This is a genomic window from Streptomyces sp. NPDC058751, assembly GCF_042746485.1.
Lineage (GTDB): Bacteria > Actinomycetota > Actinomycetes > Streptomycetales > Streptomycetaceae > Streptomyces.
This window is the reverse complement of sequence record NZ_JBHYPZ010000036.1, coordinates 1-57,671: the sequence shown is the minus strand read 5'-3', so window position 1 is coordinate 57,671 and position 57,671 is coordinate 1. Positions and strand designations below refer to the sequence as shown.

43 protein-coding genes and 2 pseudogenes (1 of these 45 running past the window's edge) are annotated in these 57,671 nt (G+C 72.9%); 25 read left to right on the top strand and 20 right to left on the bottom strand.

Going from position 1 to position 57,671, the window contains the following annotated elements:
- Together ACFW6B_RS29165 and ACFW6B_RS29160 are read left to right on the top strand one after the other, a co-directional pair.
- Window positions 1-380, top strand: the 3' portion of a protein-coding gene (locus tag ACFW6B_RS29165) for a TetR/AcrR family transcriptional regulator (RefSeq protein WP_386600500.1). It extends 280 nt beyond the left edge of the window; the window shows 380 of its 660 coding nt (coding positions 281-660); the start codon falls outside the window, past its left edge; it ends in the stop codon at window positions 378-380.
- Window positions 381-666: 286 nt separating this feature from the next.
- Window positions 667-1,838: pseudogene (locus tag ACFW6B_RS29160) on the top strand (acyl-CoA dehydrogenase family protein).
- A 581-nt stretch (window positions 1,839-2,419) separates the two neighbouring features.
- Here the strand turns inward: ACFW6B_RS29160 and ACFW6B_RS29155 are convergent.
- On the bottom strand, window positions 2,420-2,854 hold the full coding sequence (locus ACFW6B_RS29155; RefSeq protein WP_386600498.1) for a hypothetical protein: 435 nt from the start codon (window positions 2,852-2,854) through the stop codon (window positions 2,420-2,422).
- Between the two features lie 268 nt (window positions 2,855-3,122).
- On the opposite strand from ACFW6B_RS29155, the gene ACFW6B_RS29150 reads away from it, so the two are divergent.
- The 4 genes from ACFW6B_RS29150 (at window position 3,123) to fxsA (ending at window position 7,390) form a co-directional block, all read left to right on the top strand.
- Entirely contained in the window at window positions 3,123-3,563 is a 441-nt protein-coding gene (locus ACFW6B_RS29150) for an Lrp/AsnC family transcriptional regulator (RefSeq protein ID WP_037621061.1), read from the top strand.
- A gap of 126 nt (window positions 3,564-3,689) precedes the next feature.
- Complete coding sequence (locus ACFW6B_RS29145; RefSeq protein WP_386600496.1) at window positions 3,690-5,306, top strand: amidohydrolase; 1,617 nt, start codon at window positions 3,690-3,692, stop codon at window positions 5,304-5,306.
- A 538-nt stretch (window positions 5,307-5,844) separates the two neighbouring features.
- Window positions 5,845-6,639: a polyprenol monophosphomannose synthase gene (locus ACFW6B_RS29140; protein ID WP_386600493.1), complete on the top strand. Its 795-nt coding sequence runs from the start codon at window positions 5,845-5,847 to the stop codon at window positions 6,637-6,639.
- A 184-nt stretch (window positions 6,640-6,823) separates the two neighbouring features.
- On the top strand, window positions 6,824-7,390 hold the full coding sequence (gene fxsA / locus ACFW6B_RS29135; protein WP_386600492.1) for an FxsA family membrane protein: 567 nt from the start codon (window positions 6,824-6,826) through the stop codon (window positions 7,388-7,390).
- Window positions 7,391-7,628: 238 nt separating this feature from the next.
- On the opposite strand, the gene ACFW6B_RS29130 is transcribed toward fxsA, so the two are convergent.
- The 4 genes from ACFW6B_RS29130 to ACFW6B_RS29115 form a co-directional block, all read right to left on the bottom strand.
- Window positions 7,629-8,003 carry an RNA polymerase-binding protein RbpA gene (locus tag ACFW6B_RS29130; RefSeq protein ID WP_003977404.1) on the bottom strand — a complete coding sequence of 125 codons (375 nt, stop codon included), beginning with the start codon at window positions 8,001-8,003 and terminating at the stop codon, window positions 7,629-7,631.
- 255 nt (window positions 8,004-8,258) lie between these two features.
- The gene (locus tag ACFW6B_RS29125) at window positions 8,259-9,608 is read right to left on the bottom strand and encodes an MFS transporter (protein ID WP_386600490.1); all 1,350 of its coding nucleotides are present in this window, start codon (window positions 9,606-9,608) and stop codon (window positions 8,259-8,261) included.
- 43 nt (window positions 9,609-9,651) lie between these two features.
- Window positions 9,652-10,419 carry a glycerophosphodiester phosphodiesterase gene (locus tag ACFW6B_RS29120; RefSeq protein WP_386600487.1) on the bottom strand — a complete coding sequence of 256 codons (768 nt, stop codon included), beginning with the start codon at window positions 10,417-10,419 and terminating at the stop codon, window positions 9,652-9,654.
- A complete protein-coding gene (locus ACFW6B_RS29115; RefSeq protein WP_386600486.1) occupies window positions 10,416-11,171 on the bottom strand; it encodes a YitT family protein in 756 nt (251 codons plus the stop codon). The genes ACFW6B_RS29120 and ACFW6B_RS29115 overlap by 4 nt, the downstream gene beginning before the upstream one ends.
- 29 nt (window positions 11,172-11,200) lie before the next feature.
- Between ACFW6B_RS29115 and ACFW6B_RS29110 the strand changes: the two are divergent.
- A pseudogene (locus ACFW6B_RS29110) lies at window positions 11,201-12,682 on the top strand (PLP-dependent aminotransferase family protein); the annotation flags it as partial.
- 30 nt (window positions 12,683-12,712) lie between these two features.
- On the opposite strand, the gene ACFW6B_RS29105 reads toward ACFW6B_RS29110, so the two are convergent.
- Window positions 12,713-14,281 carry a hypothetical protein gene (locus ACFW6B_RS29105; protein ID WP_386600484.1) on the bottom strand — a complete coding sequence of 523 codons (1,569 nt, stop codon included), beginning with the start codon at window positions 14,279-14,281 and terminating at the stop codon, window positions 12,713-12,715.
- A gap of 39 nt (window positions 14,282-14,320) precedes the next feature.
- Window positions 14,321-14,515 carry a hypothetical protein gene (locus tag ACFW6B_RS29100; protein WP_037621052.1) on the bottom strand — a complete coding sequence of 65 codons (195 nt, stop codon included), beginning with the start codon at window positions 14,513-14,515 and terminating at the stop codon, window positions 14,321-14,323.
- 260 nt (window positions 14,516-14,775) lie between these two features.
- On the opposite strand from ACFW6B_RS29100, the gene ACFW6B_RS29095 reads away from it, so the two are divergent.
- The 5 genes from ACFW6B_RS29095 to ACFW6B_RS29075 all read left to right on the top strand — a co-directional run bounded on the left by ACFW6B_RS29095 (window position 14,776) and on the right by ACFW6B_RS29075 (window position 20,192).
- Window positions 14,776-15,168 carry an ankyrin repeat domain-containing protein gene (locus ACFW6B_RS29095; RefSeq protein ID WP_386600481.1) on the top strand — a complete coding sequence of 131 codons (393 nt, stop codon included), beginning with the start codon at window positions 14,776-14,778 and terminating at the stop codon, window positions 15,166-15,168.
- 300 nt (window positions 15,169-15,468) lie between these two features.
- Window positions 15,469-16,887 carry a HEAT repeat domain-containing protein gene (locus ACFW6B_RS29090; RefSeq protein WP_386600479.1) on the top strand — a complete coding sequence of 473 codons (1,419 nt, stop codon included), beginning with the start codon at window positions 15,469-15,471 and terminating at the stop codon, window positions 16,885-16,887.
- 139 nt (window positions 16,888-17,026) lie between these two features.
- Complete coding sequence (locus ACFW6B_RS29085; protein WP_386600477.1) at window positions 17,027-18,190, top strand: glycosyltransferase family 4 protein; 1,164 nt, start codon at window positions 17,027-17,029, stop codon at window positions 18,188-18,190.
- The gene (locus tag ACFW6B_RS29080; protein WP_386600474.1) at window positions 18,187-19,341 is read left to right on the top strand and encodes a glycosyltransferase; all 1,155 of its coding nucleotides are present in this window, start codon (window positions 18,187-18,189) and stop codon (window positions 19,339-19,341) included. The genes ACFW6B_RS29085 and ACFW6B_RS29080 overlap by 4 nt, the downstream gene beginning before the upstream one ends.
- Entirely contained in the window at window positions 19,338-20,192 is an 855-nt protein-coding gene (locus ACFW6B_RS29075) for an SGNH/GDSL hydrolase family protein (RefSeq protein WP_386600473.1), read from the top strand. Before ACFW6B_RS29080 ends, ACFW6B_RS29075 begins: the two co-directional genes overlap by 4 nt.
- Before the next feature lie 43 nt (window positions 20,193-20,235).
- On the opposite strand, the gene ACFW6B_RS29070 is transcribed toward ACFW6B_RS29075, so the two are convergent.
- From ACFW6B_RS29070 to ACFW6B_RS29050, 5 genes are all read right to left on the bottom strand, one after another.
- Window positions 20,236-21,105 (bottom strand): biotin-dependent carboxyltransferase family protein, encoded by an 870-nt coding sequence (locus tag ACFW6B_RS29070; RefSeq protein WP_386600471.1) that lies wholly within the window; start codon window positions 21,103-21,105, stop codon window positions 20,236-20,238.
- On the bottom strand, window positions 21,102-21,719 hold the full coding sequence (locus tag ACFW6B_RS29065) for an allophanate hydrolase subunit 1 (protein ID WP_386600574.1): 618 nt from the start codon (window positions 21,717-21,719) through the stop codon (window positions 21,102-21,104). Before ACFW6B_RS29065 ends, ACFW6B_RS29070 begins: the two co-directional genes overlap by 4 nt.
- 65 nt (window positions 21,720-21,784) lie before the next feature.
- Complete coding sequence (locus ACFW6B_RS29060; RefSeq protein ID WP_386600469.1) at window positions 21,785-22,543, bottom strand: LamB/YcsF family protein; 759 nt, start codon at window positions 22,541-22,543, stop codon at window positions 21,785-21,787.
- 29 nt (window positions 22,544-22,572) lie between these two features.
- Window positions 22,573-23,394: a putative hydro-lyase gene (locus ACFW6B_RS29055; protein WP_386600571.1), complete on the bottom strand. Its 822-nt coding sequence runs from the start codon at window positions 23,392-23,394 to the stop codon at window positions 22,573-22,575.
- A 29-nt stretch (window positions 23,395-23,423) separates the two neighbouring features.
- A complete protein-coding gene (locus tag ACFW6B_RS29050) occupies window positions 23,424-24,743 on the bottom strand; it encodes an MFS transporter (protein ID WP_386600467.1) in 1,320 nt (439 codons plus the stop codon).
- 190 nt (window positions 24,744-24,933) lie between these two features.
- On the opposite strand from ACFW6B_RS29050, the gene ACFW6B_RS29045 reads away from it, so the two are divergent.
- From ACFW6B_RS29045 to ACFW6B_RS29030, 4 genes are all read left to right on the top strand, one after another.
- On the top strand, window positions 24,934-25,638 hold the full coding sequence (locus ACFW6B_RS29045; RefSeq protein WP_386600465.1) for a GntR family transcriptional regulator: 705 nt from the start codon (window positions 24,934-24,936) through the stop codon (window positions 25,636-25,638).
- 248 nt (window positions 25,639-25,886) lie between these two features.
- A complete protein-coding gene (locus ACFW6B_RS29040; protein WP_386600463.1) occupies window positions 25,887-27,404 on the top strand; it encodes a hypothetical protein in 1,518 nt (505 codons plus the stop codon).
- Between the two features lie 85 nt (window positions 27,405-27,489).
- Window positions 27,490-28,368 carry a hypothetical protein gene (locus ACFW6B_RS29035; RefSeq protein WP_386600460.1) on the top strand — a complete coding sequence of 293 codons (879 nt, stop codon included), beginning with the start codon at window positions 27,490-27,492 and terminating at the stop codon, window positions 28,366-28,368.
- A gap of 76 nt (window positions 28,369-28,444) precedes the next feature.
- A complete protein-coding gene (locus tag ACFW6B_RS29030) occupies window positions 28,445-33,076 on the top strand; it encodes a hypothetical protein (protein ID WP_386600459.1) in 4,632 nt (1,543 codons plus the stop codon).
- A 218-nt stretch (window positions 33,077-33,294) separates the two neighbouring features.
- Here the strand turns inward: ACFW6B_RS29030 and ACFW6B_RS29025 are convergent, their stop codons facing one another.
- The gene (locus ACFW6B_RS29025) at window positions 33,295-33,915 is read right to left on the bottom strand and encodes a hypothetical protein (RefSeq protein ID WP_386600457.1); all 621 of its coding nucleotides are present in this window, start codon (window positions 33,913-33,915) and stop codon (window positions 33,295-33,297) included.
- Between the two features lie 423 nt (window positions 33,916-34,338).
- Between ACFW6B_RS29025 and ACFW6B_RS29020 the strand changes: the two genes are divergently transcribed.
- From ACFW6B_RS29020 to ACFW6B_RS29000, 5 genes are read left to right on the top strand one after another with little or no spacing between them, the layout of a single operon-like run.
- Entirely contained in the window at window positions 34,339-37,305 is a 2,967-nt protein-coding gene (locus ACFW6B_RS29020) for a nitrate- and nitrite sensing domain-containing protein (RefSeq protein WP_386600455.1), read from the top strand.
- On the top strand, window positions 37,302-37,742 hold the full coding sequence (locus ACFW6B_RS29015; protein ID WP_386600452.1) for a roadblock/LC7 domain-containing protein: 441 nt from the start codon (window positions 37,302-37,304) through the stop codon (window positions 37,740-37,742). The genes ACFW6B_RS29020 and ACFW6B_RS29015 overlap by 4 nt, the downstream gene beginning before the upstream one ends.
- 9 nt (window positions 37,743-37,751) lie before the next feature.
- Window positions 37,752-38,147 carry a DUF742 domain-containing protein gene (locus tag ACFW6B_RS29010; RefSeq protein WP_386600450.1) on the top strand — a complete coding sequence of 132 codons (396 nt, stop codon included), beginning with the start codon at window positions 37,752-37,754 and terminating at the stop codon, window positions 38,145-38,147.
- Window positions 38,148-38,171: 24 nt separating this feature from the next.
- A complete protein-coding gene (locus ACFW6B_RS29005; protein WP_386600447.1) occupies window positions 38,172-41,813 on the top strand; it encodes a hydantoinase B/oxoprolinase family protein in 3,642 nt (1,213 codons plus the stop codon).
- On the top strand, window positions 41,794-42,399 hold the full coding sequence (locus ACFW6B_RS29000) for an ATP/GTP-binding protein (RefSeq protein ID WP_386600445.1): 606 nt from the start codon (window positions 41,794-41,796) through the stop codon (window positions 42,397-42,399). The genes ACFW6B_RS29005 and ACFW6B_RS29000 overlap by 20 nt, the downstream gene beginning before the upstream one ends.
- Before the next feature lie 209 nt (window positions 42,400-42,608).
- Here ACFW6B_RS29000 and ACFW6B_RS28995 read toward each other — a convergent pair whose 3' ends face one another.
- The 3 genes from ACFW6B_RS28995 to ACFW6B_RS28985 all read right to left on the bottom strand — a co-directional run bounded on the left by ACFW6B_RS28995 (window position 42,609) and on the right by ACFW6B_RS28985 (window position 46,051).
- Complete coding sequence (locus ACFW6B_RS28995) at window positions 42,609-44,252, bottom strand: EAL domain-containing protein (RefSeq protein WP_386600443.1); 1,644 nt, start codon at window positions 44,250-44,252, stop codon at window positions 42,609-42,611.
- Window positions 44,253-44,385: 133 nt separating this feature from the next.
- Entirely contained in the window at window positions 44,386-45,576 is a 1,191-nt protein-coding gene (locus tag ACFW6B_RS28990; protein WP_386600441.1) for a lipid-transfer protein, read from the bottom strand.
- A gap of 28 nt (window positions 45,577-45,604) precedes the next feature.
- Window positions 45,605-46,051 (bottom strand): Zn-ribbon domain-containing OB-fold protein, encoded by a 447-nt coding sequence (locus ACFW6B_RS28985; RefSeq protein WP_386600438.1) that lies wholly within the window; start codon window positions 46,049-46,051, stop codon window positions 45,605-45,607.
- Window positions 46,052-46,290: 239 nt separating this feature from the next.
- On the opposite strand from ACFW6B_RS28985, the gene ACFW6B_RS28980 reads away from it, so the two are divergent.
- Window positions 46,291-46,827, top strand: coding sequence for an NUDIX domain-containing protein (locus tag ACFW6B_RS28980; protein ID WP_386600436.1), 537 nt, complete (start codon window positions 46,291-46,293; stop codon window positions 46,825-46,827).
- Window positions 46,828-46,830: 3 nt separating this feature from the next.
- Here ACFW6B_RS28980 and ACFW6B_RS28975 read toward each other — a convergent pair whose 3' ends face one another.
- Window positions 46,831-49,206 carry a TIM-barrel domain-containing protein gene (locus tag ACFW6B_RS28975; RefSeq protein ID WP_386600434.1) on the bottom strand — a complete coding sequence of 792 codons (2,376 nt, stop codon included), beginning with the start codon at window positions 49,204-49,206 and terminating at the stop codon, window positions 46,831-46,833.
- A gap of 213 nt (window positions 49,207-49,419) precedes the next feature.
- Here ACFW6B_RS28975 and ACFW6B_RS28970 point away from each other — a divergent pair, with 213 nt between their 5' ends.
- Entirely contained in the window at window positions 49,420-51,387 is a 1,968-nt protein-coding gene (locus ACFW6B_RS28970) for an acetoacetate--CoA ligase (RefSeq protein WP_386600432.1), read from the top strand.
- Window positions 51,388-51,403: 16 nt separating this feature from the next.
- Here ACFW6B_RS28970 and ACFW6B_RS28965 read toward each other — a convergent pair whose 3' ends face one another.
- Window positions 51,404-52,723: an aminotransferase class I/II-fold pyridoxal phosphate-dependent enzyme gene (locus ACFW6B_RS28965; RefSeq protein WP_386600430.1), complete on the bottom strand. Its 1,320-nt coding sequence runs from the start codon at window positions 52,721-52,723 to the stop codon at window positions 51,404-51,406.
- Window positions 52,724-52,833: 110 nt separating this feature from the next.
- On the opposite strand from ACFW6B_RS28965, the gene ACFW6B_RS28960 reads away from it, so the two are divergent.
- On the top strand, window positions 52,834-54,042 hold the full coding sequence (locus ACFW6B_RS28960) for an MFS transporter (RefSeq protein WP_386600428.1): 1,209 nt from the start codon (window positions 52,834-52,836) through the stop codon (window positions 54,040-54,042).
- 22 nt (window positions 54,043-54,064) lie between these two features.
- Window positions 54,065-54,958, top strand: coding sequence for a hypothetical protein (locus tag ACFW6B_RS28955; protein ID WP_386600426.1), 894 nt, complete (start codon window positions 54,065-54,067; stop codon window positions 54,956-54,958).
- An 81-nt stretch (window positions 54,959-55,039) separates the two neighbouring features.
- On the opposite strand, the gene ptsP is transcribed toward ACFW6B_RS28955, so the two are convergent.
- On the bottom strand, window positions 55,040-56,710 hold the full coding sequence (gene ptsP / locus ACFW6B_RS28950; protein WP_386600424.1) for a phosphoenolpyruvate--protein phosphotransferase: 1,671 nt from the start codon (window positions 56,708-56,710) through the stop codon (window positions 55,040-55,042).
- A 78-nt stretch (window positions 56,711-56,788) separates the two neighbouring features.
- Complete coding sequence (locus ACFW6B_RS28945) at window positions 56,789-57,238, bottom strand: PTS glucose transporter subunit IIA (protein ID WP_386600421.1); 450 nt, start codon at window positions 57,236-57,238, stop codon at window positions 56,789-56,791.
- Window positions 57,239-57,671: the final 433 nt, after the last annotated feature.

Here is a 57,671-nt window from a genome sequence, read left to right as displayed (position 1 = left end):
TGGAGCGGGTCCAGCGCACGATCGACGGCTATCTCCGCTATGCCGAGCACAACCAGGCCGCCTATCGCACGATCATCACGGGCGGCGTGGGCTTCGACACCGAGGTGCAGGCGATACGCGAGGGCGTGCGCGAGGCGATCGTCGCGACGATCGCGGAGGGGGCGTACGGCAGGCGCAGGATCGGACCGCTGCCGCGCATCGCCCTGCTCGGCTGGCTGCACGGCGTGGAGGGGGTCACCCTCGACTGGATCGGCGACCCGGTGCTGCCGCGCGAGACCATGCGCGAACTGCTGGTGAAGATGCTGGGGGGCACGATGCGTGCCGTCGAGGAGATCGACCCCTCGTACGCGGCCCCGCCCGACGCCCGGCGGGATGGCTGACACCCGGCGGGACGGCTGACGGCTGACGGCTGACGGCTGACGGCTGACGGGAACACTATGAGGACTAGACCACTCTGTCAATGGTTCGGACCAATCTCGTGCACCCCGGCGGCCCGTCGCGGTCCGGAGCGGACGTTCCTCCGTCCGGGCGTACTCCCGGCGCCACGGCCGCCGTTCGCCGGGTTCCGTGACCCGGACCGGGAGCATCGGCGGGGCCAGGCGAATCCCGGCGGCGCCGCTCCCGGGCGGGCGTCGCCGCCGTGCCCGACCAGGGAGGGGCGCCGCCGTGCCCGATCGTGTCCCACGGCCGGTGGACCGTCAGCTCCCCACCGAGGAGGCCCGGGACCTGATCGCGCTCGTCCGTGACACGGCGCGCCGCGAGACCGCCCCGCACGCGGCCGGGGAGGAGGCGCCGGGCGCTTTCCGCGCGGGCTCTTCGGGCTGCTCTCGGAGTCCGGACCGCCCGGACTGCCGTACGACGTCGCCCACGGGGGCGGCGGCCGGCCGTACGAGGTCTGCCTCCAGGTCCTCGAGGAACGCGCCGCGGCCCGCCTCGCCGTGGGCCTCGGCGTCAGCGTCCACGCCCTCGCCTGCCACGCCCCGGCGAACCACGGGACCGAGGGGCAGCGGGTCCGGTACCTGCCCGCGATGCTTCGGCGGCGGCCTGCTCGGCGCGTACTGCCTCTCCGGGCCGTCCTCGGGCTCCGACGCCGCCGCGCTGCGCACGAAGGCGGTACGGCAGGGGGACGACCGGTTCCTCGTCGGCACCAAGGCGTGGACCACGTACGGCGGGTGGCCGACTTCTGCACGGTGTTCGCGCGAACCGGGGGCGAGGGCCCGCACGGCATCACGGCCCTCCTCGTGCCCGGCGACGCGGAGGGGCTGAGCGCTTCGCCGCCCGAGCGGAAGATGGCCCTGAGGGGTTCGTCGACCGCCCGGATCCACCTCGACGGGGTGCGGGTCGCCGACGACCGCCGCCCCGGCGACGAGGGCCGGGTTTTCGCGCTCGCCCTGTCGGCGCCCGACTCCGGCCGGTTCGGCATCGCGGCCTGTGCGACGGGCCTGGCCCGGGCCGCGCTGGACGAGGCCGTCGCGTACGCCACCGGCCGGCGCCGGTCCGGGAAGCGGGTCGCGGACTTCCAGGGGCTCCGCTTCCTGCTCGCCGACACGGCCACCCGGGTCGAGGCCGGCCGCGCGCTCTGCCTGTCCGCCGCCCGGCTGCGCGACGCCGGCAGGCCCTTCTCCCGGCAGGCGGGCATGGCCGAACTGCTGTGCACCGGCGGGGTGATGAGGGTCGCCACCGACGCCGTCCAGGTCCTGGGCGGGTACGGGTGCACCGCCGACTTCCCGGTCGAGCGGTACCCGCGCGAGGCGAAGGCGCTGCAGATCGTCGAGGGCGCCGATCAGATCCGGCGGACGGTCATCGCGCGGCACCTCGTGGGTCCCGAGGGGCGCTGAGGTCACCGCGCGGGTCCGCGCCCGTGCCGAACTCGTTCCGCGGATCCCGGGGCGCGCCGAACTGCCCGTGCCCGTACATCACCGACGGGGCCACGAGGCGCACCCACTCGGGGTCGTGACGTCCCGGCAGGGTGCGGCCGAGATCGGCCCAGGCGCGCATCAGGGCGCGGTAGATGGGCGGGTCCTGAGCCGGTGGCGGCGGTGGCGGCGGTACCCGGCGAACCGATTCCACCGGAGCCGGGACGAGGATCCGGCGCCGGCGCCCGGTCGCGGAAGGAGTGGGGCTCATGCCGGGGCAACGTGCGGGCGGGCGGACAGGTCACCCGCCCCGGAATCGGGCGTGTGTCCACGACGGGACCCCTGCGGGGCCCGCGCCGGAGGCCGTCCGGCGTGCTCGGCGACGACCGGACGAACCCGGCCGCGGAGCCCCCGCCGACCGCCCGCGGAACCCCCGTAGGCCGTTCGCGGCGAGCGCCCCGCCGGTCCCGGACACACCGATCCGCACCACGGCGGGGTGCGGGCCGTGGTGCGGATCGGCTACGGGGACGGGGCGGGCGACGCCGGCCGGACGGGCCGAGCGGTCAGGCCGCGCGCCGCATCTCGTGGACGCGCATCGGGATCGAACCCGGACCGCCCACGTGGGAGAACGGCTGCGTGCGCCAGTCGAGCCCCTGAGGGAGCGTCAGCAGCAGCGCGGTGTCCTGCTTCTGGAGGTCCGCGGTGTCGTCCGCGGAGGGCGCCTCGGCGGCCGCGCGGCCCGTGCCCGAGCAGACGGTGAGTCCGAACGGGTTCCACGGGGAGGCGCACAGGGCGTGCTCCGGCAGGACCTCCTCGTCCGCCAGCAGCGCGATCGGCTGCGCGCAGTCCGGGCAGATGACCCGGTACATCTCGAAGGTGTCGTACGCGTCGAACTCGTCACCGTCCAGGGCGTCGGATTCGACGCCCTCCGGCTCGGGTTCGAGCACGGCCTGCTGCCGCTTGGGTGCGGTACGACCAGGGCGCTTAAGACTCTGCATGGGATTCTCCCCCTCGGGTGGGCCGACAAGGCGCTGCGACCTCGACCACAGCAAGCACTTCCCGTCCCGTCTCCGCGGTAATCGCGCGAACATCGCGGACCCGGCCGCATTCATGTGGCCTTCGTCACATGCCGTTCGCAGGTGCCCGGTCCGTGGAACGCGCCGGCCCGGCCGCGCGCGACCGGACGCCGGGACACATCACGAAGAGGGCATGACCTGGGCCACCGAGGTATCCCGGGAGATCGGCGGCCCTGTAGGTTCTTGCGCCATGGAGGAGCTGGACCGACAGATCGTGCAGCTGCTCGTCGCAGACGGGCGGATGAGTTACACCGACCTGGGCAAGGCCACGGGCCTGTCCACGTCCGCCGTGCATCAGCGGGTGCGCCGTCTCGAGCAGCGCGGCGTCATCCGGGGCTATGCCGCGGTCGTCGACCCGGAGGCCGTCGGGCTGCCCCTGACCGCCTTCATCTCGGTGAAGCCGTTCGATCCCAGCGCCCCCGACGACATCGCCGAACGGCTCGCGGGCGTCCCGGAGATCGAGGCATGCCACAGCGTCGCGGGCGACGAGAACTACATTCTCAAGGTGCGCGTCTCGACCCCGCACGAACTCGAGGAACTCCTCGGGCGGCTGCGGGCGCTCGCGGGCGTGTCGACGCGCACCACGGTCGTCCTGTCGACACCGTACGAATCCCGCCCGCCCCGCATCTGAGGCGGCCGCCGGGCACGGGCGCGCGACCACGCGGATCCGCCGGGACGGGCGGGCGGACCGGGCCGCCCCGCCGTGTCGGCCCCACCCGGGCGACGCCCGGCCGCCGGCAGGCGCGAGACTGTCCCCATGAGTGAGAGCCCCGCCCCGTCGGACACCGTGCTGCTGCGCGGTGGAGAAGTCCACAGCCCCGCCGACCCCTTCGCCACCGCCATGGTCGTGGAACGGGGACACGTCGCCTGGGTCGGCTCGGAGGGCGCCGCCGACGCCTTCGCCGGCGGGGTCGACGAGGTCGTCGACCTCGAAGGCGCCCTGGTCACCCCGGCGTTCACCGACGCGCACGTGCACACCACCGCCACCGGACTCGCCCTCACCGGCCTCGACCTGTCCGACGCGCCGTCCCTGGACGCGGCGCTCGCCCTCGTGCGCGACTTCGCCGCCGCCCGCCCGGCGGACCGGGTGCTGCTCGGCCACGGCTGGGACGCGGCCCGCTGGCCCGGCGGACGCCCGCCGACGCGCACCGAGCTCGACGCCGCGACCGGCGGACGCCCGCTCTACCTCTCCCGTATCGACGTGCACTCCGCCGTGGCCACCACCGCCCTCCTGGACCTGGTCCCCGGCGTCACGTCGCTCGCCGGGTACGCGCCCGACGGCCCCCTGACCCGCGACGCCCACCATGCCGTGCGCGCCGCGGCCCTCGGCGCGATCGGCGGCGCCCAGCGCGCCGAGGCCCAGCGCGCCGCGCTGGCCCACGCCGCCTCGCTCGGCATCGGCTCCGTGCACGAGTGCGCGGGCCCCGAGATCTCCTCCGAGGACGACTTCACCGGACTGCTGCGGCTCGCCGCCGAGGAGCCCGGGCCGAGGGTCGTCGGCTACTGGGCCGACCTCGACGTCGAGAAGGCGCGGGCGCTGGGCGCCGTCGGCGCGGCCGGCGACCTGTTCGTCGACGGCTCCCTCGGCTCGCACACCGCCTGCCTGCACGACCCGTACCTCGACGCGGACCACACGGGCCTCGCCCACCTCGACGCGGACGCCGTCGCGGCGCACGTGACCGCCTGCACCGAGGCGGGCCTCCAGGCGGGCTTCCACGCCATCGGGGACGCCGCGGTGGCCTCCGTGGTCGAGGGCGTCCGCGCCGCCGCCGAGAAGGTCGGCCTGGCCCGCGTGCGCGCCGCCAGGCACCGCGTCGAGCACGCCGAGATGCTCACGCCGGAGACCGTCGCGGGCTTCGCCGAGCTGGGCCTCACCGCCTCCGTGCAGCCCGCCTTCGACGCGCTGTGGGGCGGCGAGGACGGCATGTACGCCCAGCGGCTCGGGGTCGAGCGGGCCCGGACGCTCAACCCGTTCGCGGCCCTGCTGCGCGCCGGCGTGCCGCTCGCCTTCGGGTCCGACAGCCCCGTGACCCCGCTGGACCCGTGGGGCACTGTGCGCGCGGCGGCCTTCCACCGCACGCCCGGGCACCGGGTGTCCGTGCGGGCCGCCTTCACGGCGCACACACGAGGCGGCTGGCGGGCCGTCGGACGGGACGACGCGGGCGTCCTGGTGCCGGGAGCGCCCGCCGACTACGCGGTGTGGCGCACCGGCCGTCTCGTGGTCCAGGCCCCCGACGACCGGGTCGCGCGCTGGTCCACCGACCCCCGCTCCGGGACCCCCGGACTCCCGGATCTGACCCCCGGCGGCGACCTGCCCGTCTGCCTGCGCACCGTCGTCGGCGGACGGACGGTGTTCGTACACCCCAACGAGTGATGTCCCCTGGGAACCGGTGCGCTCCAAGGGCCCGGCGTCCCGTCGTTCGACCTGCGCATCCTCGGCCCTGACCAGGGATTTGTCGGGAAAGGCGCAGATCGGGCCAGTGTTGACAGGCGGCCGCGGGGGGCGGGTAGGTTCGGCCGGGTCCACCACCGGACGGCCGGCCGGGGAACTCCGCACGGCCTCGCGGCGCCGCTGGGTCAGGGGTGGCGCCCCGCACGGGCGCACCACCGCTGGGAGCCAGGCCCAGCGCCGGTGCCGCGGGGCGATGGAACGTTCCGACACGTCGGCAGGTGTGACCCGGGTGGGGCCCGGACGTTCAGTAGACAACGGCTTTCGGTCGATCCGCAGCCAGCGGGTCCCTGGCCGGCCCGAAGGGCGCCGGGCCCCGATCCGCAGGACGCGATCTCCCGCCGGCGAGGCCGCTCCGCCCGGCTTCCCGGCGAATCGACACCCCCGTAGTGCCGCCGCGACGCGGCGGCGCAGGCCGGGCGCATTATGGTGGACCCCTGCGTACGGATACGAAGGGGCAGCAGTGAACGACGGCGACGGGACCCTCGCGGCGGAAGCCCAGGGGAGGCGGTTCGGCCCGCTCGGCACGGCCTTGGTGATCATTCCGACCTACAACGAGGCGGACAACATCAAGAAGATCGTCGGCCGGGTGCGCTCCGCCGTGCCCGAGGCGCACGTTCTGGTGGCGGACGACAACAGCCCCGACGGCACGGGCAAGCTGGCCGACGAGCTGGCCGCCGGTGACGAGAACGTCCAGGTCCTCCACCGCAAGGGCAAGGAAGGGCTCGGTGCCGCCTACCTCGCGGGGTTCCGCTGGGGCCTGGAGCGCGGCTACGGCGTCCTCATCGAGATGGACGCCGACGGCTCGCACCAGCCGGAGGAGCTTCCCCGCCTGCTGACGGCGCTCAAGGGCGCCGACCTCGTCCTCGGCTCGCGCTGGGTGCCGGGCGGCCGCGTGGTGAACTGGCCCAAGTCCCGCGAGTTCATCTCGCGCGGCGGCAGCCTGTACTCGCGCGTCCTGCTCGACGTACCGATCCGGGACGTGACGGGCGGCTACCGCGCCTTCCGCCGCGAGACCCTCGAAGGCCTCGGTCTCACCGAGGTCGCCTCCCAGGGCTACTGCTTCCAGGTCGACCTGGCCCGCCGCGCGGTGAAGGCCGGCTACCACGTCGTGGAGGTCCCGATCACCTTCGTGGAACGGGAGCTGGGCGACTCCAAGATGAGCCGCGACATCCTCGTGGAGGCGCTGTGGCGCGTCACCAGCTGGGGTGTGGGCGAACGGGTCGGCCGGATCACGGCCCGCCGCAAGCGGTCCTGACACCGTCCCGGCTCCACGCGGGCCCCGGCCCGTCCAGGCGGCGAGAACGGGCCGGTGAGACGCGCCGGGGCCAGGGGCCGGCCGGTGGCCGCGGACGCCGCGAACGGGCGGGGACCGGTCGGTCGTCGGCGCGGTTGAGCGTTCGCTTATCCCGAACTGAGGCGCGCCCAGGCACACTGGGAGCATGACGACAGGCGTTCCGACCCCCGCCCCCTCCCGCCCGCGGCGCTCGCGGCTGCGCACCTTCCTGCCGCTCGGTGTCGCGGTGTGGCTGGTGCTGGAGATCTGGCTGCTGACGCTGGTCGCGCGTGCCACGAGCGGCTTCGTGGTGTTCCTGCTGCTGGTCGCCGGGTTCGTCCTCGGTTCCGTGGTCATCAAGCGGGCCGGCCGCCGCGCCTTCCGAAACCTCAGTCAGACACTGCAGCAGGCACAGGGCGGTGTCGCGCCCACGGGCGACAGCGGCCGGGGCAACGGTCTGACGATGCTCGGCGGTCTGCTCCTGATGATCCCGGGCCTGATCTCCGACGCGGCCGGTCTGCTCCTGCTGGTCCCCCTGGTCCAGAAGGGCGTCAGCCGCTTCGGGCAGCGTGCCTTCGAACGCAGGATGCGGCTGGCCGCCCCCGGTTCCGTCGGCGACGTCTTCCAGCAGGCCCGTATCCACCGCCCCGACGGCAAGGTGGTCCAGGGCGAGGTCATCAGGGACGAGGCGCCGCGCGAGCCCGGAGGCACGTACCCGCCCCTGAACCGCTAGCCGCACACCTCCGCCGGACCGGCGGCCGCACGCCGGCCGCCGGTCCGCCTGGGCTTCGGCGAGGCGGCGGAACCGGATTCACCCGGACCGTGTCCACCGGAACCGGGCCGGGCCGGAACCGGCCCGGTTCCGGCCCGGGCCGGATTCATCGGCACGCACGAGACCGCGGGCACCGTACGTCACGTACGGTGCCCGCGGTCTCGTGCGTGCGGTGTATGCCACCCGGCCCTCGAAGGGGTCAGGCGGACTTCCGGCTGTCCCGCGGATGCACCGCGATGTTCATCGCGCCGGAGCGCAGGACGGCCAGGCGCTCCTCGAGGACCTCTTCGAGTTCCTCTCGGGTGCGCCGCTCCATCAGCATGTCCCAATGCGTACGCGCGGGCTTGGCCTTCTTCTCCTCAGGGCCGTCGCCGTCCACCAGGAGTGCCTGCGCCCCGCAGACCTTGCACTCCCACTCCGGCGGGATCTCCGCCTCGACCGAGAAGGGCATCTCAAAGCGGTGCCCCTTCTCGCATGCGTACTCCACGGCCTGGCGCGGGGCCAGGTCGATGCCGCGGTCCGTCTCGTAGCTGGTCACCACGAGGCGCGTGCCGCGAAGAGCTCGCTCACTCATGAATCGTGCCTCCCGGGCTTGTCGCCCACAGGACAGGTGTCGCTGTCGTCGTCATCCGGTCAACGTCCGGTCGGCGGTAAAGATTCCCGTTGTGGGTCATGCGTCGCCGTCGTAGCCGCCCCTTGTTGTACCCACCGTCGCCCGGTTTGTCACATCTGGCATCAGATGTCACCCAACGCTTCAGTATCATTGACGCGCAGTAACGGTACGCCAGGCAGGCCAAACGCGTACACTACCGCTCTTTGGTGCCGGACGCTAAATCATCTCGGGTACGGGATTGCCCGCCTCCCGCACCGCCCGGCGCACCGGGACCCGTGCCAGCAGGGCGAAGCCGATGACGAAGAAGACCACGAGCGAGACGATCGCGTCCCGGTAGCTTCCCGTGAGCTGGTAGGTCAGGCCGAACAGCAGCGGGCCGAGCCAGCTCATCCCGCGGTCGCTCATCTCGTACGCCGAGAAGTACTCGGCCTCCTTGCCGCTGGGCACGAGGTGCGAGAAAAGGGAGCGCGACAGCGCCTGGCTGCCGCCCAGGACCAGTCCGATGCCCGCGGCGAGGACGAAGAACCACACGGGCGCGCCCGCGGGCAGGAAGTACCCGGCGGCGAGGATGATCGTCCAGGCGACGAGCGATCCCAGGATGGTGCGTTTGGCGCCGTACGTACGGGCCAGCCGGCCCATGCCCAGTGCGCCTCCGACCGCGAGCACCTGCACCAGGAGGACGGCCGTGATCAGGGTCGACTGGCTGAGGCCCAGTTCCTCGGAGCCGTAGACGGACGCCTGCGAGATGACCGTCTGGATGCCGTCGTTGTAGATGAGGTAGGCGAGCAGGAAGCCGAGTGTGAGGGGCTGCCGACGCATGTCGCGCACCGTGGCGGCGAGCTGCCGCCATCCGTGCGCGGACGTCTGTCCGGCGGAGGCGGTGCGGCGGTCGCGCAGCCGCTTCAGCGGGACGAGGGTGAAGGCGCCCCACCAGACACCCGCCGAGGCCAGACAGATGCGCACGGCCGTCGACTCGGACACGCCGAAACTGTCATGGGCCGTGAAGAGGACCAGGTTCGCCACCAGGACCACGGAACCCGCCGTGTACCCGAAGGCCCAGCCCCGGGACGAGACGGCGTCGCGCTCCTCGGGCGGGGCGATCTGCGGGAGGTAGGAGTTGTACAGCGCCATCGAAACGGCCAGCGAGGCGTTCGCGACGACCAGCAGCAGCCCGCCCAGCAGATAGCGGTCGCCGTCCAGGAAGAACATGCCCGTGGTGGCTCCGGCGCCCAGATAGGCCGCCGCCGCGAGCAGCGGCTTCTTGCGGCCCGTGCGGTCGGCGGCGGCGCCCGCCATCGGCATCACGACGATCGCCACGACGAGCGAGGCGGAGACCGCGTACGCGAAGAAGGAACCGGCGCGCACCGGTACCCCCAGCGGGTGGACGAACCCGTCCGCGTCCGCCGCGTGCTTGGCCACCGCCGTCAGGTAGGGGCCGAGGAACACGGTGAGCACGCTCGTCGAGTAGACGGAGCAGGCCCAGTCGTAGAAGTACCAGCCGCGTTGTTCCCGCCGGCGCTCCGCGGCCTCCCCGGCCGCCCCCGCCCGCACGGTGTCGGTGCTCATCCGTGCCCCTCGCTTCCCCGTGAACGGACCGCGCGAGGAGGGTTCAGAACCAGGTGCCCCGGTCTTCCAGGACCTTGCGCAGTGTGTCGATGTGGTCGGTCATGATGCCATCGACCCCCAGGTCCAGGAGCCGGTGCATGCGTTCCGGTTCGTTCACGGTCCACACGTGCACCTGGAGCCCGCGCGCGTGGGCGGCCCGTACGAAGCGGAGGTCGACCACCGGCACGCCGGACTGCGTCTCGGGAACCTGGGCCGCGACCGCGGAGCGGCGCACCGCGGCGGGCACGCCCCACGAGCGCAGCCGCAGGTTGAGCACCCCCCGGGTGCCGAACGAGGTCGCGAGGCGCGGCCCGGCGAGATGCTGGGCACGGGTCACGCGGGCCTCGGAGAACGAACCGACGCAGACGCGGTCCCAGGCGTCGGTGCGGCCGATCAGGTCGAGCAGCGGCAGGAGCGCGGGTTCGGCCTTGACGTCGACGTTCCAGCGCGTCTCGGGGAACTCCTCGAGCAGCTCCTCGAAGAGGGGGACCGGCTCCTTGCCCGCCACGCGCGCCTGGCGCACGTCGTCCCAGGGGAGGTCCGCGATCCGGCCCGCTCCGTCGGTCACCCGGTCGAGGGTCGTGTCGTGGAAGGCGACCAGCCTGCCGTCCGCCGTGGCGTGCACGTCGGTCTCGATGTAGCGGTATCCGGCGTTCACCGCCCGCCGGAACTGCGTCAGGGTGTTCTCCAGGCCGTCCGCAGACCCGCCGCGGTGTGCGAAGGGGATCGGGCCCGGGTGGTCGAGGTAGGGGTGAAGGGTGCGCGTGCTCACCCGGGCAGTATGGCGCGCTCGGGTTGACCAGGGGCGACAACGGCACTGCGGAGCGGTGCCGGACGGGCGGCGAACACCTTCAGGAAGAGCTGGGCCAGGGGTCCGATGGCGACGGCGTAGAGCACCGTGCCGACCCCGACCGTGCCGCCGAGCGCGAAGCCGGTCGCGACGACGGTCACCTCGAGGACCGTGCGCACCAGACGGACCGAGCGGCCCGTACGCCGGTGCAGTCCCGTCATCAGACCGTCCCGGGGACCCGGGCCGAAGCTGGCCGAGATGTACAGACCCGTGGCCACGCCGTTCAGTACGACGCCCGCCACCAGCAGCGGGACCCGCACCGCCAGGGAACGGACGTCCGGGACCAGCGCGAGGGTGCCGTCCATGGCCAGGCCGACCACGAAGACGTTGGAGACGGTGCCGAGGCCCGGCCGCTGGCGCAGCGGGATCCACAGGAGCAGCACCGCGGCGCCCACGACGATCGACACCACGCCGATCGTCAGGCCGGTCAGCTCGGCCAGGCCCTCGTGCAGCACGTTCCACGGCTCGAGACCGAGACCCGCCTCCACGAGGAGCGCGGAACTCGCGCCGTACAGGGCGAGGCCCGAGTAGAGCTGGACGAGGCGGCGGGGGAGCCGCCCGGGGCCGTGCGCCTCGGCGGGCGCGGAGTCGGAGCGTGTGGACACGTGATGCCCCCAGTGGTGGTAGTGGCCTGGCGCATGACACTCTGTGGCGTGGGAAATGGATTCAACCATGGCCAATTCGGGGAAGGTGGACTGGAATCATGGCGCAGTGGACTTCTGCGGTGGGGGCCGCGCAGCTCGCCCGGCTCCTCAACTCCCAGCAGGAGCGGCCCGCAGGCCCGGGGACCCGGCGTCCGCCCGCCTATCGTGCCCTCGCCGACGGCGTGCGGCTGCTCGTGCTCGAAGGGCGGGTGCCGGTCGCCGCGCGGCTGCCCGCCGAACGGGAACTGGCGCTGGCCCTGTCGGTCAGCCGGACGACCGTCGCCGCGGCCTACGAGGCGCTGCGCGCGGAGGGCTTCCTGGAGTCGCGCCGCGGAGCCGGCAGCTGGACCGCGGTCCCCGCCGGGAACCCGCTGCCCGCGCGCGGTCTGGAACCGCTGCCCCCCGAGGCCCTCGGATCGATGATCGACCTCGGCTGCGCGGCGCTGCCCGCGCCGGAGCCGTGGCTGACCCGCGCCGTCCAGGGCGCCCTGGAGGAACTGCCCCCGTACGCGCACACGCACGGCGACTACCCCGCCGGGCTCCCCGCCCTGCGCACCATGCTCGCCGAGCGGTACACGGCGCGCGGCATCCCGACCATGCCCGAGCAGATCATGGTGACCACCGGGGCGATGGGCGCGATCGACGCCATCTGTCATCTCTTCGCGGGCCGCGGCGAACGGATCGCCGTCGAGTCCCCCTCCTACGCCAACATCCTCCAGCTGATGCGGGAGGCCGGCGCCCGGCTGGTGCCCGTCGCGATGGCCGAGGGGCTGGCCGGCTGGGACATGGACCGCTGGCGCCAGGTGCTGCGCGACGCCGCGCCCCGGCTCGCCTATGTCGTCGCCGACTTCCACAACCCCACCGGCGCGCTCGCCGACGAGGACCAGCGGCGCGGACTCGTGGACGCGGCGCGCTCGGCCGGCACCGTCCTCGTCGTCGACGAGACGATGAGCGAGCTGCACCTGGACGAGGGCCTGGAGATGCCGCGCCCCGTGTGCGGCTTCGACCCGGCGGGCTCGACCGTGATCACCGTGGGTTCGGCGAGCAAGGCGTTCTGGGCGGGCATGCGGATCGGCTGGGTGCGGGCCGCGCCCGACGTCATCCGCAGCCTCGTCGCCGCGCGCGCCTACGCCGACCTCGGCACACCCGTGCTGGAACAGCTCGCAGTGAACTGGCTGCTCAGCACGGGGGGCTGGGAGGAGGCCGTCGGCGTCCGGCGCGCCCAGGCCCGCGAGAACCGGGACGCCCTCGTCACGGCGGTTCGCAGGGAGCTGCCCGAGTGGGAGTTCTCCGTGCCGCGCGGCGGCCTCACCCTGTGGGTGCGTACGGGCGGTCTGTCCGGGTCGCGGCTCGCCGAGGTCGGTGAACGCGTCGGCGTGCGGGTGCCCTCGGGGCCCAGGTTCGGGGTGGACGGCGCCTTCGAGGGGTACGTGCGGCTGCCGTTCACCGTGGGCGGCGCGGTCGCCGACGAGGCGGCGGTGCGCCTGGCCGCGGCCGCCCGGCTGGTGCGGACCGGCGTGAGCGGCGGGGAGGACGGCCCCGGGAGCGGAATCCGGGGGAGCGGGCGGCCCCTACCCCTCCGCCACCGCGACCCCGGCGACCTCGGAGGGCATCTGTTCCGCGTCCGCCGGTGTCGTCCGCTCCGGCAGCAGGTCGAGCACCGCCCGCCGTTGCGCCTCGCTCGTGGCGTCGTCGTACGGGTCCGGTGTGGCGGGGACCTGGAGGCGCAGCACGGGACCGGTGCCCAGGCGCGCGTAGCCGCGGCCGGGCGGAACGTCCCGGGTCGGGGTGGTGTGCGGGGGCGCGCCCAGGACCGCTTCCAGCTCGGCGGCCGAGGCGGTGCCGAGCACCACGCGCGCGCGGGTGTGCTGCCGTACCGCGTCGCCGATGACGTCGAGGTTCTCGAGGTGCTCGGCGATCACGACCGTGACGCCCACCGCACGGCCGTGCCGCAGCGGGGTCTGGAGCAGTGCCGGGAGGTCCTTGCCCCCGTCGGCCGCGGCCAGGTGACCGAGCGCGCCCGGCCGGTCGAGCAGGATCCACAGCGGGTTCCTGATGTCGTCGGGGGCGGGACGCCCCGCCTGGTGGGCGCGGTTCGCGGCGATCAGCCGCCGCTCGGTCTCGTGCGCCGCCCATTCGAGGCTGGCGAGCGCCCCGCCCGTCGAGCACTCGACGGCCAGGACGCCCTTGCGCCCCGTCAGGCACGCGTACTCGCCGGTGCCCCCGCCGTCGACGACGACGACGTCGCCGTACCGGAGGGACTGCAGGGCGATGGAGCGCAGGAGACTGGTCGTGCCGGTGCCCGGCTGCCCCGTGATCAGCAGGTGCGGCTCGGTGGAGCGGGCGCCCGTACGCCAGACGACCGGCGGGACGTCGCGCCGCTCCTCGCCGTGGGTGAGGGGGAGCGTGCGCTGGACGTCGGCCGGATCGGTGAAGCCGAGGACCGTCTCGCCGGGAGCGGTGACGAAGGGCTGGGCGGCGATGTCGGTGGGCAGGGGCGCGAGCACCGTGACGGTGAGCTCGTTGCCCTCCTCGTCCCAGTCGAAGTGGTACTCGCGGCCGCGCCCCGACTTGGCCTGCAGGAGCTGCTCGATGCGGGCGCGGGATTCCGGTTCGCCGTCCGTGAAGTACGCCGGGTAGTGGATGAGCAGACGGGAGACCCGTCCGTCGCCGTCGAAGTCGTACGAGGCGAAGGTCTTCTCCCAGTCGCCGCCGTGGGCGTACAGGGGGGCGGGGTCGTCGGCCGTGGAGAAGTACGGGACGAGCGCGTCGTAGAGGGACTGGAGGCGTGCGGTCTGGGCCTCGTCCGGGCCGGTCGCGGGCGGTGGGGTGCGCTCGCGACCGGCCCAGGCCGCCGCCGCCATCAGGGTGATGACGGCGAGCAGCGGCCCGTACGGCACCAGGGCCACGATCAGGACCACCGAGGCCACCAGGAACAGCAGCGGCCCGCGCCGGTCCTTGGGGGTGGCGGCCCACTTGCGCCGTCCGGCGGCTGCCAGCCGGCGCAGTCCACGGGTGACCGTGATCAGCGGGTGGAGGACGTCGGTGGCGCTGTCGGCTGCCGTCCGGGCCAGCTCCCGGCTCTTGGCGATCTGCGCGGTGCCGTTGCTGAGGATGCGGGGGAGAGGGCGCCGGGCCACTGCTGTCTCCTGGAGGTGCGTACGAGGTGGGGGACGTCGTCAGAACTTGATCCCGCCGAGGAGACCCGCCAGGCTCTCCCCGCCGGCCTTGATGCTCGGCGCGATGGCCGTGCTGGCGAGGTAGAAGCCGAAGAGTGCGGCCACCAGGGCGTGGGACGCCTTCAGCCCGTCCTTCTTGAAGAAGAGGAAGACGATGATGCCGAGAAGGACGACGCCTGACATGGACAGAATCATTTGAGCTCTCCTGGTTCGTGGGGACGGTCACCATGAGTTGTTCCAGGATCACAGCATGTATCCATACGATAAAAGGTGCAACTGAGTGAAAACCGTCTGATTTCACTCAGGCGATGGAGCTGTCATGGGCCGTCTGAGCTGCTCCATTGCGCTCGATGCGCGCTTTGCGGTCTTTGCCGCGGAGGGTGCCTGTCATGTGCCGCCGGAGCCAGTACCCTGTCGATTCACCCGAACGGTTGCAGTGAGAGGCGGTCCGGCAGATGAGCGAAGCCCCCGAGCCCGAGGTCGTGGAGCTCGCGACCAAGATCTTCGATCTTGCGCGACGCGGCGAGACGGAGAGGCTCGTGGCGTACGTCGACGCGGGTGTCCCGGCCGACCTCACCAACGACCGCGGCGACTCGCTCGTGATGCTCGCCGCCTACCGCGGCCACGCCGACGCGGTCCGCGCCCTGCTGGAGCGCGGCGCCGAGGCCGACCGTGTCAACGACCGGGGCCAGACCCCTCTCGCCGGGGCCGTCTTCAAGGGTGAGGAGGCCGTCATCCGGGTCCTCCTGGCCGCCGGCGCCGACCCCGCCGCGGGTACTCCCTCGGCCGTCGACACGGCACGCATGTTCGCCAAGACGGACCTGCTCGAATTGTTCGGCACGCCATGAATCGAACGCTCTGACCAGGCGATACGCGGGAAAAAAGGGAGGCGGAACGGGGCCGCCGGAAATACGGTCGCGGCAGGAAGAACGGCCGGGTCATCATGACGACGTGATTCACGGACGCGATGGCTGGGCAGGAGTTGCCGCACCGCGCGGGCCGTGACTCGGCCCGCATGGGCCACCGACGAGAGGCAGAGGAAGATGGTCTACAGCAAGCAAGAGACGGCGGGCGCCCCGACGTGTTGTCACGCGGCCAGGTAATGCAGGATCCCGGTTGCGTCGACGCTTGATGTGAGGCTGTTTCCCATGTTCGATCCGGTCATAGCGCCCAGCGGAACCCTGCTCGGCCTGCTCCAGAGGGGCCGCGGCGACGGTACGCTGCACGCGCTCACCGCACCGCGGGCCGAGGCGCTCGCGGCATTGGACCACTGCGTTCTCAGGGACCCCCGCCACGACTGGCAGGTGGAGAACCGCTCCCTGTACTACGCCCGTCTCTACCTCGACCTGAACGGTGAGCTCGACGAGATCGAGCGTCACCTCTTCGACGCCGAGGACGTCCTCGACGACTGCGAGTCACGCACGGGGCTCGCCCTCGCCGTCCTCGGGCACCTCGCCTCGTACGGCAGGCGTGACGCGCTCGCGCTGCTGCGCAGGTACGCGGCGGTCGGCTCCAACTGGGCCTGGGCCCTGGACGAGCTGGCCCTGCGCGACGACGACGCGGGCCTGCGCGCCCTCGCCGCCCCCGTGCTCGCCCGGTTCCCCGCCGGCCCGGACGGCGAGGCCGCCCTCGCCGCCGCCGTGCGCGACGCCTTCGAGCCACGGCCGTGGCGGCTGTGGGCCGACGATTCCCGCGAGTCCGTCGCCACCCGTGTGCGTGCCGCCACGGAGGCCGGGTCCTTCGACCGCTGGCAGCGCCAGATGCGGCCGTCGGGACCCCGCCCCGGGTGGAGCGTCGGAGCCGTCTTCGAATGGGCCCAGCAGGGCGTCGAGCGCGGAGCCGCGCTGCACGTCCCGGCCGCCCGCTGCCTGACCGCCGTCGCCGGACCCGAGGACCGGCCCGAGATCGTCGAGGCCGCGCGCCACGGCACGGAGGGCGCGCGCTGCACGGCCCTGCGCTATCTCGCCGACGGCGACGACCCGGACGCCCTCGACCTGATCGAGGCGGCCGTCGCGGACGGTCCGGCGACCGTCGCCGAGGCCGCCGTCGACGCCTTCGAACGGATGCGGAGCGCCGCCGCCGTCGACCGGGCGCGCGGCTGGGCGCACCGGCCCGACGCGCTCGGCGCCGCCGCGGGCCGCGTGCTCGCCTGCCGGGGCGGCGCCCAGGACCGCGATCTCGTCCTGGCCGCCCTGCGCGAGGCGGTACGGGGCGAGGGCCCCGACGCGCCGACCCTGTGGACCCTCGTCGACGGCACCGGACGGCTCGGCATCGCCGTCGCCGCCCCCGTGCTGCGGCACGTCTACCGGGAGACCGCGTCGTCGCACCTGCGGCAGCGCGCCGCCCGCGCCCTGGCCGCCACCGACCCCTCCTTCCCCGCGGGCTTCGCCGTCGAGTGCCTCTGGGACTGCGAGGAGACCACACGGGAGATCGCCGCACGGCACGCCGAGACCGGTGACGCGCGCGTGGTCGACCAGCTCCGCCGGCTGGCGGCGGATCCGGCCGAGGAGGCCGAAGTCCAGACAGCGGTACGGAGCAGGATCGGGCCCGACATGCCGGCCGTATGAACGTTCGGTGACCCGGGAGTCAGGAGCGCGTGGACGGGGGCTGACCTGCCCGGGCGCGGAGCGCAACGCTCACGGGACGTTCATCGCTCGCATAGATCCACTTTGACGCGGCCACGTCCAATGCGGCGAGAACACCCGTATGCGTGTCGTCATCGTGACCGAATCCTTTCCCCCCGATGTGAACGGCGTGGCCCACTGCGCGCTCCAGACCGCCCGGCACCTCGTCGACCGCGGTCACGCTCCCCTCGTCGTCGCACCGGCCACCTCGCCCAGGTTCTCGGCCTCCCCCGACCGGGGAGGCACCCCCACCGGGAACGGGCCCGACGCCCTCGCGCCGTGCCCGGTCGTCCGCGTCCCCTCCATCCCGCTCCCGGGCTACCCCCAGGTCCGCGTCGCCCTCCCCAGCCGGCGCGTCGCCGCGGCCATCACCGAGCACCGCGCCGACATCGTCCACCTGGCCAGCCCCTTCATCCTCGGCGTCCGCGGCATGGCGGCCGCCTCCCGGCTCGGCATCCCCGCCGTCGCCGTCTACCAGACCGACCTCGCCGGATACGCCCGCACGTACATCAGCGCCGGTGAGGCCACCGCGTGGCGGCGCATCCGCTCGGTGCACGCCGCCGCCGACCGGACGCTCGCTCCCTCCAGCGCGGCCCTGCGGGACCTGGAGGCGCACGGCGTGCCCCGGGTGCGGCTGTGGGCGCGCGGCGTCGACACGGTCCGCTTCCGCCCCGGCCACCGCGACGAGGCGCTGCGCCGCGAACTGGCGCCGAACGGCGAGCTGATCGTCGGCTACGTCGGCCGGCTCGCCCCCGAGAAGCAGGTCGAACTGCTCTCCGGCGTCTGCGGACTGGACGGCGTCCGCGTCGTCGTGGTCGGCGACGGGCCGAGCGAGGCCACCCTGCGCGGCGCGCTCCCCGGAGCCGTCTTCCTCGGCCGGCGCACCGGCGGTGAACTCGCCCGGATCTTCGCCTCCCTGGACGTCTTCGCGCACACCGGCCCCTTCGAGACCTTCTGCCAGACCGTGCAGGAGGCCATGGCCAGCGGAGTGCCCGTCGTCGCCCCCGCCGCGGGCGGACCGCTCGACCTGGTCGACCACGGGCGCACCGGACTGCTGGTCCCGCCCCGCGACAGCGACGCGGTACGGGACGCGGTGCGCGCCCTGGCCGCCGACCCCGCGCTGCGGGCGGCCTACGGCGCCGCCGGGCACGCCGCGGTCGAGGGCCGCACCTGGGCCGCGGTGGGCGACCAGCTCATCGGCCACTACGAGGACGTGCTCTTCGCGAGGAAGCCGGTGGCGGCATGAGTCTGCGCATCGTACGGCTCGCCAACTTCGTCGCCCCCGCCTCCGGAGGGCTGCGCACCGCACTGCGGGAGCTGGGCGCCGGCTACCGGGCGGCCGGCCACGAACCGGTCCTCGTCATACCCGGCGAGCGGGCGAGCGACCGCGACACCGTGCAGGGACGGGTGATCACACTGCCCGGCCCGCTGCTGCCCGGCACCGGCGGCTACCGCGTCCTCACCGACAGACGAAGGGTCGCCAGGCTCCTCGAATCGCTCGCCCCCGACCGCCTGGAGGTCTCCGACCGCACCACCCTGCGCTGGACCGGGGTCTGGGCGAGACGGGCCCGCGTGCCCGCGGTGATGGTCTCCCACGAGACCGCCGACGGCGTGCTGCGGACCTGGGGGCTGTCCGAGGCGATGGCCCGGCGGACCGCGGACGCCCTCAACGTCCGCACCGCGCACGCCTACGCGCGCGTGGTGTGCACCACGGAGTTCGCGGAGCGCGAGTTCGTCCGGATCGGCGCCCGCAACGTCGTACGCGCTCCCCTGGGCGTCGACCTGCTCGACCGGCACCCCGGTCTGCGCGACCCGGCCCTGCGCGCCCGTCACGCGCGCGCGGACCGGATCCTCCTCGTCATGTGTTCCCGCCTGTCCGTCGAGAAGCGCCCCGGTACGGCGCTCGACGCGCTGGAGTCACTGCTGCGGCGCGGCGAGCGGGCCGTGCTCGTCGTCGCCGGGGACGGACCGCTCAGGGCCCGGCTCGAACAGCGCGCCCGGGAACGGAGGCTGCCCGTCACCTTCCTCGGGCACGTCGCCGACCGCACCCTGCTCGGTTCGCTCCAGGCCTCGGCGGACGTGTGCCTGGCACCCGGGCCGGCCGAGACCTTCGGGCTCGCCGCCCTGGAGGCGATGGCCTGCGGCACCCCCGTCGTCGCCAGCGCGCACTCCGCCCTGCCGGAGATCGTCGGCTCCGCCGGAGCCACCGCCGCCGACAGCGGGGACTCCTTCGCGGACGCGGTGGGGCTGCTGCTCGGCCGCGCCGAGAACGAACGCAGGCAGGCCGCACGCGCGCGTGCCGAGTGCTTCGGCTGGGACGCCGCCGTGACGGGCTTCCTCGCCGCGCACGACGCGCGGGCCGTGGACCGGCCGCGTCTCCAGGAGGGCGTGGCATGAGACCGGTCCGGTTCGTCGCCCTCGGGGACTCCCTCACGGAAGGCGTGGGCGACCCCGTCGGGGAGCGGTGGCGCGGCTGGGCCGAACTGCTCGCCCCGGGGCTCGCCCCCGCGGACGCGCCCGTGCGGTTCACCAACCTCGCGCTCAGCGGGGCACAGACGCGGGACGTCCTCGAACGGCAGACCCCGGCGGCGCTCGCCCTGGAGCCCGACATCGTCTCCGTCGTGATCGGCGTCAACGACACCCTGCGGTACACGTTCGACATCCACGCGGTGGCCGAACGGCTCGACACGGTGTACTCGGCGTTCCGCGCGCGGGACGCCGTCGTGCTGACGGCCTGCCTCCCGGACCCCGGCTCGATGCTGGGGCTGCCGGGAGCGCTGGCCCGCCCGCTGGCCCGGCGCCAGCACGCGGTCAACGCGGTGGTGCACGCGCTGTCGAAGCGGCACGGGGCGCTGCACCTGCACGCGGCTGAGGAGGAATGGCTCGAGGACCGCGCCGTGTGGAGCGCCGACCGGCTGCACCCGGGGGAGCTGGGGCACCGTCGGCTGGCCGTGCGTTTCCACGCGCTGCTCGCCGAGCGGGGCCTCGCCGGCGGGACCACCCCTTCGGCCGAGGCCGAGTTCCCCGCGCCGACCCGCACCGCGAGCCTCCTGTGGCTGGCCACGGCGGGCACGGGCTGGGTGGCCAGGCGCTGCACGGACCTGCTGCCCCAGCTGCTCACCCTCGCCGCGTCCGAGGTGCGCCACCGGGCCCGGGGCACCAGTGCCCGTCTCGACCTCAGCGCCTCGCACGCCGTCGCGTCCGCCCTGGCGGCCCTGTCCCCGGCGGAACGGCCGGACGCGGTCTGAGGGACGGGCGCGGCCTGAGGGCGGGCGCGGGCCGGCGGCGGCCTCAGCGGCGGCGTACTGCCAGGAAGCGCACCGGGGTTCCCGGGACCGCCTGAGCGGCCGCCGGGAGGTCGGCGGGACGGACGACCGCGATCACCGGGTAGCCCCCGGTGGTCGGATGGTCGGCGAGGAAGACGACCGGGCGGCCGTCCGGCGGCACCTGGACGGCACCCAGCACCAGGCCCTCACTGGGGAGTTCGCCGGAGACGGCCCTCTCCAGGGAGGGCCCTTCCGTGCGCAGGCCGATGCGGTTGCTCGCCGGCGAGACCCGGTAGACGCGCGTCGTGAGCGTCCGCAGGGCCGGCCCGGTGAACCAGTCGTCGCGCGGGCCGAGCGTCACGCGCAGGACCAGCTCGGCGGGCGGGGCGCGGTGCGGGACGACGTCCACGCGCGCGTGAAGGGTGCCGGGACTCCCCAGGGGAAGCACGGCGCCGTCCGTCAGGGGCGGCGGGCCGAGCCCCGAGAGGAGGTCGGCCGAACGGCTGCCGAGCACCGGATCGACCGCCACGCCACCGGAGACGGCCACGTAGCTCCGTAGTCCCGCGCGCGCGGGACCGATGTCCAGGAGGGCCCCCGCGAGCACCCGGACGGGAGCCCCCCAGGCGACCGGGCGGCCGTCCACCCGCACCGGGCAGGGCGCTCCCGTCACGGCCACCGTCACCGTCGAACGAGGGCGCAGGGCACAGCCGTCGACCGTCGTCTCCAGCACGGCCGCCCCGGCGGGGTTGGCGACGAGCCGGTTGGCCAGCGCCGCCGCGGGCGGATCGAGCGCTCCGGAGCGCGGTACGCCGAGATGGGCGTGCCCGGGCCGCCCCTGGTCCTGGACGGTGGTCAGGGCCCCGGCCCGCACCACCGCGAGGGCCCGGTCGCTCATGAACACCTCTCCGGCACGAAGCGCACCCGCGCACCGGGGGCCAGCAGCGCGGCCGGTACGCGCGCGTGGTCCCACAGCGTCACGTCCGTCGTGCCGATCAGTTGCCAGCCGCCCGGCGAACTGCGCGGGTACACACCGGTGTACGGGCCCGCCAGTGCCACGGAGCCCGCAGGCACCGCCGTGCGCGGGGTCGCCCGGCGCGGCACGCCGTACCGCGCCGGCAGTCCCGTGAGGTAGCCGAAGCCCGGCGCGAACCCGCAGAAGGCGACCCGGAACTCGGCCGCGGCGTGGATCTCCGGCACGTCCCGCACCGCCACCCCCCAGAGAGCCGCCACGTCCGCCAGATCGGGACCGTCGTACCGTACCGGGATCTCGACCGTGCCGTCCGCGCGCGCGTCCAGCGGGGGGACCTCCCAGCCGGGCAGCGACTCCGCGAGCCGGGCGGGGTCGTCCAGGCCGTCCAGGAGCACCGTGCGGGCCGCCGGGACGATCTCCCGCACGGACAGCGAGCCCTCCGCGCGGCGCCGCACGAGCTCGGCGTGCAGCGCCTGGGCGGCCTCACCGGAGGAGACCTCGACCAGCAGCGCCCGGTCGCCGACGGGCAGGACCCTCACCCTGCCGCCTTCCGTGCCGCGGCCGGCCGGGACCGGGGCCGTACCGCCGCCGGCGGTCCCGGCGCTCACGCGAACGCCTCCACGCGCACGCCCGAGGACTCCAGCCGGGCCCGTACCCGGCGGGCCAGTCCGACCGCTCCCGGCGTGTCCCCGTGCAGGCACAGGGAGCGCGCCCGGACCGGAACACGCTCCCCGCAACGGGAGGTGACCGCCCCGGAGCGCGCCAGGCCCAGGGAGCGTTCGACGACGGCATCGGCGTCCGTGATCACCGCGCCCTCCTGGGTACGCGGCACCAGGGTGCCCTCCCCGGTGTACGCGCGGTCCGCGAACGCCTCGGCGACGACGGGCAGTCCGGCCCCCTCGGCGATCTTCAGGAAGCGCGAGGACGGCAGACCGAGCACCGGCAGGCCCGCGCCCGCGAGCAGGACGCCGTCGACGACCGCCGCCGCCTGCTCCGCGTCGTGCACGACGCGGTTGTAGAGCGCGCCGTGCGGTTTCACGTACGCCACCCGTGAGCCCGCCGCGCGCGCGAAGACCTCCAGGGCGCCGATCTGGTAGGCCACCTCGGCGGTCAGCTCGTCGGGCGGCACGTCCATCGACCGCCGCCCGAACCCCGCCAGGTCACGGTAGGAGACCTGGGCGCCGATCCGTACGCCGCGCTCCGCCGCCAGCTCGCACACCCGCCGCATGGTGGCCGCGTCCCCGGCGTGGAAGCCGCAGGCCACGTTGGCGCTGGTCACGACGGACAGCAGCTGTTCGTCGTCGGTCAGCCGCCAGCGGCCGAAGCCCTCGCCGAGATCGGCGTTGAGATCGATGGGGTCCATGGGCTGCCGTTCCTCCTCCTCCGGCCCTCTCAGGCCACTCGGTACTGCTCGTCGCGGGTGTCGGTGACGAACATCCGGCCGGGCGCGTGGGTGATCGCGAAGGGCGGCCTGGAGGCCATCACGGCCGCCTGGGGCGTCACTCCGCAGGCCCAGAACACCGGGATGTCGTCCGGGGAGGCGATCACCGGATCGCCGAAGTCGGGGCGCGAGAGGTCCTCGATGCCCAGCCCCGACGGATCGCCGCAGTGCACCGGACTGCCGTGCACGGCGGGCAGCAGACTGCTCTCCCTGATCGCCGTGCTCAGGTGCTCGGGCGGCACCGGGCGCATCGAGACGACCATGGGGCCGCGCAGCCTTCCCGCCGGCCGGCACTGGCGCGCCGTCACGTACATCGAGACGTTGCGGCCCTGCTCGATGTGGCGCAGCGGGACGCCCGCGGAGCTCAGCGCCCACTCGAAGGTGAAGCTGCACCCGATCAGGAACGACACCAGGTCGGGCCGCCAGTGGCCGACGACGTCCGTGGGCTCCGCCACCAGCGCGCCGTGCTCCCACACCCGGTAGCCCGGCAGGTCGGTGCGCAGATCGGCGCCCGGGGCGAGCACCGTGGTCCACGAACCGGCGTCGGTGACGTCGAGGACGGGGCACGGCTTCGGGTTGCGCTGGCAGAACAGCAGCATCTCGTACGCCCAGTCGGCGGGCACCGACACCAGGTTCGCCTGGGCGTGGCCCGCGGCGATCCCGGCCGTGGGGACCGACAGTCCCGAACGGAACCGCCGACGGGCCCTCGCGGGGCTCCACGCGTGCGCGTGGGCGGGGAGCTTCGGCGGGGTCGGGGAGCCGTTCCCGGGCAGGGCCGGCGGGCGGACCTGGACGGTGTCGTTCACAGGAGCTCCTTTCCGCGCGTCTCGGGGAGTCCGGTCAGGGCGAAGGCGGCGAGGGCGTAGCCGATCGCGCCGAACACCAGCGCTCCGCCCACGCCCCAGCTGTCGGCCAGGAAGCCGACCGTGGTGGGGAAGACGGCGCCGACGGCACGCCCGGTGTTGTACGCGAAGCCCTGTCCCGTGCCGCGCACCGCCACCGGGTACAGCTCGCTGAGGAACGAGCCGAAGCCGCTGAAGATCGCCGACATGCAGAAGCCGAGGGGGAAGCCGAGCACCAGGAGAAGGGTGTTGGCGCCGCTCGGGATGTTCGCGTAGGCGAGGATGCAGGCCGCGGAGAGGACCGCGAAGAGCAGGATGTTGCGCTTGCGGCCCAGTCTGTCGGTGAGGAGACCGCCGGTGAGGTAGCCGAGGAAGGCTCCGGAGATCAGGAGCGTCAGATAGCCGCCGGTGCCGACGACGGACAGTCCGCGCTCCGTCTTCAGGTAGGTGGGCACCCAGGTGGCCAGCGTGTAGTAGCCGCCCTGGACACCGGTGGACAGCAGGACCGCGAAGAAGGTGGTGCGCAGCAGGCCCGGCGCCCCGGCCGTGCCGGGCCTGAAGATCGCGGTGAACGATCCCCTGTCCGCGCTCCTCTCGCGGACCGCGGCCGCCTCGGGGGCGTCGCGCACCTGGCGCCTGACCCAGACCACGAGCAGCGCGGGCAGGGCGCCGGTCCAGAACATCACGCGCCAGGCGAGGTCATCGTCGAGGTACTGGAAGACCAGCGTGTAGACGAGCACCGCCAGGCCCCAACCGACAGCCCAGGCGCTCTGGACCGCGCCGAGCGTGCGCCCCCGGTGGCGGGGGCTCGCGTACTCGGCGACCAGGACGGCGCCGACCGCCCACTCGCCGCCGAAGCCGAGGCCCTGGAGGGCGCGGAACACCAGCAGCGTCTCGTAGTTCGGCGCGAAACCGCAGGCCACGGTGAACACCGCGTAGGTGATCACCGTGATCATCAGCGCCCTGACGCGTCCGATCCGGTCCGCGAGCACACCCGCGCCGGCCCCGCCGACCGCGGACACGACCAGGGTGACGGTGGTGAACAGACCGGTCTGGCCGCTGTCGAGGCCGAAGTACGCCGCGAGGGCGACCATGCTCAGCGGCAGGGTGAAGTAGTCGTACGAATCGAGGCCGTAGCCGCCGAACGCGCCGCCGAACGCGCGCCGGCCCCGCGGGCCGAGGGCGCGCAGCCAGCCGAACGCGCCTTCCTGCGCGGCGGGTTCGCCGGTGACGGCCGATGTTCCTGGGGTCAGGGCCTGGGATGGAGGGGTCGTGCTCATGGGCACCTCGCAGTGAGGGACGGAGAGTGCATGAGGACTGAACCTGGCCGTGCGGAAGCCTTTTCGGGCGCTCGGCAGCCTGCCGTTGGCGGCGGTGCGGGGAGCGCCTGCCCGACAAGGTAGAGGATCGTTGAACGATCCTTCAATACTCACGTTGTCCCGTCCTTCGGTCTGCGGTTGAATTCCGGGCATGGAAGAGCTGACGGAACTGGCCGACGACCGGGCCCTGTTGGGCCGCACCAGCACCGCCGAGCGGGTCTCGGACATCCTCAGGAGCCGGATCGCCGAGGGCTTCTTCCCGCCCGGGACGCGCCTGTCCGAGGACAGCATCGGCGGCGCCCTCGGGGTCTCGCGCAACACACTGCGCGAGGCGTTCCGGCTGCTCACGCACGAGCGGCTGCTGGTGCACGAACTCAACCGGGGGGTCTTCGTACGGGTGCTCACCGTCGAGGACGTCGAGGACATCTACCGCACCCGCTCCCTCGTCGAGTGCGCCGTGGTCCGCGGACTCGGCAGCCCGCCCTACGCCGTCGAGGGGATCGCCGGAGCCGTCTCCGACGGGCGGCTGGCGGCGCGCGAAGGTGACTGGAAAGGGGTGTCGACCGCCAACATCCACTTCCACCGCGAACTGGTCGCGCTCGCCGGCAGCGCCCGTACCGACGAGCTGATGCGCAGCGTCTTCGCGGAGCTGCGTCTCGCCTTCCACGTCGTGGACGACCCCCAGCGGCTCCACGAGCCCTACCTCGCGCGCAACCACGAGATCCTCCAGGCCCTGCGGGCGGGCGACCGGGACGGCGCGGAGCGCCTCCTCGCCGCCTATCTCGACGACTCGCTCGAAGGCCTCCTCGGGGTGTACGCGCGCCGCGTGACCGACGGGGGAGAGGGCGCGGGCTGACGGCCTCGCGCGGCGTGCGCGCCCGGCCGGTCCGGTGTGTGGTGTGCGTGCCGGTCCGGTCCGGTGTGTGGCGTCGGCCACGTCGGGCCGGCTTCGCGGTCCCGGAGGCGCGGGGCGGTACGCGCGGGGCGGTACGCGTGTCCGGCCGCGCCCACGGCGACCGGCCGACCGGTCCGCGGCCCGGCCGGGACGACGGTCGCTTCTGCGCCGTTTCGGCCGTTGTCGGACCGAGGACCTAGTCTGTGTACGTGACTTCGCCTGCAACGACGGACAGCGCTCCGCCCCAGCTCAGCGCGGGACCGCGCCCGGCGCCGGGCCCGGCCGCCGACGAGGGCCTGGCGCGGCGGCTGCGCGCGCTCGCCTGCACCGCGCCGCTGCACGACCTGGACATGCGCAAGGCGAACCTCGCGGGCGAGTACACGGTGTACGGCATGGCCGAGGTCGCCCTCGCCGCCATCGATCTCGTCACACTGAACATGGACTTCGACACGGGCGCCGACCACGACCAGATAGTGGCCAGGCTCATCCCGCGCATCGCCGCCCAGGCCCCCGGGCGCCCGGCCGCCGAGCACGAGCGCGTGGCCCGCTGGGTCCTGGAGAACCTGATCAACGTCGGCAGCGTCGACCGGGGCTTCAGGGCCGTCTACGGCACCTTCGCGCCCGACGGCACCTATGTCCGCCGCGACTACGACTTCAAACTGATCGAGGAGGTGCCGGGCTACGGGGGAGGCGTCTACCTCCGTACGACCGACGAAGCGGTCAACGTCCTCGTCGGCGCCCTCGACACCGATGTCACCAGCGCGCAGATCGCCGCCGAGGTCAAGCTGGAGGTCCTGATCAGCCGCGGCCGGCTGGCCGACGCGCAGCTCGCCGCCGAGCAGGCCCGCTACCGCACCGTCCAGTACGCGGAAACGCTGCGCAAGGCCCTCGACGCCACCCGGCGCAACGTCCGGGCCGTCGACTGGCTCCACGCAGTGCCCGACATGATCGTCGAGGCCCTGGACCACGTGGCCGACCGGTACCGCCACGAGAACGCGATCCTCACCAACATCCGCAAGGCCCGTGACGAGTCCGAGGACCCCGAGCAGAAGCGGCGCGCGGCCGAGCTCGTCGACATAGTCAAGGACTGCATCCGCCGGCACACCCAGCTCCAGTCCCGTCTGCTCGAAGCCGGACCGCTGTTCCGCGCCGAGCAGGACCGGCAGGCCTTCGGGACCCCGATGACGACCTCGGGGATCGACCTCTACGGCCATCTCGTCGCGCCGGTGCTGCCCCTGCCGGTGGAGCGGGCGCTGCGCGTCACCGACGCCTTCTTCAAGCGCGGTACGGGCCTGCGCACCCCCGTCGCCGTACGGGTCGCGGACCTCGTCGACATCCTGCTGACGCCACCGCTGGAGCGCGAACACCTCGGCGCGGAGATGCCCGAGCCCGATCTGATCGCCACCCCGGACGACAGCCGCTTCAGCGAGGAACAGCTCGCCGCCGCCAGGGAACTGCTGAACCTGCCGCCCGATGCGCCGCGCAGACTGTCCGGACTGCTCGCGGACGCCCGCCGCCTCGACCCCGACCTGCCCTATCTGGTGGCCCTCCTGGCCGTGCACGCCGCGAGTCCGCCGGTCGGCACCGCCTACCGGCAGGGCGAGGAACGCCTGCTGTTCGCCGTGGACGACGGGACCGAGCTGGACGACCCGGAATTCGGCGGGGCCGATCTGATCGTCGGCATGGCGCTGCTCGACGCGGCCGGGATGAAGGCGGACCGGGCGTGAACCCGCCGCGAGAGCCCATGCACCGCGGGACGCCCGTCCGTCTCCCCGCACGTACCCTCGTACTTTCGAACAAGGAGTTCCAGCCGTGACCGAGCACGTCGAGTGGAGTGAACCGGAGGCCACCGCCGCACCGGCGAACGCCCCCGTCACACCTGCCGACGCCGCCGACGCGGCGCGGCTCGTCGCCTTCGGGCTGCAGCCCAAACTGCAGCCCGCGCGCGACCAGGAGTACACCGAGCTGCTGCGCCGCTACCGCGAGGACCCGCCCTTCGCCCGGCTCGCCGACGCGGTGGCCACCGGCCTCGGGCTCGTCGTCCTCGAGGTGTCCCCGCGCGCGGGGATGGCGGTGACCGCCGCCGAGGACTCGGTCTTCGCCGTCCGCATGGGCGACTACGCGCGCCGCGCCTCCACGGACTCCGGGGACCGGTTCCTGCACGGACTCGCCCACCTCGCCGTGGCCGCCCTGGCCTTCCCGCGCCCCGAGGACCTCGCCGACGACGGATACATCGGACGCGTCTCGGTCAACGGCGTCGACGCCTTCGTACGACAGGCCTGCCGGCGTCTGGAGGAGCGGGCCGAGGAGACCGGCGAGAACACCGACCCGGCGACCGACGCGCCCGGACTGGAGGCCGCCTGGCGGATCTGGGCACGGCGCAGTTCCACCGGGGCCACCAAGGACGCGCGAAGACTGGCCGGCTCGACGACGGGCATCATCGCCAAGGCCGTCGCCTTCCTCACCGACTCCGGTTTCCTCCAGCGCACCGGCGACGACGCCGGCGGGACCTACCGGACGACGGCCCGCTACCAGCTCCAGGTCCGCGACATGGCGGGCAGCGCGGCCATGGCCGAACTGCTGGAGCTGGGCATCGTCCCGGTGACGGACGGCACCGCGAGCCTGCTGCCCGCCGAGGACCCCGACGACCTGGAGCTCGTGGCCGGAGCCGGACTTCCGTTCCACTCCTGACGTCCGCCCGCCCTCCCCGGCTCCCCTCCCCCCCCCCACGACCGCACCCCCTTTTCGACTGCGAGAGTCCGCCGCCATGTACGAGCTGTCCCGGGTCCGCCTCTACTCCATCGGGCCCGCCGGTGCGCGTTACGCCGACACCGTGCTGGACCTGCGCGGAGTCGGTGAGCCCGTACCCGACCCGGCGCCCACCCAGGCGGAGTTCTTCGAGGAGGAGCCGGTCGGTCCGCCGCGCCGCCCCGCGCCCGCCGGCGTGCTCTTCCTGGAGAACGGCGGCGGCAAGTCCGTCCTGCTCAAGCTGATCTTCTCGGTCATGCTCCCCGGACACCGCAACACCCTCGGCGGCGCCAGCTCCGGCGTGCTGCGCAAGTTCCTGCTCGCCGACGACTGCGGACACGTCGCCCTGGAGTGGCAGCACACGCTCACCGGCGAGTGCGTGGTGGTCGGCAAGGCGAGCGAGTGGCGGGGACGGCAGGTCTCCAACGACCCACGGAAGTTCGCCGAAGCCTGGTACTCGTTCCGGCCCGGTCCCGGTCTCAGCCTGGACAACCTGCCCGTCGCCGAGGCCACTTCGGTACGGCCTCCCGTCGAGGGCGCCTCCGGGGCGCAGGGGCGCCGGCGCACCATGAAGGGCTTCCGCGACGCGATCACCGAGGCGGGCAAGGCCTACCCGCACCTGGAGGTGCACTGGGAGGAGATCCACGACCGCTGGAACGAACACCTCGGCGACCTGGGCCTCGACCCCGAACTCTTCCGCTACCAGCGGGAGATGAACGCCGACGAGGGCGAGGCCGCCGGTCTCTTCGCGGTCAAGAAGGACTCCGACTTCACCGACCTGCTGCTGCGCGCGGTCACCGACACCCGTGACACCGACGGCCTCGCCGACCTCGTCGGCGGCTTCGGCAACAAGCTCGGGCGGCGCGCCGAACTCATCGCCGAGCGCGAGTTCACCGCCGGTTCCGTGGACCTGCTCGGCCGGATTGTCGACGCCGCCGGAGCACGGGCACGCGCGCGGGACATCCACACGGGCGCCGAGCGGCGCACCAGGACGCTGGCACGCCGGCTGTCCGCGCGGGCCGTGCAGGAGCGCGTGCGCGCCGCTGAACTCGCCCAGCGCGTGACCGCTGCCGCGTACGCCGTCACCCACGCCGAGGGCGCCCGCGAGCGCAGTGCCCTGATCGCCGCCGAACTCGCCTACCGCCACGCCTCGCTGGCCCTCGCCGGCGCGGAGAAGTCGGCCGCCGCGCAGAAGCGCGAGCTCGCCGACGCCCGTACCCTGCACGCCGCCTGGCAGGCGGCCGAGGCCGTGCTGCGCCATCGTGCCGCCGCCGACCGCTCCACCCGCGTCGCCGACGCGATCCGCGAGGCCGAACGGGACGCCGCACCCGCGCTCGCGGCCCGCGCCACGGCCGCCGTCGACCTCGTCCGCGCGCTGCACCGGGCCGCCGAGGGCGCGGAGTCGCTCGCCAACGAGGAGGAGGAGCGCTCCGCCGCCCTCCAGGAGGCCGGTGAGACGGCGTACGCCGACTCGACGGCCGCCGCAACCGCCGCGCAGCGCGCCCGAAGCGAGGTCGGGCATCTGCGTCAGCGGCTGGCCGAGGTCGAGCAGGAGACCGCCGAGGCGGTCCGGGCCGGCTGGCTCGACGACAGCGCCCCCGACGCCGACCCGGCCCGTGCCGCGCTCGCCGCCAGCGACGCGGAGAAGACGGCCGTCGCCGCCTGGGACACCGCGCGCGAGACCTCGCGGCGTGCCGGCGATCAGGCGCGGGAAGCGGCCTCCGCCGAGTCCCGGGCCGAGCTGACGGCCGCCCGCGCGGCGGACGCCGCGACGGCCGCGGAGCGGGCCCACGAAGCGGAGTGGCGCACGGCCGAGGCCCTGGCCCAGGAGGAACGGCTCGCGGAGCTGCTCGGCCTGCCGGGCACCGACGTCCGCCGCGGTGTCCCCCAGCCGCGCCGCGACGAGGAGTCCGACGTCCCCGCAGGCTCACCGGCCGGCGTGCCGCTGACTCCCGAAGAGCTCGACCGGTACGCCGACGAACTGCGCGGACTGCTCGACGGGACCGTCGCCTCCGCCGAGCGGCAGCTCTTCGAACTGCGCACCACCGCGGCCGACGACGCCCGGATCCTCGGGGCACTCGGCGACGGCGGGCTGCTGCCGCCGGGACCCGACGTCCTCGCCGCCGTCGAGTACCTCGGCGAGCACGGCATCCCCGCCCTGCCCGGATGGCGCTACCTCGCCCAGGCCGTCGCCCCCGTCGACCACGCACGCGTCCTGGCCGCCCGGCCCGAACTCGTCGACGGCGTGATCATCACCGACCCGGACACCCACGCGCGGGCCCGCGAGGTCCTCGGCGAGGCGGCCCTCCTGCCCCGCTCGACGGTGGCCGTCGGCACGGCCGCCGCGCTGCTCGCCCCGACCCCGGCCGCCGACACGGACGAGAGCGGCGTCTTCCTCGTGCCGCCGAACCCGGCCATGCACGACGAGCACGCCGCCGACGAGGAGCGCCAGGCGCTGCGCGCCCGGACGGTCCTGCGGGACGAGGAGATCCGCACCCTCGCCGCCCGCCTCGGCAAGGACCGGGAGCTGGCCGCGCGCCTCGCGTCCTGGCGCACCGGCTGTCCCGCCGGACGGCTCGCCGAGCTGGCCGCGACCGCCCGCGACGCCCGCGCGTTCGCCGAGGAGACCGAGGCCGAGCTGGCCGAGGCCCGCACCGTCCGGGCGGAGGCCGAGGAGACGGCGGCCGAAGCCGCCCACGTGCGCGACGAGCGGCAGGAGGCCGCCCAGAAGGCCCGGCGCGCCGCCGACGCGCTCGCCGGACTCGCCTTCCGGCTGCGTGAACGCGCCGGATGGCAGGTCAAGCTCCGCGAACTCGCCGACGAGGCGGCGGAGTCGGAGGCCCGCGCCCAGGTGTGCCTGGAGCGCGCCCGCGCCGCCGACGAGGACCGCCGCGCCGCCCAGCGTGCCGCCGACGACGCCCGCCGCACGGCCCGCGCGCTGCGCGCCGAACGCGCGGAGATCGCCGGAGCCCCCGACGAGGTGACCCAGGACGGGACGGCCGCCAAGGCCTCGCTGCCCGCCCTGCGCGAGGCCTACCGGGCCGCGTCCCAGCTCTACGAGAAGGTCGGCGTGGGCGCCGACCTGCGGGCCGAGCAGGCACGGGCCGAGAGCGACGAGAGCGCGGCCCTCGCGGAACTGGACCGGCTCAGCAACAAGGTCCGCACCCGCGCCGGGCAGCTGCTGGAGTCGCCGGACGGTTCGGACGGCCCATCCCGGCAGGCCGCCGCGGCACGGGCCGAGGAACTGGTGCAGCTCCTGGAGACCCGGATGTCGACCGCGAGCGAACAGCTCGGCCGACTGCGCGGCGAGGCCGAGCGGCACGCTCCCGAGGAGGGCGAGGCGCACACCGAGCTGACGGAGGATCTGGTTCCGGTCGATGCCGAGCAGGCCCAGGCCCTGCTGCGCACCGCCACCACCGAACTCGCCTCCCGAACCGAGGCGTTGAACCGCGCCCGCGAGGCACACACGGAGTTCCTCGACGCCCACCGGTCCGCCGAGGACGCCGCCGGCGGCTTCGACGAGACGGCCGCGCTCCTCAGGGACCTCCTCCGCGAGCACACCGACGAGGAGCAGGAGGAGCCCGAGCCCTACCCCGGCACCCTCGAGGAGGCGCGGAACTCCGCCGCCGAGAGCCGCCGCTCACTGCGCGGCTGCGCCGCCGACCTGACCGCGGCCGAGGCCGCCGTCCGCGAGGCGAGCGACATCCTCGTGCGCCACGCCAACTCCACCCGCTACGAGCAGGTCCGCACCCCCGCCCGGCAGCAGATCCGTGAGCTGCCCGCCTCCTCCCTGCCCGAGCACGCCCAGAAGTGGTCGGACGCGTTCGCGCCCCGGCTGCGTGTACTGACCGACGAGCTGGCGCAGTTGGAGCGCAACCGGGACTCGATCGTGGACCGGCTGCGCGGACTCGTCGAGTCCTCCCTCGCCACCCTCCGGTCCGCCCAGCGGCTGTCCAGGCTGCCGGAGGGACTGGGGGAGTGGTCAGGACAGGAATTCCTGCGCATCCGCTTCGAGGAACCCGACCAGGCCACCCTCACCGAGCGGCTCGGCGAGGTGGTGGACGAAGCCACCCGCGCGGCGGTCAAGAAGAACTCCGACATGCGGCGCGACGGCATGTCGCTCCTGCTGCGCGGAGTCAGCGCCGCCCTCCAGCCCAAGGGCGTCGCCGTCGAGATCCTCAAGCCGGACGCCGTACTGCGCGCCGAACGCGTACCCGTCGGGCAGATGGGCGACGTGTTCTCCGGAGGCCAGCTGCTCACCGCGGCCATCGCTCTGTACTGCACGATGGCCGCGCTGCGCAGCAACGACCGCGGCCGGGACAAGCACCGGCACGCCGGCACCCTGTTCCTCGACAACCCCATCGGCCGCGCCAACGCGACGTATCTGCTGGAGCTCCAGCGAGCCGTCTCGGACGCGCTGGGTGTCCAGCTCCTCTATACCACCGGCCTGTTCGACACGACCGCGCTCGCCGAGTTCCCCCTCGTCATCCGGTTGCGCAACGACGCCGACCTTCGTGCCGGGCTGAAGTACATCAGCGTCGAGGAGCACCTGCGGCCGGGACTGCCGCGCGAGGCGGCCGCCGGGGAAGCCGTGCACACGGAGATCACCGCGACACGGATGTTCAAGCGCCCGGCGCCGGTCACCTCGTAGCGACGGAGCCGCGGGGGAGGGGAATCGCGTGCCGGCAGCGGCCGGTGACGCGGTTCCCTCCCTTCTCGTAGTGCGCTCGTCCGTGCGGCGTTCCTTCCCGCGCGGACGCCGGAGCGGAATGTCCGACGGCCGCACCCCGCCCGCCGAAGGCGTGATAGCCGAGGGCGCCGTCGAAGGCGGCCGGCCGGCGGACCGAGGTGCGGCGGGCCGCCGCCCCGCTACGAGTGCGACAACTGCCCGGCCCCGCCCTGCCTGCGTATCCGCTCCTGGGCCCGCGCCGTCAGCCGAGCCTGACGCCTGGCCCTGCGACGCTCGCGCCGGAGCGCCCGCGCCGTGCTGCTCGGCACCGACACCACGCCGTTGCGCTGGTTCCACACCTGCCGGGTCACCCAGACGTCCAGGACGGCCCATGTGGCGACGACCGTACTGGCCACACTGCTGAGGACCATAGGGAAGGCCAGCCAGGACTCCGCCATCGTGCACAGGAACGCCACCACGGCCTGTATCAGCGTGACCGAGATGACGAGCACCGCACGCACGGCGGACGTACGCACCGGATCGGGCAGCCGACGCCTGCGCGCGGGCTCCTCGATCCACAACGGGCGGTAGTGCGCCCGCTCTTCGTGGTCCTCGTATGCGTTCGTGACCGTGCTCTTGCCCTCGGGCGAGGCGGTGTCCCGGAGGTCCGCCGTGCCGAGCCCGTCCGTCGCCGGCCTCGCGTCCGGACGATCGTGACCCGCTGCCGGAACGCCGTCGTCCGTTGCCCGAGTGGCCAGTTGTGCCGCCTTCCGTGTCTCAACCTCAGCAGCGGATGCCTCGCTCCGCTCTGCCGTGCCCATCACTTTGTCACTCCCCACCGCCCAGCAGCCCTCTCGCACGGGTGTCTTGCGACCCCCGCCCCCCAGTGGCTGCCCGGCTTACGCTCTTTTACGCCGACTGAGCTCGGCATGCGGCACCTGTGGCCGATTCCGCCCTCAATTCCCGTACATACAGACGAACAACCTGCCCCGAAGATTCCCGCCGAGCGAAAAATTTCGGCCAACTGACGAAGTTCCCCGCTCCGATGGGATCCGGCCCCAAGTGTCGGATTCGAGGGCGCAATCTCCCCCAATGAACGGACAACTCCCCCTCTCTCGTTCCCCGTCGAGCCAGGACCACCCGCCGGATGGTCTTCGAGTTGTCTCTGTGTCAGTAGTAGGCTCGCGCCGTTTGTTGACGCACATGTGTGCCCCCGGCCGGAGGGGGTCGAGCTGGGGGAGGCCATGCGCTTTCGCGGGAAGTCCATCCGCCGGAAGATTGTGGCGCTGCTCCTCGTGCCCCTCGTGTCGTTGACCGCGATCTGGGCTCTCGCCACCGTGCTCACGGGCCGGGAGGCCGGTCGGCTCATCGGCGTCTCCGAGGTCGTGAACAAGATCGGCTACCCGGCCGAGGACACCGTCAGGGTTCTCCAACGGGAACGCCGCCAGACACTCGTCTACCTGGCCGACCCGCGCGCGTCCGACGGGCTCGCGGCGCTCGAACGCAGCCGCGCCGCCACCGACAGAGTCCTGGCGAAGGTCCGCAGGAACGCCAGGGACAAGGGCGTGCGCGAGGAACTCGGCGGCGGCACCGCGGAGCGCCTCACCTCGCTCCTCGACGCCGTCGACGGGATCTCCTCGCTGCGCAGCGGCGTCGAGGACGGCACCTTCGACCGCGTACAGACGCTCGGCCTCTACAACCGCCTCATCGATCCCTGCTACGTCCTGCTGGCCGACCTGCACGTGGTCGACGACGTGGAACTGGACAAGGAGAGCCGCGCCCTCGTCAACGTGTCCCGCGCCCGCGAACTGCTCTCCCGCGAGGACGCCCTCCTCGGCTCCGCACTGGTCGCCGGCCGTATCACCCGGGCCGAACTCCGCGAGGTCTCCGACCTCGTGGCCCAGCGCACGCTGCTCTACGACATCAGCCTGCCGCTCCTTCCCTCCGCGGACCGCACCCGCTTCGAGCGCTACTGGGGAAACGCCGGCACCGGACCGCTGCGCGCGGCCGAACAGGCGGTCGCCGCCTCCACGGACGGCGCGCCGAGCGGCGTCACGGCGAAGGGCTGGGACGGCGCGGCCGGGCATGTGCTCGCCGAGCTCGGTCAACTCGAGGACCAGGCGGGCGACCACTACCGGGACCGGGTCCGGCCCGTCGCCCTGAGCGTCATCCTCCAGGCCGTCGGCGCGGGCGTGGTGGGACTGATCGCCCTGCTGATCTCCCTCGTCATGTCCGTACGCATCGGCCGGAGCCTCATCCGCGACCTGCGGCGCCTGCGAACGGAAGCCCACGAGGCCTCCGGTGTACGGCTGCCCAGCGTCATGCGCAGGCTCTCCGCGGGCGAGCAGGTCGACGTCGAGACCGAGGTGCCGCGCCTGGAGTACGACAGGAACGAGATAGGCGAGGTCGGCCAGGCCCTCAACACCCTTCAGCGCGCCGCCGTCGAGGCGGCCGTCAAGCAGTCAGAACTGCGTGAGGGCGTCTCCGAGGTCTTCGTCAATCTCGCGCGCCGCAGCCAGGTGCTGCTCCACAAGCAGCTCACCCTCCTCGACACCATGGAACGCAGGACTGAGGACACCGACGAACTGGCCGACCTGTTCCGCCTCGACCACCTGACCACCCGTATGCGCCGCCATGCCGAGGGACTCGTCATCCTGTCCGGCGCGGCGCCGTCCCGGCAGTGGCGCAAACCGGTCCAGCTCATGGACATCGTCCGCGCCGCCGTCGCCGAGGTCGAGGACTACGAACGCGTCGAGGTACGCCGGCTGCCGCGCGTCGCCGTCACCGGCCCCGCCGTCGCCGACGTCACCCATCTCGTGGCCGAACTCCTGGAGAACGCGACGGTTTTCTCGCCCCCGCACACGGCCGTCCAGGTCGTCGGTGAACGCGTCGCCAACGGGTTCACCCTGGAGATCCACGACCGAGGCCTCGGTATGACCGCCGAGGCACTGCTCGATGCCAACCTGCGGCTCGCCGAGACCCCGGAGTTCGAACTCTCCGACACCGACCGGCTCGGCCTCTTCGTGGTCAGCCGGCTCGCCCAGCGGCAGAACGTCCGCGTCTCGCTCCAGCCTTCCCCGTACGGCGGCACCACCGCGGTCGTCTTCATACCGGACGCACTCCTCACCGACGACGTCCCGGACACCAACGGCGTCGGATTCCGCCTCGACCGCGCCCTGCCCTCCAAGGAGCGCAGGACCGAGAAGCGCCCCGGCGCGGCACTCGCCGAATCGTCGGCGCGCCTGCCCGGTCTGCCCGCCTCCGTCCTCGACGGCCCCGTCGAGCTGGACGCGCCCGTCGACCTGGACACGCTCACCGGATTCCCCGGCGCGCTCGACGACGAGGACAGTGAACGCGGAGGACTGTTCCGGCCGCGGCGCTCCATCGCCGGGGTCCCCGAGGGACGGCACCGGCAGGCCGGGGACGGCGACGGATCCGTCCCTCCGGAGGACGACCGTCCGGACGGCGCTCCGGTCCCGTTGCCACGACGCCGGGCACCCAAGCTCGTCAGCTCCCACGGCCGTCCCGTCACGGGGACCAGAACGTGGCGCGACCAGGTGGACGAAGGCACGGCCCAGGGCACCGACTCGGCGCGGGACCCCGAACCGAGGGAGAACACGGGCCACCGGGAACACCGCGTGCCCGAGCTCGAAGGCACGAAGCCCCTTCCCAGACGGCGCGGCGAGCGGCCCGCCGTCTCGGCCCGGCACGGTGCCGAACGCTCCGGCGCCCCCGGTTCACGCGGAACCTTCGGAACACCCGGGAGACCCGCTCTCCACGAGGCACCCGAATCCCCTGGAACGACCGGTCCCGGTGAGAGCGCCGGCCGTCCGGAGACACCGGGCCACCGCGATGCCCCGGCTCTGCCCCGGCGCAGCCGCACCACGGCGTCCGCCGAGGGCCCGGACGACACGACTCCCCGCCGCGACACCCCGACAGGACAGACGGAAGCGGGTACGGCTCCGCTGCCCCGGCGTGTCCGGCAGGCGAACCTGGCCCCGCAGCTGAAGGACGGACCCGCGCGGCTCGCCGAGCGCGCCGACGGCCGCGGCGGCACGGGACCGGACCCCGCGGAACGGGACGCCGACGAGGTACGCAGCCGTATGGCCTCGCTCCAGCGTGGCTGGCAGCGCGGCCGTAAAGAGAACGCCGAGGGCGACCAGGCCCAGGACGGCTCAGCAAGAGGAACGACAAAGGGGGACGGTCGATGACCGCACCGAAGGCCGCAGGGCCCGCCGCGACCAGCAATGTGGCCAGTGAGCTGAACTGGCTGCTCGACGAACTGGTGGACCGCGTCGCCAGTATCAACAAGGCGATCGTGCTCTCCGGCGACGGCCTTCCCACGGGGGCCTCGAAGGACCTCACCCGGGAGGACAGCGAACACCTGGCCGCCGTCGCCTCCGGCTTCCACAGCCTCGCCAAGGGCGTCGGCCGGCACTTCGAGGCGGGCGGTGTCCGCCAGACCGTCGTCGAACTCGACGAGGCCTTCCTGTTCGTCACGGCCGCCGGCGACGGGAGCTGCCTCGCCGTCCTCTCGGACGCCGACTCCGACGTCGGCCAGGTCGCCTACGAGATGACGCTCCTCGTCAAGCGCGTCGGCGCACATCTGGCCTCCGCTCCGCGCACCGATCTGCCCTCGGGCGGGTAGTGGGATGGCATGAGCGGAGACGGTCAGGGAAGACGCCACTGGTTCGACGACGAGGCGGGACCGGTGGTCCGCCCATACGCCATGACCCGCGGCCGTACCACCAGCGCGGCTCAGCACCGCCTCGATCTGATCGCGCTGGTGGTCACGGAACAGCACGCCGAGGACCCCGAGGCGGACCACACGCTGTCCCCGGAACACGTGGACATCGTCGAACTCTGCCGTGACGTCCCCCAGTCCGTCGCCGAACTCGCGGCGGAACTCGATCTGCCCGTCGGAGTGGTGCGGGTCCTGATCGGGGACCTGGTGGATGACGAAATGGTTCATGTGACACGTCCCGTTCCCCCTGCCGAACTGCCGGACGAGAGTATTCTGCGCGACGTGATCAGCGGCCTCCGGGCGCTCTGAGCTGGGCGGAAACGGGGAACAGACGTGACAGGCTGGCAGTTCTGGGTCGACCGGGGCGGGACCTTCACGGACATCGTCGCGCGGCGGCCCGACGGCGGGCTGCTCACGCACAAACTGCTGTCCGACAATCCGGCCCGCTACGCCGACGCGGCCGTCGCCGGCGTCCGCGAAATCCTCGGAGGCGAAGAGGACGGCGCGGGCGCCCCGGTCGACGCCGTCCGCATGGGCACCACCGTCGCGACCAACGCCCTCCTGGAACGCAAGGGCGAGCGCACGCTCCTCGTCACCACCCGGGGCTTCCGCGACGCCCTGCGCATCGCCTACCAGAACCGCCCCGCCATCTTCGCCCGCGAGATCGAGCTCCCCGAGCTCCTGTACGAACGGGTGGTCGAGGTCGACGAACGGATCGCCGCCGACGGCACCGTCCTGCGCGCCCCCGACCTGGACGCCCTCGCCGCATCCCTCCAGGAGGCGTACGACGACGGGATCCGCGCGGTCGCCGTGGTCTGCATGCACAGCCATCTCCACCCCGCACACGAACAGGCAGTGGGAGGGCTGGCGACACGTGTCGGCTTCCCGCAGGTCTCCCTCTCCAGCGAGGTCAGCCCGCTGATGAAGCTGGTGCCGCGCGGTGACACGGCCGTCGTCGACGCCTACCTGTCGCCCGTGCTGCGCCGCTACGTCCAACAGGTCGCCGCCGAACTCCGGGACGTACGGCTGATGTTCATGCAGTCCAACGGAGGCCTCGCCGAGGCCAGACAGTTCCGCGGCAAGGACGCCGTCCTGTCGGGCCCCGCCGGCGGCATCGTCGGCATGGCCCGGATGTCGCAGCTCGCCGGCTACGACCGTGTCATCGGATTCGACATGGGCGGAACGTCCACGGACGTCTCCCACTTCGCCGGAGACTACGAACGGACCTTCACCACCCGGATCGCCGGGGTCCGGCTGCGCGCCCCCATGCTGGACATCCACACGGTCGCGGCGGGCGGCGGATCGGTCCTCCACTTCGACGGTTCCCGCTACCGCGTGGGACCCGACTCGGCCGGGGCCGCCCCCGGGCCCGCCTGCTACCGCAACGGCGGTCCCCTGACGGTCACCGACGCCAACGTCGCCCTCGGACGCGTCCAGCCCGCGCACTTCCCGAAGGTGTTCGGTCCCGGCGGGGACCAGCCCCTCGACGCCGCCCTCGTCCGGGAACGGTTCACCACCCTCGCGCACGAGATCCGCGAGAGGACCGGCGACGCCCGTACCCCCGAACAGGTCGCCGAGGGATACCTGCAGATCGCCGTGGCCAACATCGCCAACGCCGTCAAGCGGATCTCCGTCCAGAAGGGCCACGACGTCACCCGCTACGCGCTCACCACGTTCGGTGGCGCCGGAGGACAGCACGCCTGCATGGTCGCCGACTCGCTCGGCATCCGCACCGTCCTGGTCCCGCCCATGGCAGGCGTCCTGTCCGCCCTCGGCATCGGACTCGCCGACACGACGGCCATGCGCGAACAGTCCGTCGAGGTACTCCTCGAACCGTCCTCGATGCCGGGCATCCGCAAAACCGCCGACGATCTGGAGAACGCCACCCGCGCCGAACTCCTCGCCGAGGACGTCCCCGAGGGCCGCGTCAGGATCACCCGCCGGGCGCAGCTCCGCTATGACGGCACGGACACGGCACTGACCGTCGAGCTCACCGAGCCCGACACCATGATCCACACCTTCGAAGAACGTCATCGCGCCACCTACTCCTTCACCCTCGACCGTCCGGTCGTCGTCGAAGCCCTCTCCGTGGAAGCCACCGGTCTCACCGAACCCCCCGATCTCTCCGCCCTCGCCCCCGACAGGGCCGCACCCGGGTCCGGCCCGGCCGCCGCGCAGACCGTCCGGCTCCACACGGGCGGCTCCTGGCACGACGTGCCCCTGCACCACCGCGGGGAACTCCCGCCCGGCGAGACCGTGAACGGGCCCGCGATCATCGCCGAGGCAGGCGCGACCACCGTCGTCGACGACGGCTGGCGGGCCGCGACGACCGACGACGGGCATCTGGTCATGGAACGCGCGGCGGTCACGGAGAGTTCCGATCTCGGCACACAAGCGGACCCCGTCCTGCTCGAGGTCTTCAACAACCTCTTCATGTCCATCGCCGAACAGATGGGCGCCCGCCTGGAATCGACCGCCCAGTCCGTCAACATCAAGGAGCGCCTGGACTTCTCCTGCGCCCTGTTCGATCCCGGCGGAAACCTGGTGGCCAACGCCCCGCACATCCCGGTCCACCTGGGCTCGATGGGTACGAGCGTGCAGGAGGTCGTCCGGCGGCGCGGCGACACCATGCGGCCCGGGGACACCTACGCCGTCAACGACCCCTACCACGGCGGCACCCACCTCCCCGACGTCACCGTGATCACCCCGGTCTTCGACACGGAGGGTGAGCGGATCCTGTTCTACGTCGCCTCGCGCGGACACCACGCCGAGATCGGCGGCATCGCCCCGGGCTCCATGCCGGCGAACAGCCGCGCCATCGACGAGGAGGGCATCCTCTTCGACAACTGGCTGCTCGCCGAGAACGGACGGTTCCGGGAGACGGAGACACGGGCCCTGCTCACAGCGCCGCCGTACCCCTCGCGCAATCCGAAGACGAACCTCGCCGACCTGCGCGCCCAGATCGCCGCCAACCGGAAAGGCGTCGACGAAGTCGGCCGGATGATCGAGGACTTCGGGCTCGATGTCGTCCAGGCGTACATGAAGCACGTCCAGGACAACGCGGAGGAGGCCGTGCGCCGCGTCATCGACACGCTCGAAGACGGGGAGTGCGCCTACGAGACGGACTCGGGGGCGGTCATCCGGGTCCGTGTCCGCGTGGACCGCGAGGCACGCTCGGCCACCGTGGACTTCACGGGCACGTCCGCGCAGCTCGCCACCAACTTCAACGCGCCCTTCGCCGTCGTCAACGCGGCGGTCCTGTACGTCTTCCGTACCCTGGTGGACGACGACATCCCGCTCAACGACGGCTGTCTGCGCCCCCTGCGTATCGTGGTGCCGCCCGGGTCGATGCTCGCCCCCGAGCCGCCGGCCGCCGTGGTCGCCGGCAACGTGGAGACGTCCCAGGCGATCACCGGCGCCCTCTACGCGGCTCTGGGCGTCCAGGCCGAGGGCTCCGGCACCATGAACAACGTCACCTTCGGCAACGAGCGCCACCAGTACTACGAGACGGTGGCCTCCGGGTCGGGCGCGGGCGACGGTTTCCCCGGCGCCCCCGTCGTGCAGACCCACATGACCAACTCGCGGCTCACCGACCCCGAGGTCCTGGAGTGGCGACTGCCCGTCAGGCTCGAGGAGTTCGCGATTCGACACGGCAGCGGCGGCCCCGGACACTGGCGGGGTGGCGACGGCGCCGTACGACGTATCCGTTTTCTGGAACCGATGACCCTCTCGACGCTCTCGCAGCACCGAAGGGTGCCGCCGTACGGCATGGCGGGCGGCGAGTCCGGTGCTCTCGGCGTCAACCGGGTCGAGCGCGCCGACGGCACCGTCACGGAACTCGGCGGAAGCGATGCGGCGGACGTCGGACCCGGCGACGTACTCGTCATCGAAACCCCTGGCGGCGGTGGCTACGGCCCACCGTCGCGCGACCCCCACAAAGCAGGAGAAGAGATCGATGATCTTCGGGCGTTCTGAGCGCGGCAAGCCTCCGGTCGAGCCCGTCACGCTCAAGATCCTGGTCGCGGGCGGCTTCGGCGTGGGCAAGACGACCCTCGTCGGCGCGGTCAGCGAGATCAGGCCGCTGCGCACCGAGGAAGTCCTCACCGAGGCGGGCCGGCCCGTCGACGACCTCAGCGGCGTGGAGGGCAAGCGCACCACGACCGTCGCCATGGACTTCGGCCGGATCACGCTGCGCGAGGATCTGGTGCTCTATCTGTTCGGGACCCCGGGCCAGGACCGTTTCTGGTTCCTCTGGGACGAGCTCGCCACAGGTGCCCTGGGCGCGGTCGTGCTGGCCGACACCCGCCGTCTGGAGGACTGCTTCGCCGCGGTCGACTACTTCGAGCGGCGCTCCATCCCCTTCGTGGTCGGGGTCAACTGCTTCGACGAAGCGGCCCGTTACCCCACGGAGGCCGTCCGCCAGGCCCTCGACCTCGACCCGGACGTGCCCGTCGTCCTCTGTGACGCGCGCGACCGAGAGTCGGTCAAGGAGGTCCTCATCCGCGTCGTCCAGCATGCGATGGCGCACGCGGCCGCGGCCCGCGAGGCCGTCACGACCTGACGCCACCGCCGGCCCGTACCCGCGCCGACCGGTGTACGGGCCGCGGCCGTGCACGCGCGCGTGGTGCACCCGAGCGGCACGCGCGCGTGAACCCCTGTCCCGCGCCGTCACGCGGCACGGGACAGGGCGGTTGGACACTCTCGCTCAGGCGCTCAGGCGCTCAGGCGCTCAGGCGCTCAGGCGCTCAGGCGCTCAGGCGCTCGGCCGGGTCAGCCGGTCAGTGTCTGACCGTACGCCTCCATCGGACCGGTCCCGGTCCCGCGCCGGATCTCATGCCCGGGCAGTCCCGCGTGCCCCAGTACCCAGCTCGCCCCGTCCAGCGCTTTGGCGGCCTGCTTGAGGGGTGCCAGAGACGTGGCCGCCTGCCGGTGGTCGACCACGCTGCCGGGTGCGCACAACACCGTGGCCAGCGACAGCGTGACGGCGCGGCCGCCCGCGGCCCAGGGTGTGTCGAGCACCGACACGGCCAACGGGTCGAAGGTGTCGGGGTCGGCCAGGACCAGGAAGTCGTCGCCGCCGATGTGCCCGACCAGCGTCGTCTCCGACACCGAGTGCTGCAGCATCCGTCCCACCGCCTTGATCAGCTCGTCGCCGGCGGCGAACCCCGCTCTGTCGTTGACCTGCTTGAAGTGGTCGATGTCCAGCCAGCTCAGCGCGAACGTCCGGCCCTCCGCGATCCGCCGGTCCACCTCCCCGGTGATCGTGTCCGAACCGGGCAGCCGGGTCAGCGGGTTGAGCCCCACGGCCTCCTCGACCCGGCTCTCCGACAGTGCCCGTACGAGGTCCGCGAGGCGTACGACGCCCACGCACCGCCCGTACCGGTCGACGACCGCGACGTCGTCGGACGTACGGTCCCGGTCCCCGTCGGCGACGACGTCCAGCACTTCCCAGGCCGTCGCGTCGACGCCGACCGTACGTGGCGCGTCACCCAGTCTGGCGGCCGGCCGGTCGGCGTACAGCGCGTGCCCGTAGCGTCCGGACATCGACAGCAGGAAGCGCGACCGGTGCGCCGAGCGGACCGGTACGCCGAACGGGTCCACGAGCAGCACACCGGACACGTCGGGCGACCCGGTGAGCAGGGCCCTGACCTCTCCGGCCGACGCGGTGGCCGGCAGCAGCGCGGCCGGGCGGAGGAACTGCCCGACGGGGGGTCCGGACCTCGGCGTGCTGCGGACGCCGGGCGACAGCGCCGGAACGTACACGTCCGCCGAGGGAAGCCGGGCGGGCGGGGCGAACAGGTCGCCCTGCGCGAGCTGCGCGCCCGCCGACACCGCGGCGGCGCACTGCAGTTCCGTTTCGACGCCCTCGACGGACAGCAGCGCGCCGAGCTGTTCGCACAGCGTCCGCATCGCGCGTACCGCCGCGGGCCGCGACAGCAGGGACGCGTCGAGCTTCATCAGCTCCGGGGCCAGGTCCGTGAGCAGACGCAGCGGTACGTCCCCGTCGCCGATTCCGTCCGCGCAGATCCGGAAGCCCTCCCCGCGGACCGCGGCCACCGCCTCCAGCAGAGCGTGCTGCGGGACGTGCGTGTACGGCGGGCCGACGTCGACGGTGACCTCCCAGGGCAGCCGCCCCGCTTGCCGTACCTCGTCGCGCAGCGCGGAGAGTCGGCCGAGATCGGCCAGTGTTCCGGCGAACACGTTGACGTGCAGGGGGAGCAGTGTCTCTTTGCGGGCGGCGGCGCGGACGGCCAGCGCGGCCAGCCGTCCGTCCAGTTCGGGATCGCGCCGGGCCCGCGCCAGGATGTCTCCGGATTCCGGGCGGGCGAGTGTCTCCAGCGCCGCGACCCCTCCGGTCGTCAGGTTGACGACCGGCTGGAAGGCGAAACGGACCATATCCGTCCAGGAGGGCACAACAGCATGGTCCCGCCGCTGACGTGTGTCGGTGAGCGGTTCACGAGGTGTTCACGCAGGATTCCGGGGCTGCCACGGCGGGTGCGGGGGTGGGCACCGCAGGCACCCCGGCCGGGAGCGGGCCGCCGCGGTGCTAGCGAACCGCCACGACCGAAGAGCCGTGCCCGAACAGCCCCTGGTTCGCGGTGATCCCCACCCGTGCCCCGGCGACCTGCCGGTCACCCGCGTTGCCGCGCAACTGCCGGGTCAGCTCGCACACCTGGGCGATGGCCTGGGCCGGAACGGCCTCTCCGAAGGAGGCGAGCCCGCCGCTGACATTCACCGGTATGCGTCCGCCGAGTGCCGTGGCGCCTTCCCGCAGGAGTTTGGCGGCTTCGCCCTCCGCACAGAGCCCGAGGTCTTCGTACCACTGCAGTTCCAGCGCCGTCGACAGATCGTAGACCTCCGCGAGCGAGAGGTCCTCGGGCCCGATGCCCGCCTCCTCGCAAGCCGCCCGGGCGATGGAGGCCCGGAAGCTCCCGGCGGTGGGCTCCACGGCGGCCGCCGAGTCCGTGGCGATGTCCGGCAGATCCAGCACGGTGTTCGGGTAGCGCGGCGACACGGTCGACACCGCGCGGATCCGCACCGGCTCGGCGACCCCGCGCCGGCGGGCGAACCCCATGTCGGCCAGCACCACGGCGGCGCCGCCGTCCGAGGTCGCGCAGATGTCGAGCAGCCGCAGCGGATCGGCGACCACGGCCGACGCGGCGACCTCCTCGGCCGTGACCCGCTTGCGGTAGCGGGCGTGGGGATTGAGCGCGCCCTGGGCCGCGTTCTTGACTTTCACCTGGGCGAAATCCTCGGGGGTGTCGCCGTACAGAGCCATCCGGCGCCGTGCGTACAGCCCGAAGTACGTCGGATTGGTCGCTCCGAGGACCCGGAAGCGCAGCCAGTCCGGATCGTCCGGCCGGTCTCCGCCCGCGGGGCGGAAGAAACCCTTGGGCGCCGCGTCCGCGCCCACCACGAGGACCACCTCTGCGAGGCCCGAGAGTATCTGCGCCCGTGCTGTGGCGAGCGCCTGCGCCCCCGAGGCGCAGGCCGCGTACACACTCGTCACGCGTGCTCCCTGCCATCCCAGCGCCCTCGCGAACGTCGCCCCTGCCACATGGCCCGGATAGCCTCCGCGCACGGTGGACGCGCCCACGACCGAGTCGACGTCCCGCCAGCCGATTCCCGCGTCGTCGAGCGCGGCGCGCGCCGCGGTGACCCCGTACTCGACGAAACGGCGACCCCACTTGCCCCACGGGTGCATCCCCGCACCCAGCACCGCCACATCCCCGCTCACGCCGCCACCCCCGTCCGCCTCGTGTCCTTCACGCCGTCGTCCCTGTCGGCCGCCAGTGCCACGTCGTCCAGGTCGTCTCCGCGTCCTCGTGCAGCACACCGGGGACGACCTCCACCTCCATTCCCACCGCCAGGTCGGAGGCGGTGACCCCGGGAACAGCCTGGCCGAGCACCACCAGGCGCTCGGATTCCAGTTCCACAGCGATCAACGCGTAGGGCTCCCAAGAGAGTTCCGGATCGGTCACATAGGGTGACGGGGGCCGGTAGCGGCTGTCGGTGTACGACCAGACGCGCCCTCGGGGGGACAGCGGCACCTCCGCCAGCTCGCCGCCCGCACACCCCGGATTGCGGCAGAAGGTGTCCTCGCGGGGGAAGAACACCGAGGCGCACGCCGAGCACCGTGTGCCCAGCAGGCGGAAGTCGTTCCCCTCCCCGGTGAACCACCCGGAGACGACAGGTGTGCGTGTGCGCGGCACGGTCCCTCCACGACGCTAGATCTGACGGAACGTCAGGAGTGTGCCACGGGCGGCGGGAATTGGGCAGGGCGTCCGCACGGGACGACGGGCGAACCCCGGACGCCGAAGATCCCGCGGCGACCGGCGACGCAAAAGTGCTTCCGGCCACCTCATCCGCCCCGACGGAGCCGTTCCGTCCCACCGGCATCATCCGGTCCGATCCGAAGACGGCGGTCCGTCGATGGGCTACAGTCCGCGACGTGTCCGAAACCCCGCACCCACCCGCCGACTTCGCGCGCGATTCGCACTGCTCGAGCTGCGGCGCCCCCTACGGAGAGGGCGTCTCCGGCTGGCCCCGCACCTGCGCCGCCTGCGGCACGGTCGCCTACCGCAATCCGCTGCCGGTCGCGGTGGCCCTGCAGCCTGTCCACGACGACCGGGGTGCCGCCCTGGTCGTCATCACGCGGACCATCGCCCCCGCGCGCGGGGGTGTCGCCCTGCCCGGGGGATTCATCGACCACCGGGAGGACTGGCGGCAGGCCGTCGTGCGCGAGCTCAAGGAGGAGACGGGCATCGACGCCGCGAGCAGGGACGTGCGACTCGCCGACGCGATGAGCTCTCCCGCGGGCCATCTGCTGCTCTTCGGGCTCCTTCCGGAACGCCCCGCCGCCGAACTGCCGCGGTCCGCCGCCACCGACGAGACGGAAGGCTGGCACCTGCTGCGCCGGCCGGCCGAACTCGCCTTCCCGCTCCACACCCTGGCGGCCCGTGCCTGGTTCGAGGGACGGTACGTCTGAGGGTCAGGGACGTATCGTCCCCAGTCCTCGCACACGCACGGGGTACGACGGCTCGCTCAGCCCTCCCGCGCCGCCCGCCCGTCGCACCACCACCTCGTCCTCCTCCCAGCGGGACACATGGCGCTCGGCCTCCGGTTCCTCCCAGCCGTCGCCCGGGTCCGGCACGACGAGCCCGCCGCCGACGCTCCCTCGCATAGGCGCCCATGCCTCCAGTTCCAGACCACCGTCGGCACCACGTACGGGCAGGACGGTGCCGGCCCGCGCGAACACCGGGATCCGTGCCAGGGGCGCGTCGACCACCACCTGCGCGGGTCCCTCGTACGCCTTCTCGGTGGCCGTGTCGTACCACCGTCCGCCCGGCAGCTGCACCGTCCGTCGGACCGCGCCCGGGTCGAGCACCGGCGCCACCAGGAAGCTGTCGCCGAGCAGGAACGCGTCCTCGCAGTCGCGCAGCACCCGGTCCTCGGGACTGCCCCACCACAGCGGCCGGACGTACGGGGCGCCCGTGCGGCGCGCCATGTGCGCCAGCGTCATGAAGTACGGGAGCAGCCGCCGCCGTTCGACGAGCGCCACGCGCGCGTGCTCCAGCACTTCGTCACCGAACTCCCAGGGCTCCCTGCGTCCGGCCCGCAGACTCGCGTGCGTGCGGAACAGCGGGAGGTACGCCCCGAGCTGGAACCACCGCAGGTAGAGCTCGGGCGACGGGCTGCCGTCGAAGCCGCCCACATCGGGGCCCGAGTAGGGCACCCCGCTCAGCCCGAGCCCCAGCACCAGGGACAATGACGCCCGCAGCCCAGGCCAGCCCGTGGCCACGTCCCCGGACCACGTCCCCGCGTAACGCTGCAGGCCCGCCCACCCGGAACGCGAGAAGAGGAACGGCCTCTCCTGGGGCACGAGTTCACGCAGACCCTCATAGGCGGCCCGAGCCATGCCGAGCGCGTACACGTTGTGCGCCTCGCGGTGGTCACCGCCGCGGCCCTCCAGGCGGTGCCGGGCCGAACGGGGCAGCGTCGGCTCCCCGAACGCGGTGAACGACGTCGGCTCGTTCATGTCGTGCCAGAACCCCGCGAACCCCTGCCCGAGCCGCTCCGCGTAGAGCCTGCCCCACCACGCGCGCGCCCGCGCGTCCGTGAAGTCCGGGTAGACGACCTCCCCGGGCCACACGACGCCGCGCACGAGCCGTCCCGAGGCGTCCCGCACGAAGGCGTCCTCGGCGAGACCGCTGTCGTACACGGCGTTGCCCGGCTCCGCCTTGACGGCCGGGTCGACGACGGACACCAGCCGGATTCCGTCGCGCCGCAGTTCCTCGGCGAGCTGGGGGAGCTTGGGGAACCTGTCGCGATCGACGGTGAACACCTGGTGGGCGTCGTAGTGGTCGATGTCCAGGTGCACGGCGTCCAGCGGCAGGTCCCGCTCCTGGTAGCCCGCGACGATCCTGCGCACCTCCTGTTCGCCGCCGAAGCCCCACCGGGCGTGCTGGTGTCCCAGCGCCCATGCGGGCGGCAGCGCCGCCGCACCGGTCAGTGACGCCCAGGAGTGCAGCACGCGCGCGGGAGTCCCCACCATCACCCAGCAGCGCAGTGGACCGCCGTCCATGCGCAGCTCGCACGATCCGGCCCGGTCGTGCCCCGATCCGGCGCCCTCCTTGCCCTCCCGAAGGATCACGGTGCCGTCCCACGTCGTGTCGTGGAACACCAGGTGCGTGCCGGCGTCGGCTACGACCATCTGCACAGGCATCGTGAGGTAGAGCGGATCGTCGCCCGGTCCGAAGGTCTGCCCCGGATCCGTGTTCCACAGCCGGTACGTGCCCTCGCGCAGCCGTAGCCCCGCCGCCCGGCCGCCCAGACCGAAGAACCGGGCGTCGGCCGCCACTTCGGAACGCTGTATCCAGCGGGCGGTACCGCCGTCGACGGGTTCCCACCACCGGGGCGGCAGATCCCGGCGCAGGACCACTCCGCCGGGCGTGAGGACCCGGACCGCGCCGTGGCGCGAGACCGTGACCGTGACCCGCTCGGCCACCACGCGCCAGCCGCCCTCCTTGTCCGGCTCCAGAACGGCCCGCGGGTCAGGCTCCGGGGGCCGGCCCGCGAGGGCGTACGACGGCTCCGGCGCGGTCGCGTCCCAGCCCCAGAAGACCGCCCCGCCCACCGTGACCGTGATCCGCAGCTCCGAGCGAGTGAAGCGGACGACCCCGCCGCCGGGGCCCGGCTCCACACCGAGCACCGGCCCCGGCACCCGGGCCCGCTCGGCCCCCCGTCGGGGCAGCCCGGTGGCGTCGGCACGCCTCCTGCGCCACGCCGCCCGTACTGTGAGCAACCCCTGAGTGGTACCCCCCGAGCCGACCGCTTTCACCGAACGCACCAGGTCACGACCGTCCATGCTGCTCACCCTGCCACTGCCGACCCCCGTTGAGCGGCTCGTTCAGCTGCCGTTCACCTGGTGCGACACCACATCTTCATGTAGCCGACTGTGTGGGGCGTGCCCTGGTAAAGAAGTCGATCACATGGCATCGTCCGTGTCAGCCGCGTGACGCGCACACCCCCGCTCGTGCGCGACTGACGCCCACGACGCGCACAGCCCGGGAGCCGCCCCATGTCCACCACGAACCCCTCACCCCTCTGGCAGCCCACAGCCGAGGGCATCGCCCAGGCACAGGTCACGAAGTTCCAGGCCTGGGCGGCCGAACGGCACGGAGCACCGGCCGACGGAGGCTACGCGGCACTGCACCGCTGGTCGGTCGACGAGCTGGACACGTTCTGGAAAGCCGTCACCGAGTGGTTCGACGTACGGTTCTCCACCCCTTACGCGCGCGTGCTCGGCGACCGGGCCATGCCCGGTGCGGCCTGGTTCCCCGGAGGAACCCTCAACTACGCGGAGCACGCCCTGCGCGCCGCGGAGACCCGCGCGGACGAACCGGCCCTCCTGTATGTGGACGAGACCCACGAGTCCGTCCCCGTGACGTGGTCCGACCTGCGTCGCCGGGTCGGTTCCCTCGCCGCAGAACTGCGCGCCCTCGGCGTACGCCCGGGAGACCGGGTCAGCGGCTATCTGCCGAACGTCCCGGAAGCCGTGGTCGCCCTGCTCGCCACGGCCGCCGTGGGCGGGGTCTGGACGTCCTGCGCCCCCGACTTCGGCGCCCGCAGCGTCCTCGACCGCTTCCAGCAGGTCGAACCCGTGGTCCTGTTCGCCGTCGACGGCTACCGCTACGGCGGCAAGGAGCACGACCGCCGCGACACGGTCGCGGAACTGCGCCGTGAACTGCCCACCCTGCGCGCCGTCGTGCACATCCCGCTGCTGGGCACGGAGGCGCCCGAGGGTGCCCTCCAGTGGTCGGCGCTGACCTCCGCCGACGTGGAGCCCGTCTTCGAGCAGGTTCCCTTCGACCACCCGCTGTGGGTGCTCTACTCCTCCGGTACGACCGGCCTCCCCAAGGCCATCGTCCAGTCCCAGGGCGGCATCCTCGTCGAGCACCTCAAGCAGCTCGGCCTGCACTGCGACCTGGGCCCCGAGGACCGCTTCTTCTGGTACACCTCCACCGGCTGGATGATGTGGAACTTCCTCGTCTCCGGCCTCCTGACGGGCACCACGATCGTGCTGTACGACGGCAGCCCCGGGTACCCGGACACGGGCGCCCAGTGGCGCATCGCCGAACGTACGGGGGCGACCCTGTACGGCACGTCCGCCGCGTACGTGATGGCCTGCCGCAAGGCGGGTGTCCACCCCTCGCGCGACTTCGACCTCGGCCGCGTGCGGTGCGTCGCCACGACGGGCTCCCCGCTGCCGCCCGACGGATTCCGCTGGCTGCACGACGAGGTGCGCAAGGACCTGTGGATCGCCTCCGTCAGCGGCGGCACCGACGTGTGCTCCTGCTTCGCCGGAGCGGTACCGACGCTCCCGGTGTACATCGGCGAACTCCAGGCCGCCGGCCTCGGCACCGACCTCCAGTCCTGGGACCCCAGCGGCAAGCCCCTCACCGACGAGGTCGGCGAACTGGTCGTCACCAACCCGATGCCGTCGATGCCCATCCGCTTCTGGAACGACCCCGACGGCAGCCGCTACCACGACAGCTACTTCGACACGTATCCCGGAGTGTGGCGCCACGGCGACTGGATCACCGTCACCTCACGGGGGTCGGTCGTCATCCACGGCCGCTCCGATTCCACGCTCAACCGGCAGGGTGTGCGCATGGGCTCGGCCGACATCTACGAAGCCGTCGAGCGCCTTCCCGAGATCAAGGAGTCGCTCGTCATCGGTGTCGAACAGCCCGACGGGGGCTACTGGATGCCACTGTTCGTCCATCTCGCACCCGGAGCCGTGCTCGACGAGGACCTCCTGAACCGCATCAAGGGCACCATCCGGGAACAGCTCTCCCCGCGCCACGTTCCCGACGAGGTCATCGAAGTACCCGGAGTGCCCCACACCCTGACCGGCAAGCGCATCGAGGTGCCCGTCAAGCGCCTCCTCCAAGGCGCGTCCATGGAGAAGGCCGTCAACGTCGGTTCCGTGGACAACGTCGAACTCCTGCGCTTCTACGAGAAGCTGGCTCGCGAGCGCGGCTGACCTGCCTCCACGGGCATCAGCCCCCGTAGGTGGCCTCCGACTCGCCGAGCACGGCGGCGAAGTCGGAGGCCAGACCGACGGCGTCGGCGGGTGAGAGTTCCGTGACCGAGATGCGTACGCCCGGCGCGGCCGAGGTCCGGAAACGGGCACCTGCCGCGACCCACCATCCGTACGAGCGCAGCCCGTTCACCACCGCCGACTCGTCCCGCACGGGCACCCAGACGTTCAGCCCGCTCGCCCCGTGGGCCCGTACGCCGCGCTCCGCGAGCTCGCGGAGCAACGCGCTCCTGCGCCGCGCGTACGCGTCCTGGGCGCGCCCCACCAACGCGCGCGTGTCCTCGTCCGTCATCAGCTGGAGCACCGTCTCCTGCAGCAGATGACTGACCCAGCCCGACGTCAGCAGCATGCGTCCGTCGTGACGGGCCAGTGTCGTCGGGTCACACGCCGCGGCCGCCCACCGCAGGTCGGTTCCCAGGAACTTGCTGACGGTGCGCACATGGACCCAGCGGTTCAGGCCGTCCGTGGTCAGCGTGCGCAGTGGCGCGCCGGCTACGGACGACGCGTGGTCGTTCTCCACGACCAGCACGTCGGGCGCCTCCCGGAGCTCGGCGACGAGCGCGTCCCGCCGTTCCCCGGAGAAGCCGCCACCACAGGGATTCTGCGCCCGCGGACTGCACACCACCGCGCGCACCCCTGCCCGCAGAGCCGTCCGCAGGGCGTCCGGACGGATGCCCTGGTCGTCCACCGCGACCGGAACCGTGCGCAGTCCCAGCGCCGTGACCAGGTCCAGCAGATGGTGATAGCCGGGGTCCTCCATCGCGACCGCGTCCCCCGGACGCAGTTCCACCGACAGCAGCCGTCCGATCAGGTCCAGCGCACCATGAGCGAACGTCACATGCGCGGCCGGTACTCCATCGGGCTCCAGCCAGTCGCGTACGGCATCCTCCAGCCGGGACAGACGCGGTGTTCCGCGATGGGACCGCGCACCGGGAGAGAGCCGTGACGGAGGCACCAGCAGGGGGAGCAGCGCGGGGTCGGGATGCCCGCCCGCCAGGTCGCGCAGTCCGTCCGGCACGCGGGGCGGACGCCGTGACGCCACGGCAGGCGCGGCGGCGACCACGGTCCCGCCGCGCCCGCGCGTCACCACGATCGCCCGTTGCCGCAGTTCCTTGTACGCCGTCGCGACCGTCCCCGGACTGATGCCGAGCCGCTCGGCCAGGGCGCGCACCGGAGGCAGTGCCGTGCCCGGCTCGAGGGCGCCTTCAGCCACGCCCCGTTCCACGGAGGCGGCAATTCCCTTGGCCGTCGCACCAGTGATCGAATATTGTGCTGCCACATTGCTAACTATGTATCAATACATAATGAGAGGCAAGGGGGCCCGTGAGTCCGACGCGCCGCGCAGCCGCATGGTCGACACACATTCCAGGAGGCCCCGACGGCCGGAGAATGCTCTGGATCGCCCTGGTCGACCGCATAGGCAGCGGCCTGTGGGCATCCGTCTCCGTCCTGTACTTCGCCTACGTCGCCGGCTTCTCGGTCGCACAGATCGGCACGCTCGTGGCCGCAGCGGGAGCGGTCGGCATCGCCGGCGCGCCTCTGGGCGGGCGCATCGCCGACCGGCTGCCCCTGACACGCCTTCTGATCGGGCTCCAGCTCCTGCGCGCCGTCGCCTCCTTAGCACTGCTGACCACGGACGACTACGCCCTCCTGCTGGTGTTCTCCGCGGCGGGCAGCTTCGCCGACCGGGCCGCGAACGTCCTCACCAAGCTGTACGCCACCCGTGTCTCGGGGCCCGACCGCGTCCGCTACCAAGCCGTCAACCGCACCGTCGCCAACGCCGGCTGGGCCCTCGGCGGCCTCGTCGCGGCGGGAGCCCTCACGATCGGCACCACCGTCGCGTACCGATGGCTGCTCGTGGGCGACGCCCTCTCCTTCGTGGCCGTCGCCCTCTTGACCGCCCGCTGCGGCGAACCGCCCTCGGCCACGCGCACGGTCGCCACCTCGAAGGACCCCGCCCCCGCGACGCGACCCGCCGGCCCGTGGCGTGACCGCACCTACCTCGCCTACGTAGCCACCGAGACCCTCCTCTTCCTGAACGACGCCGTGTTCAAGGTCGGGTTGCCCCTGTGCGTCGCCCACTCGGCACAGGCTCCTCACGGCCTCGCACCCCTGTTGATGGTCCTGAACAACGTGATGGTCGTGACCCTCCAGGTCCCCCTGGCGCGATTCGGCGCCACAACGGCCGCGGCCCGTGCGTTGCTCGTCCCGCTCTCCGCGTTCTTCGCCCTCGGAGGTGTTCTCCTGGCGCTCTCCGCGACAGGCGGCACCATGGCCGTGACCCTCTTCCTGACCGCGGCGGCCATCACCTTCACGGTGACGGAGATGCTCCATGCCACCGTTTCGTGGGAACTCTCCGTGGCCCTCGCCCCGGACACCGCGCAGGGCAGCTACCTCGGCGCACACGGACTCGCCCAGGCCGTGCAGCGCAGCGTCGGACCACTTGCTGTCACAGCGGCCATCGCGGCCGGCCCTCTGGGCTGGACCCTCTTCGGCGCGACCATAGCCATGACCTGCATGTTCCAGCACCGTCTCGTCCGTGACCGGCTCACCCGCCCCGCGTTGTCAGTGCCGCCGGTTACTGTGAGTGAGCATTGATCGACTGTGCACAGGGGGAAACATGGCGCACACCCAGCACCACACCATGCGACGCGTCCTGCGCCGCGAAATCGCCGGTACCATCGGCCTGCTGACCGACGAGCAGGACTTCCGGGCGATGCGGCGCTATCGCACCTTCGCCTTCGACGACCACACGACCTATCTCCATCAGGTCGAAACCCTGCTCAAGACACTCGCCGCCCAGGGCAGCCACACCACCGTGGCACTCTTCGACCCCGAGGAGTACGCCGAATTCTGCGCCGAAGCCGGCCTCGAACCCGACACCCCGGCCAGCCGCACCCGCTTCACGGCCCAACTCGCGGCGACCGGTCCCACCATCCCCTACGAGGGGCAGCCCCTCGACGAACTGGTCCCGGACCTCGTAGACGAAGCGGTCCGCCGTGCCACCTGGGAGTACGCCACCACGCTCCTGGCCCGCATCGGCACCTGCGCGACCTGTGGAGAGGACATCGGCCGCGCCTCCTTCATCCGTGCCGCACACCTCCTCACACGGGTCGTCGACACCGCGAGCCCAGGAGAACTCCACCTCGTGTGCAGCGTGTCCTCCGCCCCCGACACGCTCGTCGCCGTACTCCGCACCGATGGGCGTACCGACGGCATCACACACCTGGACGAATCCGAAACCCTCGAATTCACCACTGTCCTGGCCCTGGGCATCGCCACCCGGAGCGCCTGCGGACTCGTCATGCGCACCACCGCCCCCGACACCACCGATCGTGTCTACGGATGGCGCCTGCGAGGCGAGGACCTGGAGCCCCTCACCGCCGGGGAGGTGTTCGACGCCTACTGCACCGACCTCGATTCCGGCGATCTGGTCTCCCCGGAATCAGGCGTCGACTACTGCGTACCGCCCGACCTCGGAGACGGGGGAAAGGGGAAGGGCCACACGCACTGAACGCGAAAGGGGCGCCCCATCCGCAGATGGAGCGCCCCTCCGTACCGAGAACCGCTGTCGCCCGCTGGCGACGCCGTCCGGCTATTCGCCCGACAGCACCGCCTGCGCAGCGGTGCGCGCCTCTTCCGCCGTGTCCGCGGCACGTGCGGCCGAGGCCGCCCGCTCGCACTGCGCCAGCGTGTACTTCGCCAGCGTCGCCCGCACATAGGGGATCGACGCGGCACCCATCGACAGGGAGGTGACCCCCAGACCGGTCAGCACACAGGCCAGCAGCGGGTCGGACGCGGCCTCACCGCAGACACCGCAGCTCTTGCCGTCGGCCTTCGCCGCCTCGGCGGACAGCGCGACCAGGTCGAGCAGCGCCGGCTGCCACGGGTCCTGCAGCCGGGACACCGCGCCCACCTGCCGGTCCGCGGCGAACGTGTACTGCGCGAGGTCGTTGGTTCCCAGGGAAAGGAACTCGACCTCCTGCAGGATCGACCGCGCCCGCAGCGCGGCCGACGGGATCTCCACCATCGCGCCGAACTTCGCCCGCAGCCCGGCCTCACGGCACGCGTCCGCGAACGCCTTGGCGTCCGTACGGTCCGCGACCATCGGAGCCATCACCTCGAGATAGACCGGCAGTCCTTCCGCGGCCTTCGCAAGCGCGGTGAGCTGCGTACGCAGCACATCGGGGTGGTCGAGCAGCGAACGCAGACCCCGTACGCCGAGGGCGGGGTTCGGCTCGTCGGCCGGCGTCAGGAAGTCCAGCGGCTTGTCCGCGCCCGCGTCCAGCACCCGCACCACGACACGGCCCTCGGGGAAGGCCTCGAGCACCTGACGGTACGCCTCGATCTGCTTCTCCTCGGACGGCGCCTTCTTGCTGTCGTCGAGGAAGAGGAACTCGGTACGGAACAGACCGACGCCCTCGGCACCGGCCTCCACGGCCGCCGGCACGTCCGCCGGGCCGCCGACGTTGGCCAGCAGCGGCACCTTGTGCCCGTCGGAGGTGGCGCCCGGGCCCGTCGAGGCCGAGAGTGCCGCCTTGCGCTCGGCCGCGGCGGCCTCGAGCTGTGCCTTCTTCTCGGCACTCGGCTCCACGAAGATCTCACCCGTGCTGCCGTCGACGGCGATGACCGTGCCTTCGGCGAGCTCACCCGCGCCGGGGAGGGCCACGACGGCCGGTACGCCCAGCGCACGCGCCAGGATCGCGCTGTGGCTGGTCGGGCCGCCCTCCTCCGTGACGAAGCCGAGGACCAGGGTCGGGTCCAGCAGCGCCGTGTCGGCGGGCGCGAGGTCGCGCGCGATCAGGACGTAGGGCTCGTCGCTGTCAGGGACGCCCGGCATGGGGACGCCGAGCAGTCGAGCGACGATCCGGTTCCGGACGTCGTCGAGGTCGGCCACGCGTCCGGCGAGGTACTCGCCTGCGCCGGCGAGTAGGGCCCGGTACGCGGCGAGCGCGTCGTAGACCGCACGCTCGGCCGTGCTGCCGACGGCGATCCGCCGGTTCACATCAGCCGTCAGCTCGGGGTCCTGGGCCATCATGGCCTGCGCTTCGAGCACCGCCTGGGCCTCGCCGCCCGCCAGATTGCCGCGTGCAATCAGGTCGGCCGCCACGTCTTCCACGGCCTTGCGGGCGCGTGCCTGTTCGCGGTCCGCGTCCTCCGGGGGGATCTGCTTGGCAGGCGGTTCAAGAACCGCCGTTCCCATGTGCCGAACCTCGCCGATCGCCACACCGTGGCTCACGCCGACGCCTCGCAGCGTTGTCTCCATCTCACCCGTCTCCGAATAGTGCGGCGGGTACCACCGCCGCGGTGGTTGTCGAACACGCCGTCCAGGACAGCGTCGATTTCACTGCCAGCCGAAGAGCGCGTCGCCGGCCTTCACGTCGCCGTCCTCGCGGACGTCTGAGAGGGAGTCCGCCGTGGCCTCCAGGGCCACTACCGGGCACACCGGGGACTTGCCGGCCGCCTCGACGGCGGAGGGGTCCCAGCGCACGACGCTCTGACCACGCGTCACGCTGTCTCCCTTGTTGACGAGCAGCTCGAAGCCTTCGCCATTGAGCTGCACGGTGTCGATGCCCAGGTGCGTGAGCACGCCGTGACCCTCACCGTCGACGACGACGAACGCGTGAGGGTGAAGCGAGACGACCACGCCGTCCACGGGGGCGACGGCCTCCGAGGGTTCACGCACGGGGTCGATCGCCGTGCCGGGGCCGACCATCGCTCCGGAGAACACCGGGTCCGGTACTGCGGCGAGTCCGATGGCGCGTCCTGCAAGAGGGGACGTCACGGTGGTCATGGGAAGCCTCCGAGGTGTGGAGATCTATACGGTCCGTCACTGCCTGTCCCGGACAGCGCACTGTTGAGCAGGGTATGTCATATGAAGTGCCGGTTCCGCGCGAGAGATCCCGATTGGCGCCGTAGAGGACAGGGCAAACGATTTGCGCCCGCTCCCGCACCCCATGTAGAGTCGTACTCCTGCTTGAGGCTGAGCGGCGTGACCAAGGCGTCGTTGCCCGGCAGCACCCAACTTGTCAGATCCTATATCGGGGTCCTGTTCCGCATGTTTGCGGGATGGTGGTCAGCGAGATGGAAAATCACTGATAGGGTTTGGACTCGCCGGAAAGGGAAACGCGGAAGCGGGAACCTGGAAAGCGCCGGGGAAATCGGATACGGAAACGGTCTGATAGAGTCGGAAACGCAAGACCGAAGGGAAGCGCCCGGAGGAAAGC

Excerpts from the sequence above, each read along its gene's own strand:
- ACFW6B_RS29125 (WP_386600490.1), bottom strand. The coding sequence starts at position 9,608 with ATGAGCACCGACACCGTGCGGGCGGGGGCGGCCGGGGAGGCCGCGGAG.
- ACFW6B_RS29090 (WP_386600479.1), top strand. The coding sequence starts at position 15,469 with ATGTTCGATCCGGTCATAGCGCCCAGCGGAACCCTGCTCGGCCTGCTC.
- ACFW6B_RS29030 (WP_386600459.1), top strand. The coding sequence starts at position 28,445 with ATGTACGAGCTGTCCCGGGTCCGCCTCTACTCCATCGGGCCCGCCGGT.
- ACFW6B_RS28960 (WP_386600428.1), top strand. The coding sequence starts at position 52,834 with ATGCTCTGGATCGCCCTGGTCGACCGCATAGGCAGCGGCCTGTGGGCA.
- ACFW6B_RS29010 (WP_386600450.1), top strand. The coding sequence starts at position 37,752 with ATGAGCGGAGACGGTCAGGGAAGACGCCACTGGTTCGACGACGAGGCG.
- ACFW6B_RS29130 (WP_003977404.1), bottom strand. The coding sequence starts at position 8,003 with ATGAGTGAGCGAGCTCTTCGCGGCACGCGCCTCGTGGTGACCAGCTAC.
- ACFW6B_RS29155 (WP_386600498.1), bottom strand. The coding sequence starts at position 2,854 with ATGCAGAGTCTTAAGCGCCCTGGTCGTACCGCACCCAAGCGGCAGCAG.
- ACFW6B_RS29115 (WP_386600486.1), bottom strand. The coding sequence starts at position 11,171 with ATGGTTGAATCCATTTCCCACGCCACAGAGTGTCATGCGCCAGGCCAC.
- ACFW6B_RS29070 (WP_386600471.1), bottom strand. The coding sequence starts at position 21,105 with ATGAGCGACCGGGCCCTCGCGGTGGTGCGGGCCGGGGCCCTGACCACC.
- ACFW6B_RS29045 (WP_386600465.1), top strand. The coding sequence starts at position 24,934 with ATGGAAGAGCTGACGGAACTGGCCGACGACCGGGCCCTGTTGGGCCGC.
- ACFW6B_RS28955 (WP_386600426.1), top strand. The coding sequence starts at position 54,065 with ATGGCGCACACCCAGCACCACACCATGCGACGCGTCCTGCGCCGCGAA.
- fxsA (WP_386600492.1), top strand. The coding sequence starts at position 6,824 with ATGACGACAGGCGTTCCGACCCCCGCCCCCTCCCGCCCGCGGCGCTCG.
- ACFW6B_RS29095 (WP_386600481.1), top strand. The coding sequence starts at position 14,776 with ATGAGCGAAGCCCCCGAGCCCGAGGTCGTGGAGCTCGCGACCAAGATC.
- ACFW6B_RS29085 (WP_386600477.1), top strand. The coding sequence starts at position 17,027 with ATGCGTGTCGTCATCGTGACCGAATCCTTTCCCCCCGATGTGAACGGC.
- ACFW6B_RS29080 (WP_386600474.1), top strand. The coding sequence starts at position 18,187 with ATGAGTCTGCGCATCGTACGGCTCGCCAACTTCGTCGCCCCCGCCTCC.
- ACFW6B_RS29145 (WP_386600496.1), top strand. The coding sequence starts at position 3,690 with ATGAGTGAGAGCCCCGCCCCGTCGGACACCGTGCTGCTGCGCGGTGGA.
- ACFW6B_RS29050 (WP_386600467.1), bottom strand. The coding sequence starts at position 24,743 with ATGAGCACGACCCCTCCATCCCAGGCCCTGACCCCAGGAACATCGGCC.
- ACFW6B_RS28975 (WP_386600434.1), bottom strand. The coding sequence starts at position 49,206 with ATGGACGGTCGTGACCTGGTGCGTTCGGTGAAAGCGGTCGGCTCGGGG.
- ACFW6B_RS29015 (WP_386600452.1), top strand. The coding sequence starts at position 37,302 with ATGACCGCACCGAAGGCCGCAGGGCCCGCCGCGACCAGCAATGTGGCC.
- ptsP (WP_386600424.1), bottom strand. The coding sequence starts at position 56,710 with ATGGAGACAACGCTGCGAGGCGTCGGCGTGAGCCACGGTGTGGCGATC.
- ACFW6B_RS29100 (WP_037621052.1), bottom strand. The coding sequence starts at position 14,515 with ATGATTCTGTCCATGTCAGGCGTCGTCCTTCTCGGCATCATCGTCTTC.
- ACFW6B_RS28945 (WP_386600421.1), bottom strand. The coding sequence starts at position 57,238 with ATGACCACCGTGACGTCCCCTCTTGCAGGACGCGCCATCGGACTCGCC.
- ACFW6B_RS29150 (WP_037621061.1), top strand. The coding sequence starts at position 3,123 with ATGGAGGAGCTGGACCGACAGATCGTGCAGCTGCTCGTCGCAGACGGG.
- ACFW6B_RS29060 (WP_386600469.1), bottom strand. The coding sequence starts at position 22,543 with ATGGACCCCATCGATCTCAACGCCGATCTCGGCGAGGGCTTCGGCCGC.
- ACFW6B_RS28970 (WP_386600432.1), top strand. The coding sequence starts at position 49,420 with ATGTCCACCACGAACCCCTCACCCCTCTGGCAGCCCACAGCCGAGGGC.
- ACFW6B_RS29000 (WP_386600445.1), top strand. The coding sequence starts at position 41,794 with ATGATCTTCGGGCGTTCTGAGCGCGGCAAGCCTCCGGTCGAGCCCGTC.
- ACFW6B_RS29025 (WP_386600457.1), bottom strand. The coding sequence starts at position 33,915 with ATGGGCACGGCAGAGCGGAGCGAGGCATCCGCTGCTGAGGTTGAGACA.
- ACFW6B_RS29020 (WP_386600455.1), top strand. The coding sequence starts at position 34,339 with ATGCGCTTTCGCGGGAAGTCCATCCGCCGGAAGATTGTGGCGCTGCTC.
- ACFW6B_RS29075 (WP_386600473.1), top strand. The coding sequence starts at position 19,338 with ATGAGACCGGTCCGGTTCGTCGCCCTCGGGGACTCCCTCACGGAAGGC.